This window comes from Pseudomonas gingeri, assembly GCF_013385425.1.
Lineage (GTDB): Bacteria > Pseudomonadota > Gammaproteobacteria > Pseudomonadales > Pseudomonadaceae > Aquipseudomonas > Aquipseudomonas gingeri_D.
Window position 1 is genome coordinate 56,287 of sequence record NZ_JACAQA010000041.1, and the last position, 55,922, is coordinate 112,208.

The 55,922-nt window shown below is 61.9% G+C and carries 56 protein-coding genes (1 of these 56 running past the window's edge); 28 read left to right on the plus strand and 28 right to left on the minus strand.

The genetic code is table 11. The features are described 5' to 3' along the window. From tcyJ to HX830_RS30210, 12 genes are all read left to right on the plus strand, one after another. A protein-coding gene (tcyJ, locus tag HX830_RS30155) for a cystine ABC transporter substrate-binding protein (RefSeq protein WP_177104337.1) crosses the window boundary here: on the plus strand, positions 1-418 show its 3' portion. 380 nt of this gene lie to the left of the window's left edge; 418 of the gene's 798 nt are visible here — the last part of the coding sequence; the start codon falls outside the window, past its left edge; it ends in the stop codon at positions 416-418. After that, positions 418-1,083 (plus strand): cystine ABC transporter permease, encoded by a 666-nt coding sequence (tcyL, locus tag HX830_RS30160; RefSeq protein WP_103498504.1) that lies wholly within the window; start codon positions 418-420, stop codon positions 1,081-1,083. Before tcyJ ends, tcyL begins: the two co-directional genes overlap by 1 nt. A 4-nt stretch (positions 1,084-1,087) precedes the next feature. Further along, positions 1,088-1,837, plus strand: a complete 750-nt coding sequence (gene tcyN / locus HX830_RS30165; RefSeq protein WP_152741694.1) for an L-cystine ABC transporter ATP-binding protein TcyN — start codon at positions 1,088-1,090, stop codon at positions 1,835-1,837. Between the two features lie 411 nt (positions 1,838-2,248). Continuing rightward, positions 2,249-3,004: a hypothetical protein gene (locus tag HX830_RS30170; RefSeq protein WP_103498506.1), complete on the plus strand. Its 756-nt coding sequence runs from the start codon at positions 2,249-2,251 to the stop codon at positions 3,002-3,004. Between the two features lie 211 nt (positions 3,005-3,215). Further along, a complete protein-coding gene (locus tag HX830_RS30175; protein ID WP_152741693.1) occupies positions 3,216-4,457 on the plus strand; it encodes an SfnB family sulfur acquisition oxidoreductase in 1,242 nt (413 codons plus the stop codon). Between the two features lie 23 nt (positions 4,458-4,480). Further along, positions 4,481-5,674: an SfnB family sulfur acquisition oxidoreductase gene (locus HX830_RS30180; RefSeq protein WP_103498508.1), complete on the plus strand. Its 1,194-nt coding sequence runs from the start codon at positions 4,481-4,483 to the stop codon at positions 5,672-5,674. After that, positions 5,674-7,029: an LLM class flavin-dependent oxidoreductase gene (locus HX830_RS30185; RefSeq protein WP_177104339.1), complete on the plus strand. Its 1,356-nt coding sequence runs from the start codon at positions 5,674-5,676 to the stop codon at positions 7,027-7,029. Before HX830_RS30180 ends, HX830_RS30185 begins: the two co-directional genes overlap by 1 nt. A 179-nt stretch (positions 7,030-7,208) precedes the next feature. Then, positions 7,209-8,018 (plus strand): MetQ/NlpA family ABC transporter substrate-binding protein, encoded by an 810-nt coding sequence (locus HX830_RS30190; RefSeq protein ID WP_177104341.1) that lies wholly within the window; start codon positions 7,209-7,211, stop codon positions 8,016-8,018. Between the two features lies 1 nt (position 8,019). Then, positions 8,020-9,141 carry a methionine ABC transporter ATP-binding protein gene (locus HX830_RS30195; RefSeq protein WP_177104351.1) on the plus strand — a complete coding sequence of 374 codons (1,122 nt, stop codon included), beginning with the start codon at positions 8,020-8,022 and terminating at the stop codon, positions 9,139-9,141. After that, the gene (locus HX830_RS30200) at positions 9,131-9,775 is read left to right on the plus strand and encodes a methionine ABC transporter permease (RefSeq protein WP_103498512.1); all 645 of its coding nucleotides are present in this window, start codon (positions 9,131-9,133) and stop codon (positions 9,773-9,775) included. Before HX830_RS30195 ends, HX830_RS30200 begins: the two co-directional genes overlap by 11 nt. 109 nt (positions 9,776-9,884) lie before the next feature. Beyond that, positions 9,885-11,084, plus strand: a complete 1,200-nt coding sequence (locus tag HX830_RS30205; RefSeq protein WP_177104353.1) for an ABC transporter permease — start codon at positions 9,885-9,887, stop codon at positions 11,082-11,084. Positions 11,085-11,223: 139 nt separating this feature from the next. Beyond that, positions 11,224-11,850: a class I SAM-dependent methyltransferase gene (locus HX830_RS30210; protein ID WP_177104355.1), complete on the plus strand. Its 627-nt coding sequence runs from the start codon at positions 11,224-11,226 to the stop codon at positions 11,848-11,850. Between the two features lie 212 nt (positions 11,851-12,062). Here HX830_RS30210 and HX830_RS30215 read toward each other — a convergent pair whose 3' ends face one another. The 10 genes from HX830_RS30215 to HX830_RS30260 form a co-directional block, all read right to left on the minus strand. Continuing rightward, entirely contained in the window at positions 12,063-12,359 is a 297-nt protein-coding gene (locus HX830_RS30215; protein ID WP_152741685.1) for a DUF6124 family protein, read from the minus strand. Between the two features lie 472 nt (positions 12,360-12,831). Beyond that, positions 12,832-13,137, minus strand: a complete 306-nt coding sequence (locus tag HX830_RS30220; RefSeq protein ID WP_152741684.1) for a DUF6124 family protein — start codon at positions 13,135-13,137, stop codon at positions 12,832-12,834. A gap of 578 nt (positions 13,138-13,715) precedes the next feature. Then, entirely contained in the window at positions 13,716-13,931 is a 216-nt protein-coding gene (locus HX830_RS30225) for a TOBE domain-containing protein (RefSeq protein ID WP_017125347.1), read from the minus strand. 41 nt (positions 13,932-13,972) lie between these two features. Continuing rightward, the gene (ssuB, locus tag HX830_RS30230) at positions 13,973-14,779 is read right to left on the minus strand and encodes an aliphatic sulfonates ABC transporter ATP-binding protein (protein WP_100942595.1); all 807 of its coding nucleotides are present in this window, start codon (positions 14,777-14,779) and stop codon (positions 13,973-13,975) included. Continuing rightward, positions 14,776-15,567: an aliphatic sulfonate ABC transporter permease SsuC gene (gene ssuC, locus HX830_RS30235; protein ID WP_177104357.1), complete on the minus strand. Its 792-nt coding sequence runs from the start codon at positions 15,565-15,567 to the stop codon at positions 14,776-14,778. The genes ssuB and ssuC overlap by 4 nt, the downstream gene beginning before the upstream one ends. Before the next feature lie 8 nt (positions 15,568-15,575). Then, on the minus strand, positions 15,576-16,724 hold the full coding sequence (gene ssuD / locus HX830_RS30240) for an FMNH2-dependent alkanesulfonate monooxygenase (RefSeq protein WP_100942593.1): 1,149 nt from the start codon (positions 16,722-16,724) through the stop codon (positions 15,576-15,578). Positions 16,725-16,749: 25 nt separating this feature from the next. After that, positions 16,750-17,715, minus strand: coding sequence for a sulfonate ABC transporter substrate-binding protein (locus tag HX830_RS30245; protein WP_177104359.1), 966 nt, complete (start codon positions 17,713-17,715; stop codon positions 16,750-16,752). A 93-nt stretch (positions 17,716-17,808) separates the two neighbouring features. Next, the gene (gene ssuE, locus HX830_RS30250) at positions 17,809-18,402 is read right to left on the minus strand and encodes an NADPH-dependent FMN reductase (protein WP_177104361.1); all 594 of its coding nucleotides are present in this window, start codon (positions 18,400-18,402) and stop codon (positions 17,809-17,811) included. A 211-nt stretch (positions 18,403-18,613) separates the two neighbouring features. Beyond that, on the minus strand, positions 18,614-19,252 hold the full coding sequence (locus HX830_RS30255; protein WP_103498913.1) for a peroxiredoxin: 639 nt from the start codon (positions 19,250-19,252) through the stop codon (positions 18,614-18,616). A gap of 316 nt (positions 19,253-19,568) precedes the next feature. Further along, positions 19,569-20,939 (minus strand): OprD family porin, encoded by a 1,371-nt coding sequence (locus HX830_RS30260; protein WP_177104363.1) that lies wholly within the window; start codon positions 20,937-20,939, stop codon positions 19,569-19,571. Between the two features lie 705 nt (positions 20,940-21,644). On the opposite strand from HX830_RS30260, the gene tauA reads away from it, so the two are divergent. From tauA to tauD, 4 genes are read left to right on the plus strand one after another with little or no spacing between them, the layout of a single operon-like run. After that, the gene (gene tauA / locus HX830_RS30265; protein WP_152741678.1) at positions 21,645-22,622 is read left to right on the plus strand and encodes a taurine ABC transporter substrate-binding protein; all 978 of its coding nucleotides are present in this window, start codon (positions 21,645-21,647) and stop codon (positions 22,620-22,622) included. Positions 22,623-22,643: 21 nt separating this feature from the next. Further along, a complete protein-coding gene (gene tauB, locus HX830_RS30270) occupies positions 22,644-23,438 on the plus strand; it encodes a taurine ABC transporter ATP-binding subunit (RefSeq protein WP_152741677.1) in 795 nt (264 codons plus the stop codon). Further along, positions 23,435-24,265 carry a taurine ABC transporter permease TauC gene (tauC, locus tag HX830_RS30275; RefSeq protein ID WP_152741676.1) on the plus strand — a complete coding sequence of 277 codons (831 nt, stop codon included), beginning with the start codon at positions 23,435-23,437 and terminating at the stop codon, positions 24,263-24,265. Before tauB ends, tauC begins: the two co-directional genes overlap by 4 nt. 57 nt (positions 24,266-24,322) lie before the next feature. Further along, on the plus strand, positions 24,323-25,156 hold the full coding sequence (gene tauD, locus HX830_RS30280) for a taurine dioxygenase (protein ID WP_177104373.1): 834 nt from the start codon (positions 24,323-24,325) through the stop codon (positions 25,154-25,156). Positions 25,157-25,165: 9 nt separating this feature from the next. Here the strand turns inward: tauD and HX830_RS30285 are convergent, their stop codons facing one another. Together HX830_RS30285 and HX830_RS30290 are read right to left on the minus strand one after the other, a co-directional pair. Then, entirely contained in the window at positions 25,166-25,804 is a 639-nt protein-coding gene (locus tag HX830_RS30285; RefSeq protein ID WP_152741674.1) for a TetR/AcrR family transcriptional regulator, read from the minus strand. 139 nt (positions 25,805-25,943) lie between these two features. Beyond that, positions 25,944-27,320, minus strand: a complete 1,377-nt coding sequence (locus HX830_RS30290) for a glutamine synthetase family protein (protein ID WP_103495447.1) — start codon at positions 27,318-27,320, stop codon at positions 25,944-25,946. Between the two features lie 278 nt (positions 27,321-27,598). Here HX830_RS30290 and HX830_RS30295 point away from each other — a divergent pair, with 278 nt between their 5' ends. From HX830_RS30295 to HX830_RS30330, 8 genes are all read left to right on the plus strand, one after another. Continuing rightward, positions 27,599-28,375, plus strand: coding sequence for a gamma-glutamyl-gamma-aminobutyrate hydrolase family protein (locus HX830_RS30295; protein WP_177104375.1), 777 nt, complete (start codon positions 27,599-27,601; stop codon positions 28,373-28,375). A 39-nt stretch (positions 28,376-28,414) separates the two neighbouring features. After that, entirely contained in the window at positions 28,415-29,773 is a 1,359-nt protein-coding gene (locus HX830_RS30300; protein WP_177104377.1) for a glutamine synthetase family protein, read from the plus strand. Between the two features lie 54 nt (positions 29,774-29,827). Then, positions 29,828-31,192 (plus strand): aspartate aminotransferase family protein, encoded by a 1,365-nt coding sequence (locus tag HX830_RS30305; protein ID WP_177104379.1) that lies wholly within the window; start codon positions 29,828-29,830, stop codon positions 31,190-31,192. Between the two features lie 176 nt (positions 31,193-31,368). Further along, entirely contained in the window at positions 31,369-32,478 is a 1,110-nt protein-coding gene (locus tag HX830_RS30310; RefSeq protein WP_152741671.1) for a polyamine ABC transporter substrate-binding protein, read from the plus strand. A 71-nt stretch (positions 32,479-32,549) separates the two neighbouring features. After that, a complete protein-coding gene (locus HX830_RS30315; RefSeq protein ID WP_103495442.1) occupies positions 32,550-33,644 on the plus strand; it encodes a polyamine ABC transporter substrate-binding protein in 1,095 nt (364 codons plus the stop codon). Positions 33,645-33,716: 72 nt separating this feature from the next. Continuing rightward, entirely contained in the window at positions 33,717-34,859 is a 1,143-nt protein-coding gene (locus tag HX830_RS30320) for an ABC transporter ATP-binding protein (RefSeq protein ID WP_103495441.1), read from the plus strand. Further along, positions 34,856-35,767 (plus strand): ABC transporter permease subunit, encoded by a 912-nt coding sequence (locus tag HX830_RS30325; RefSeq protein WP_103495440.1) that lies wholly within the window; start codon positions 34,856-34,858, stop codon positions 35,765-35,767. The genes HX830_RS30320 and HX830_RS30325 overlap by 4 nt, the downstream gene beginning before the upstream one ends. Continuing rightward, positions 35,764-36,654, plus strand: coding sequence for an ABC transporter permease subunit (locus HX830_RS30330; protein WP_103495439.1), 891 nt, complete (start codon positions 35,764-35,766; stop codon positions 36,652-36,654). The genes HX830_RS30325 and HX830_RS30330 overlap by 4 nt, the downstream gene beginning before the upstream one ends. A 157-nt stretch (positions 36,655-36,811) precedes the next feature. Here HX830_RS30330 and HX830_RS30335 read toward each other — a convergent pair whose 3' ends face one another. Continuing rightward, complete coding sequence (locus HX830_RS30335) at positions 36,812-37,453, minus strand: HD domain-containing protein (protein WP_152741669.1); 642 nt, start codon at positions 37,451-37,453, stop codon at positions 36,812-36,814. Positions 37,454-37,657: 204 nt separating this feature from the next. On the opposite strand from HX830_RS30335, the gene HX830_RS30340 reads away from it, so the two are divergent. Beyond that, on the plus strand, positions 37,658-38,623 hold the full coding sequence (locus tag HX830_RS30340; protein WP_177104381.1) for a GlxA family transcriptional regulator: 966 nt from the start codon (positions 37,658-37,660) through the stop codon (positions 38,621-38,623). Between the two features lie 161 nt (positions 38,624-38,784). Here the strand turns inward: HX830_RS30340 and HX830_RS30345 are convergent, their stop codons facing one another. Next, entirely contained in the window at positions 38,785-39,126 is a 342-nt protein-coding gene (locus tag HX830_RS30345) for a carboxymuconolactone decarboxylase family protein (RefSeq protein ID WP_100944057.1), read from the minus strand. Positions 39,127-39,240: 114 nt separating this feature from the next. Between HX830_RS30345 and HX830_RS30350 the strand changes: the two genes are divergently transcribed. Continuing rightward, positions 39,241-40,149, plus strand: a complete 909-nt coding sequence (locus HX830_RS30350) for an AraC family transcriptional regulator (RefSeq protein WP_177104384.1) — start codon at positions 39,241-39,243, stop codon at positions 40,147-40,149. A gap of 4 nt (positions 40,150-40,153) precedes the next feature. Here the strand turns inward: HX830_RS30350 and HX830_RS30355 are convergent, their stop codons facing one another. After that, on the minus strand, positions 40,154-42,520 hold the full coding sequence (locus tag HX830_RS30355) for a penicillin acylase family protein (protein WP_177104386.1): 2,367 nt from the start codon (positions 42,518-42,520) through the stop codon (positions 40,154-40,156). Positions 42,521-42,626: 106 nt separating this feature from the next. Continuing rightward, complete coding sequence (locus tag HX830_RS30360) at positions 42,627-43,202, minus strand: DUF6436 domain-containing protein (protein WP_256350840.1); 576 nt, start codon at positions 43,200-43,202, stop codon at positions 42,627-42,629. Positions 43,203-43,312: 110 nt separating this feature from the next. Between HX830_RS30360 and HX830_RS30365 the strand changes: the two genes are divergently transcribed. Then, positions 43,313-44,257, plus strand: a complete 945-nt coding sequence (locus tag HX830_RS30365) for an alpha/beta hydrolase (protein WP_177104390.1) — start codon at positions 43,313-43,315, stop codon at positions 44,255-44,257. A 14-nt stretch (positions 44,258-44,271) separates the two neighbouring features. Beyond that, entirely contained in the window at positions 44,272-44,700 is a 429-nt protein-coding gene (locus HX830_RS30370) for an acyl-CoA thioesterase (RefSeq protein ID WP_177104392.1), read from the plus strand. On the opposite strand, the gene HX830_RS30375 is transcribed toward HX830_RS30370, so the two are convergent. From HX830_RS30375 to HX830_RS30430, 12 genes are all read right to left on the minus strand, one after another. After that, positions 44,685-45,341 carry a response regulator transcription factor gene (locus HX830_RS30375; protein WP_152741662.1) on the minus strand — a complete coding sequence of 219 codons (657 nt, stop codon included), beginning with the start codon at positions 45,339-45,341 and terminating at the stop codon, positions 44,685-44,687. The two genes, HX830_RS30370 and HX830_RS30375, sit on opposite strands and share 16 nt — an antisense overlap. A gap of 94 nt (positions 45,342-45,435) precedes the next feature. Further along, the gene (locus HX830_RS30380) at positions 45,436-46,485 is read right to left on the minus strand and encodes a protein-glutamate methylesterase/protein-glutamine glutaminase (protein ID WP_152741661.1); all 1,050 of its coding nucleotides are present in this window, start codon (positions 46,483-46,485) and stop codon (positions 45,436-45,438) included. Beyond that, a complete protein-coding gene (locus HX830_RS30385) occupies positions 46,482-46,973 on the minus strand; it encodes a chemotaxis protein CheD (RefSeq protein ID WP_177104395.1) in 492 nt (163 codons plus the stop codon). The genes HX830_RS30380 and HX830_RS30385 overlap by 4 nt, the downstream gene beginning before the upstream one ends. Continuing rightward, positions 46,970-47,782: a CheR family methyltransferase gene (locus HX830_RS30390; protein WP_177104397.1), complete on the minus strand. Its 813-nt coding sequence runs from the start codon at positions 47,780-47,782 to the stop codon at positions 46,970-46,972. The genes HX830_RS30385 and HX830_RS30390 overlap by 4 nt, the downstream gene beginning before the upstream one ends. Beyond that, the gene (locus HX830_RS30395; protein ID WP_177104399.1) at positions 47,782-48,309 is read right to left on the minus strand and encodes a chemotaxis protein CheW; all 528 of its coding nucleotides are present in this window, start codon (positions 48,307-48,309) and stop codon (positions 47,782-47,784) included. Before HX830_RS30395 ends, HX830_RS30390 begins: the two co-directional genes overlap by 1 nt. 10 nt (positions 48,310-48,319) lie before the next feature. Beyond that, positions 48,320-49,954, minus strand: coding sequence for a methyl-accepting chemotaxis protein (locus tag HX830_RS30400; protein ID WP_177104401.1), 1,635 nt, complete (start codon positions 49,952-49,954; stop codon positions 48,320-48,322). Positions 49,955-49,956: 2 nt separating this feature from the next. After that, entirely contained in the window at positions 49,957-51,984 is a 2,028-nt protein-coding gene (locus tag HX830_RS30405; RefSeq protein ID WP_177104403.1) for a chemotaxis protein CheA, read from the minus strand. A gap of 3 nt (positions 51,985-51,987) precedes the next feature. After that, a complete protein-coding gene (locus tag HX830_RS30410) occupies positions 51,988-52,305 on the minus strand; it encodes an STAS domain-containing protein (protein WP_152741655.1) in 318 nt (105 codons plus the stop codon). 7 nt (positions 52,306-52,312) lie between these two features. Further along, on the minus strand, positions 52,313-52,678 hold the full coding sequence (locus tag HX830_RS30415) for a response regulator (RefSeq protein WP_100944043.1): 366 nt from the start codon (positions 52,676-52,678) through the stop codon (positions 52,313-52,315). A 34-nt stretch (positions 52,679-52,712) separates the two neighbouring features. Then, positions 52,713-53,819: a methyl-accepting chemotaxis protein gene (locus HX830_RS30420; protein WP_371317557.1), complete on the minus strand. Its 1,107-nt coding sequence runs from the start codon at positions 53,817-53,819 to the stop codon at positions 52,713-52,715. 500 nt (positions 53,820-54,319) lie between these two features. Further along, entirely contained in the window at positions 54,320-55,222 is a 903-nt protein-coding gene (locus HX830_RS30425) for a hypothetical protein (protein ID WP_177104407.1), read from the minus strand. Between the two features lie 184 nt (positions 55,223-55,406). Continuing rightward, a complete protein-coding gene (locus HX830_RS30430; RefSeq protein ID WP_177104409.1) occupies positions 55,407-55,871 on the minus strand; it encodes a glycine zipper domain-containing protein in 465 nt (154 codons plus the stop codon). Positions 55,872-55,922 lie beyond the last annotated feature (51 nt).

Sequence of the window (55,922 nt, forward strand, 5' to 3'; positions counted from 1 at the left end):
TATCCAGGCCCTGGTGCAGAAGAAGGATGCCGACAAGTTCAAGACCGCCCAGGATCTGGCGGGCCACAAGGTCGGTGTCGGCCTGGGCACCAACTATGAACAATGGCTCAAGGACAATGTGCCGAAAGCCGTTATCAAGACCTACGACGATGATCCGACCAAGTACCAGGATCTGCGCGTAGGCCGTATCGACGCAATTCTGGTGGACCGCCTGGCAGCCTTTGAACTGATCAAGAAAACCAACGACACCCTGGCCGTTTCCGGTGAGCCGTTCTCCCGCCAGGAAGCCGGTATCGCCCTGCGTAAAGGCGAACCCGAGTTGCTGGCCGCGGTAAACAAGGCCATCGACGAACTGCGCGCTGATGGCACCTTGAAAAAGCTGTCGGAAAAATACTTCAACGCTGACGTCACTCAATAATGGAAGCAGCTTTTCAGCTTGCGTTGGACTCCGCGCCCTTTCTGCTCCAGGGCGCGTACTACACGGTCATCCTCAGCCTGGGTGGAATGTTCTTCGGTTTGCTGCTGGGTTTCGGCCTGGCCTTGATGCGCCTGTCGCGCTTCAAGACGGTGAGCTGGATCGCCAGGGTCTATGTGTCGTTCTTTCGCGGCACACCCCTGCTGGTCCAGCTGTTCGTGATCTATTACGGACTGCCGCAGATGGGCATCGAGCTGGATCCGCTGCCCGCCGCGTTGATCGGCTTCTCGCTGAACATGGCGGCCTACGCCTGTGAAATCCTGCGGGCCGCCATCAGCTCCATCGAGCGCGGCCAGTGGGAAGCGGCGGCGAGCATCGGCATGTCGCGGGCGCAGACCCTGCGCCGGGCGATCCTGCCGCAAGCCGCGCGCACGGCTTTGCCGCCGTTGGGCAACAGTTTCATTTCCCTGGTCAAGGACACGGCATTGGCCGCGACCATCCAGGTGCCGGAACTGTTCCGCCAGGCCCAGCTGATTACCGCCCGGACCTTTGAAATTTTCACCATGTATCTTGCCGCCGCCCTGATCTACTGGGTCCTTGCCAGCCTGCTCGCGCACTTGCAGAACCGTCTGGAAGAGCGGGTCAATCGGCATGACCAGGAGTCTTGACAGCATGATTGTGGTTGAAAAACTGACCAAGCAATTCAAAGGGCAGACCGTGCTCAACGGTATCGACCTGACGGTCGAGGCCGGCGAGGTGATCGCGATAATCGGTCCCAGCGGTTCCGGCAAGACCACCTTCCTGCGTTGCCTGAACTTTCTCGAGGAACCCACCAGCGGCCGGATCAAGGTCGGCGACATCGAAATCGATGGCAGCCGCCCGCTGAACCAGCAGTTGGGCCTGGTGCGCAAGCTGCGCCAGCAGGTCGGCTTCGTGTTCCAGAACTTCAACCTGTTTCCCCACCGCACGGCGCTGGAGAACGTCATCGAAGGCCCGCTGGTGGTCAAGAAGACCCCGCGTGACCAGGCCTTGGCCCTGGGCCGCAAGCTATTGGCCAAGGTTGGCCTGGCAGGCAAGGAAGACGCCTATCCGCGCAGGCTTTCCGGTGGTCAGCAACAACGGGTGGCCATTGCCCGGGCGCTGGCGATGGAGCCGCAGGTGATCTTGTTCGACGAGCCGACTTCGGCCCTCGATCCGGAACTGGTGGGTGAAGTGCTGGCAACCATTCGTGGCCTGGCCGAAGAAAAACGCACCATGGTCATCGTCACCCACGAAATGAGCTTTGCCCGGGATGTGGCCAATCGGGTGATCTTTTTCGACAAGGGCGTGATCGTCGAACAGGGTGAAGCCAAGGCGCTGTTTGCCAATCCCAAGGAAGAACGCACCCGGCAGTTTCTCAGCAAGTTTCTCGGTAATACGTAGGACACTTCTTGACTCAATAAGGCGTACTCAGGGAATGAGTACGACGGTTTCGAAAAGTTGCTTTCCCGCCTATCCGGCAATAATTGTTTACTACCGCCTTTCCCCGGCTTCTTCTTTCACACGAACGACTGCGAAAGTAGGAAGTGTCCGAATTCCCGAGCGATCCCCGCCCTGACGGCTTAATGGCTTGACACCTTCCCGGCAAAACTCTTAGCTGCACTTCACAACCTGCACGACGTTATCAGGACTGTATGCACCTTTCGGCCAACTGTTCGCCGGACTGCGCGTGCGCCTTCCAGAATGTTCGACGGTAAGGACGCCTATTAAGGTTCAAGGACAACGGTTGTTTATGCGGCCCAGGCCTGCGCCTGCACGTTGGACTTTTCGTTACCCTACAAAAAGGATTTTTGCATGACTCATTTTCAGGAAACCCTGCGGCTGGCTCCGCCTGTCGTCCCCCAGGCCCATGGGCGTGGTATTGGCCTGTTGGCCGCCGCGCAGTTGTCGATTGTCATCCGGCCCTATGTCGGCATGGATGAGGGCGACCTGATCGAGTTGTTCTGGGACGATTGTTATGTGACGGCGCGGCAGGTGTCGGCCGATGATGTGGGCCAGTCGCTGAGTTTGCGGGTGCCGGAAAGCTTCGTCCTGGACGGGCTGGCGCGGGTTCACTATCGGGTGCTGCGGGTGGGCAGCGCCGGCGCCTGTTCGCGTCGGCTCGAGGTGCCGGTCAAGCTTGCCTGTCCGGGTGGCCAGCCCTTCGGTGAGGAAAACCAGGGCTTGGCGCCGCTGATCATTCCCGCGCCGATCCAGCGCTACGGGGTCAACCCCAGCCAGATGCGCCGAGGCGTGCCGCTGACCCTGGCGCCGTATCTGAACATGGCCGCCGAGGACGAAATCACCCTGCTCTGGGGCGATGTGCGCCTCGACCTGCCCAAGCTCGCCGGCGAGGACGTCGGCAAGCCGGTCAGGGTCTTCGTGCCGCCGGCGGTGATCCAGGAAGCCGGTGAAGACAGTGGCCTGGACCTCACCTACTGCGTGATCGACCGGGTCGGCAACAACTCCCGTTGGGCGCCGGCGCGGCGGCTCCGGGTGGGCAGCGCCCGGCATTACATCAGGGCCCCGCGCCCGGTTTTCCCCAAACTCGCCCAACCCTGCCGAGGCTGAGAAGCTGACCTTCTATGCATATTCCCAAAAGTTAGTTTATTTAATTTTTATACGCGCTTAGGGTATATGCACCGGACCACCGGACTTGTTTGATTTCGCTGGCGTCGCGCTTTCGCGACGCCTCCAAAGAGAGATGAGGACGGTATGGTCAGGAACACAATCACCCTTGTGCGGATCGCCAGGGCATTGCGCACGCCACGGAGTGGCGTTGATGTCTAACTTGCATGAAGCACAGGTCCGGAGCGACCTGGATATTGCCCCGTTGTTGCTCCCGGCCCGGGTGCTGCGCAACGACGCCGAAGCCCTGCAGGCCGCCCGTGAGCTGGCCGAGGCTGCCCGTTTGCAGGCCGCGCGCCGCGACCGTCAGCGCAAGCTGCCCTGGGCCGAGATCGAGCAGTTCACCCGCAGCGGCCTGGGCAGCATCACCATTCCCCGCGAGTACGGCGGCCCGCAGGTTTCATTCGTGACCGTGGCCGAGGTCTTCGCGATCATTTCCGCCGCCGACCCGGCGCTCGGGCAGATCCCGCAAAACCAGTTCGGCATTCTCCAGTTACTGCAGGGCACCGCCACCGAGCGCCAGAAAAAGCAGCTGTTCCTGAGCGTGCTGGAAGGCTGGCGCATCGGCAATGCCGGGCCTGAACGCGGCACGAAAAACACCCTGGAACTCAAGACCCGGATCACCGCCGACGGTGACGGTTTTGTCATCAGCGGCCAGAAGTTCTATTCCACCGGCGCCCTGTTTGCCCACTGGGTGGCGGTCAAGGCGATCAACGACGAAGGGCGGCAGGTCATGGCCTTCGTGCGGCGCGGCACGCCGGGCCTGCGCATCGTCGACGACTGGTCGGGCTTCGGCCAGCGCACCACCGCCAGCGGCACCGTGTTGCTGAATCAGGTGCGGGTGGAAGCGGAAGACGTCGTCGACAACTGGCGCCAGGGCGAGGTGCCGAATATCCAGGGCGCCTACTCGCAACTGATCCAGGCCGCCATCGACGCGGGCATCGCCCGTGGGGCCATCGATGACAGCATCGCCTTTGTCCGCGAGCGTTCGCGGCCGTGGGTCGATGCCAAGGTCGAGCGCGCCAGTGACGACCTCTACGTGATTGCCGATATCGGCAAATTGAAAATCGAACTGCACGCCGCCGAGGCGCTGTTGCGCAAGGCCGGGCAGGTGCTCGATCAGGTCGGCGCCAAGCCGGTGGATGCGGCCTCTGCCGCGCGTGCCTCGATTGCGGTGGCCGAGGCCAAGGTCCTCACCACCGAAATCGCCCTGCTGGCCAGCGAGAAACTGTTCGAGCTGGCCGGCAGCCGCGCCACCCTGGCCGAATTCAACCTCGACCGACACTGGCGCAACGCCCGGGTGCACACCCTGCACGACCCGGTGCGCTGGAAATACCACGCCGTGGGCGCCTATCACCTGAACGGCAGTTTGCCGGCCCGGCATTCCTGGATTTGACGACCAGACCTCTGGAGAAGCACATGACTTTTTCCCAACACGTCGCGGTCATCAGCAGCGACGAGCAAGCCCTGATCGTGGCCAGCGACCTGGCCGAAGACTTCAAGCGCGACAGCATCCTGCGCGACCGTGAACGGCGCCTGCCGCTGGCCGAGCTGGAGGTGTTTTCCCGCTCCGGCCTCTGGGGCATCAGCGTGCCGAAAGCCTACGGCGGTGCCGGCGTGTCCAACGTGACCCTGGCCAAGGTCACGCAACTGATCGCCGAGGCCGATGCCTCTCTGGGACAGATTCCGCAGAACCATTTCTATGCCCTGGAAGTGCTGCGGGTCAACGGCAGCGAGGCACAGAAACAGCGCCTCTATGCCGAGGTGCTCGCGGGGAGGCGCTTTGGCAATGCCCTGGCCGAACTGGGCACCAAGACCGCCCACGACCGCGTCACCAGCCTGCGCCGGGACGGCGACGGTTACCGCATCAACGGTCGCAAGTTCTACGCCACGGGGGCCTTGTATGCCCAGCGCATTCCGACTTCGGTGGTGGATGAACAGGGTGTCCAGCAACTGGCCTTTGTGCCCCGTGACAGCGCCGGCCTGAACGTGATCGATGACTGGAGCGGCTTTGGCCAGCGCACCACGGGCAGCGGTTCAGTGGTGTTCGAGGACGTGTATGTCGCCGCCGAAGACGTGATCCCTTTTCAAACCGCTTTCGAACGTCCGACCCCGGTCGGCCCGCTGGCGCAGATTCTCCATGCGGCCATCGACACCGGTATTGCCCGCGCGGCCTATGAAGACACCTTGCACTTTGTCCGCACCCGCACGCGGCCCTGGATCGATGCCGGCAGCGACAAGGCCACTGAAGATCCCTTGACCCTCAAGAGCATCGGCCACCTGAGCATTCGCCTGCACGCCGCCGAGGCCTTGCTGGAGCGGGCCGGTGAATACCTCGACCGGGCCCAGGCCGAGACCAACGCCGAAACCGTGGCGGCGGCTTCGATTGCCGTTGCCGAAGCGCGGGCCATCAGCACCGAAATCTCCCTGGCGGCCGGCAGCAGCCTGTTCGAGCTGGCCGGCAGCCAGGCGACCCTGGCCGAACACGGGCTGGATCGCCACTGGCGCAATGCGCGGGTGCACACCCTGCACGACCCGGTGCGCTGGAAGTACCACGCGGTGGGCAACTACTACCTCAATGCGCAAAACCCACCGCTGCGGGGGACGATCTGATGGCGAAGAAAAAGATCCTGCTCAACGCCTTCAACATGAATTGCATCGGGCATATCAACCACGGTTTGTGGACCCATCCGCGGGACAACTCGACCCAGTACAAGACGCTGGAGTACTGGACCGAGCTGGCGCAGCTGCTGGAGCGCGGTTTGTTCGACGGTCTGTTTATCGCCGATATCGTCGGGGTCTACGACGTATATCAGGGATCGGTGGAGGTGCCGCTGCGGGAGTCGATCCAGTTGCCGGTCAACGATCCGCTGTTGCTGGTTTCGGCGATGGCGGCGGTGACGAAGAACCTGGGTTTCGGCCTGACCGCGAACCTCACCTACGAGGCGCCGTACCTGTTCGCCCGACGTATGTCGACGCTCGATCATCTGAGCCGTGGGCGGGTCGGCTGGAATATCGTCACCGGTTATCTCGATAGCGCCGCCCGGGCCATGGGCCTCAAGGAGCAGGTCGAGCATGACCGACGCTACGACCAGGCCGACGAGTACCTGGAGGTGCTCTACAAACTCTGGGAAGGCAGCTGGGAAAACGACGCGGTGCTCAATGATCCGACCCGGCGGATCTACGCCCAGCCGGAGAAAGTGCACAAGGTGCAACACGCCGGCGAGTTCTATCAGGTGGAGGGCTATCACCTTTGTGAGCCGTCACCGCAGCGTACGCCGGTGCTGTTCCAGGCCGGCAGTTCGGAGCGTGGCCTGGAGTTCGCCGGGCGACATGCCGAGTGCGTGTTTATCAGCGGGCAGAACAAGGCCGCGACCAAGGTCCAGGTGGACAAGGTGCGGGCCAGTGCGGTGGCGGCGGGGCGTGATCCCGATGGCATCAAGGTATTCATGGGCTTGAACGTGATCGTCGGCGAGACCGAGGAAGCGGCCTGGGCCAAGCATGCCGAGTATCTGGGGTATGCCAGCGCGGAGGCTGGGGTGGCGCATTTTTCCGCGTCCACCGCGATCGATTTTTCCGAGTACGAGCTGGATGAGCCGATCCAGTATGTGAAGAGCAACGCGATCCAGTCGGCGACCAGGAACCTGCAGAACAACGACTGGACCCGGCGCAAGTTGCTTGAGCAGCACGCTTTGGGTGGGCGCTATTTCACTGTGGTCGGCTCGCCCGGGCAGGTGGCTGATGAGCTGGAATCGTGGATCGCCGAAACCGGGCTGGATGGTTTCAACCTGACCCGCATTGTCACTCCGGAAAGCTATGTGGATTTTATCGAGCTGGTGATTCCTGAGTTGCAGCGGCGCGGCTCGTACAAGACCGCTTATGACAGCGGGACATTGCGCGAAAAGCTGTTTCACGGTGAGGCGCATTTGCCGCAGCAACATGCTGGGGCGGGTTATCGCCGGTCCTGAGAGCCTGAGTCACCCTTTGATACTGCAGCGTCTGTTCTGTCGTCTTCGCGGGCAAGCTCCGCTCCCACAAGGGGGGCGGTCGTACACAAGAATCAGGTACCGCTCAAAACTGTGGGAGCGGTGCTTGCCCGCGAAGAGGCCCGCCCAGACACCCCAAACCCTATGACTGGAAACCCATCATGAAAACAACACGCCTCACCCAACCAGTCAAAGCACTGGTCCTGGCCCTCGGCCTCTTCAGCGCCATGGCTCATGCCGCCGACGCCCCACTCAAGGTCGGCACCACCGCCGCCTTCGCCATCCCCCTGGAGGCCGCCGTCGAAGAAGCGGGCAAACAGGGCCTGAAAGTCGAGCTGGTGGAATTCACCGACTGGATCGCGCCCAATGTCAGCCTCGCCGCCGGCGATATCGACGTGAACTACTTCCAGCACATTCCCTTCCTGGAAAACGCCAAGGCCGCCGCCGGTTTCGACCTGGTGCCCTTTGCCCCGGGGATTATCAACAACGTCGGCCTCTACTCGAAGAAATACAAAAGCTTCGACGAGCTGCCACAAGGCGCCACCGTGGCCATCGCCAACGATCCGATCAACAGCGGTCGTGGCCTGCAACTGCTGGCCAAGGCCGGCTTGATCACCCTGAAACCCGGCGTCGGCTACAAGGCCACCGAAGACGACATCGTCAACAACCCGAAAAAGATCAAGATCCTCCAGGTTGAAGCCGTGCAACTGGTGCGCGCCTACGATGACGCCGATCTGGTCCAGGGCTACCCGGCCTATATCCGCCTGGCGAAGACCTTCGATGCCGGCTCCGCGCTGCTGTTCGACGGTCTCGATCACAAGGAATACGTGATCCAGTTCGTGATCCAGCCGAAAGAAAAAACCGACCCGCGGCTGATCAAGTTCGTCGATATCTACCAACACTCACCGGTGGTCCGCGCCGCCCTGGATAAAGCCCACGGCAAGCTGTACCAGGCCGGTTGGGAAGGCTGACATGAGTGTCGTCAACCTCCAGCGCCCGCGTGAGGAAACGCCGCGCAGTGCCGAGCAAACCGAACTGCACCCCGAACTCAATCGTGCCCATGTGCGTTTTATTGGCCTGGGCAAGACCTACGAAGGCCGCCAGGGCCCGGTGCATGCCTTGCAAGGCATCGACCTGGCGATCCAGCGTGGCGAGGTGTACGGCATCATCGGCCGCAGCGGCGCCGGCAAGTCGTCTTTGATCCGCACCATCAATCGCCTGGAACAACCCAGCGCGGGGCGGGTGCTGATCGACCAGGTCGATATCGGTGAGTTCGACGAAAACCGCCTGGTGGAACTGCGTCGGCGCATCGGCATGATTTTCCAGCACTTCAACCTGATGTCGGCCAAGACGGTCTGGCAGAACGTCGAACTGCCGCTGAAGGTGGCCGGGGTGCCGAAGCTGCAACGGGAGCAGAAGGTTCGCGAGCTGCTGGATCTGGTCGGCCTGCGGGACAAATACAAGGCCTACCCGGCGCAGTTGTCCGGCGGGCAGAAACAGCGGGTGGGGATTGCCCGTGCGCTGGTCCATGACCCGGCGATCCTGCTGTGTGACGAGGCCACCTCGGCGCTGGACCCGGAAACCACCCAGTCGATCCTTGGCTTGCTGCGCGAGATCAATCAGCGCCTGGGCCTGACCATTGTCCTGATCACCCACGAGATGGCGGTGATCCGCGAGATCTGTGATCGGGTGGTGGTGCTGGAGCATGGCCGGGTGGTGGAACAGGGGCCGGTCTGGCAGGTGTTCGGTGATCCGCAACATGAGGTCAGCCGGACCTTGTTGGCGCCGTTGCAACACGCCTTGCCGGCGGAGCTGCAAGAGCGTTTGCAGGCGCGGCCCGAGTCAGCGGCATCGGCGGTGGTGTTGCGTCTGCAATTGACCGGCAGCGCTGCCGACGAACCGGACCTGGCGGCGTTGTTCAGCGCCCTCGGTGGGCGGGTGCGCTTGCTACAGGGCGGTGTCGAACGAATCCAGGGGCATGCGCTGGGGCAGTTGCTGTTGTCGGTGAGCGGTTCGTCCCTGGGAGCCGAGGAACTGCGCCAGCGCGCCGGGCGTTGGGCGCAACAGGTGGAGGTGCTGGGTTATGTGGCTTGATCGGTTATGGCAGGGAGTGATCGACACCTTCCTGATGGTTGGCGTGTCGTCGCTGATCGCCTTGCTGCTGGGCATTCCGTTGGCGGTGATCCTGGTCACCAGCGACAAGGGCGGGATCTATGAAGCGCCGGTGGTGAACCGGGTGCTGGGGGCGTTTGTGAACCTGTTCCGTTCGATCCCGTTCCTGATTTTGATGGTGGCGTTGATTCCCTTTACCCGGCTGATCGTCGGCACCACCTATGGGGTGTGGGCCGCCGTGGTGCCGCTGACCATCGCGGCCACGCCATTCTTTGCGCGGATTGCCGAGGTGAGCCTGCGGGAGGTCGATCATGGTTTGATCGAAGCGGCCCAGGCCATGGGCTGCCGGCGCTGGCATATCGTCTGGCATGTGCTGTTGCCCGAGGCGTTGCCGGGGATTGTCGGCGGTTTCACCATCACCTTGGTGACCATGATCAACTCCTCGGCCATGGCCGGCGCCATTGGCGCGGGTGGGTTGGGGGATATCGCCTATCGGTATGGCTACCAGCGTTTCGACAGCCAGGTGATGCTGACGGTGATCGTGTTGTTGGTGATCCTGGTGGCGGTGATCCAGTTGGGTGGGGATCGGTTGGCGAAGGTGCTCAACAAACGCTGAGCATTAAGTTATTCTCCGCGCCGATTGATCTGCGGCAGTCGGTACGGATTCACAGGGAATCAAGGAATTAGCCAGTTGGCATGGAGCTTTATTATTCAGATTCTCTGTAATGGATGAAGAGAGAGGCCCATCGCTGGCACACGCCTTTGCCGAAGCCGTTCGTGGGCTGAGAGTACTCGGTCGCAAATCCTTGCTGGCGCTGTTTGGGATTGCCGTAGGCTGTGCCGCGATCATCGCCCTGGTCAACATCGGGCATAACGCGGAAATTGAAGCGATCAGTGCATTCCAGAACATGGGCATTGATACCTTGGTTGCTTCATTTCCGGGTTCCACTTCGCAACAAAGTATCGCTCCCGAAGCGCTTGATTTCGCCAGGCTTCGCCAGAAGCTACCGAATATATCCTACGCCGCGCCCATGGCGATTTATGCGACAGACATCCGCTACAACGGTCGCTCCACCGGTGCCACTGTCGTCGGCAGCACAAGTGATTTGTCGGTGGCGCTGAAGTTCAATGTCCTCAGTGGGAGGCTCTTGTCGGATTTCGACCGACATGCCACCTATGCCGTCGTCGGCAGCCAAGTGGCGCGCGCGCTCAGCCAGCCTTCCGACGAACTGTTGATCGGGCGTCAGTTGCAAATTGAAGGTTATATCTTTCAGGTGGTCGGTGTGCTTGAGGATCAGTTCGATAATCCGCTGATTCCGATACAAATAAATAATTCGATATTTGTTCCGATCGAAGGAATGAAAAGGCTGACCTCCAGCCCGCAGGTCAGTGCGATTGTTATCAAGGAACGGGATACCGCGGATATGGAACGCCATGCCAAGTCGCTGCGGGAGTACCTGGTCGGTGTCCTGGGTGAACGTAATATCCTGATTCAAATACCTCAGCAACTGCTGGACAGCATCAAACAGCAGACGAGGACTTTTTCCAATCTGCTGGCAGGGCTGGGTGCGATTTCGCTGCTGGTGGGCGGTGCGGGCGTGATGAACGTGATGCTTTCGAATGTTACGGAGCGCCGTAGAGAGATTGGCATTCGGATGGCCTTGGGCGCGCGCCGTCGAGACATTCTTAATTTATTCTTGATGGAAGCCGTTTGTCTTTCTATCAGCGGTGCGTTGATAGGCGCCGTGCTCGGTCTGGTCGGCACGCTGATTTTTGTATCTTTGTCTGGCTGGACCTTTGCCCTGTCTATTGTTTCTGTGCCGATGGGCATTGGCAGTTCAGTGTTGATCGGCCTTTTCTTTGGCATTTACCCAGCTGTTTCGGCGGCTAGATTGGAGCCGATAACAGCCTTGCGCGATGATTGAGCGCAGAGGCGAGTGGGCAACATAAGCGTGACCGGCTTGCTTTGGCAGCGTCGGCCTCTTGCTTCCCCTTGATTTTGGCTCGCTGCTTTTCGGGTGCCAAGCGTATAGTCGCTGCATCTCAGTCTTGCATGCCGCTGCCATGAAACTTGCTCCCGACGCTCTCGACACTATCACCGCTACCACGCTCGGCCATTACAACCGCACGGCCGAAGGCTTTCGTGAAGGCACCCGCGATCACGATGTGAGCCAGAACATCGATGCGTTGTTGCGGCATATCCAGGGTGAGGCACCGTTTACCGTGCTGGATTTCGGTTGCGGACCGGGTCGTGATCTCAAGACCTTCACCCGCATGGGCCATATCGCGGTCGGCCTCGACGGCTCCGAGCGCTTTGCACAGATGGCTCGCGAGGACAGTGGTTGCGAGGTGCTGCAGCAGAACTTCCTTGAACTTGAGTTGCCGTCTGGGCGCTTCGACGGAATCTTCGCCAATGCCGTGTTGTTCCATATTCCGCGCCAGGAATTGCCGCGAGTGCTGGGGCAATTGCACGGTGCCTTGAAACCCGATGGCGTGTTGTTCAGTTCCAATCCGCGTGGGGAAAACCAGGAGGGTTGGAATGGCGAGCGTTATGGCTCGTACCACGACCTGGAGGCCTGGCGGGAGTTGCTGACGGCGGCGGGTTTTGTCGAGCTGGAACACTATTACCGCCCCACCGGACTGCCGCGAGAGCAACAGCCATGGTTGGCGAGCGTCTGGCGCAAGGTCTGACGCCAGATACCGCCCCCTGTAGGCGCCGGCTTGCTGGCGATGGCGTCTGCATAGGCGGCGCAAGGCTCCGGGGCCTCTTCGCGGGCAAGCCCTGCTCCTACAGTTTTGTGCCCTACACAAAATCGGTGAACGACGGAAGACTGTAGGAGCAGGGCTTGCCCGCGAAGCTTTTGGCGGCCCTCAGGCCTCCAGAAAGGGACCTGTACAGCGCCTCAGTGTTGTTGTGCGAGCAAGTCATCCACCTGGCTCTGCGCCAGCTCGATCAGATGCACCGAGGCCATCGCCAGTTGGCGAGGCGTGCCGCTCAGATGATCGGCGGACTCATACGCCGTCGCGGCGGCCGAACGCAGGATCGAATCGAGATTGTTCAGGGTGTCTTCGGTGTTCGGGAGGGGCGATTTGCGCACAGGCTGATCTGGCAATCCATAGTGAGCGAAGGCACGTTCGGCGGCCTCGGCATCTACAAAAGATGCATTCTGTACGGGCGGATCAGGAACGATTGTTTTCATGGCAACTCCTTGATTGATGGAGCCGACACTGATCGCTACCAAACGATATGGGTGGCGGCTATACGCAGGTTGGTAGACCGGGAATCAAGGAACCCAGCGCACTCGAAAGTGCCCTGCGCAGAGCCGCCATAGACGAAAACCGCGGGCAATAAAAAACGCCAACAGAGAATCGACCTGGTGGCGCTATGCGCCTTGATTGACCTCGGGCTACCAAACCCGATCACTGTGTTTTTGCAGTGACAGGTCCAAGCCTAGGTCCCGAGAATCGCAGGCGCAAGCCGAAAGGATTTTCTAGGAAAGTTCACGCAAGGGAAAGGGAATAGTCCTCGGTCTGTGCCCAGAACACCTCCCTGTAGGAGCATGGCTTGCCAGCGAAGGGGCCGGTGAGACCGCCAAAAGCTTTGCGGGCAAGCCCTGCTCCTACAAGGTTACGCAGTGTTTTCAATACCCCACAAAGAGCATGACTGGCGCTTCAGTGCTGTTGCGCGAGCAAGTCATCCACCTGGCTCTGCGCCAGCTCGATCAGATGCACCGAGGCCATCGCCAGTTGGCGAGGTGTGCCGCTCAGATGATCGGCGGATTCATACGCCGTCGCGGCCGCTGAACGCAGGATCGAGTCGAGGTTGTTCAGGGTGTCTTCGGGGTTCGGAAGGGGCGATTTGCGCACTGGATGACGTGGCAATTCATAGTGAGCGAAAGCGCGTTCGGCCGCCGCCGTGAAAGCCGGATCGTTCTTTTCCAGCGATTGAACAGGCGGGTTGGGCGTGACTTTGAACATGGTGATTCTCCTGACATATTGAGAACCCATCACTTTCGTGGCCAAACGAAAGGTGGCGGGCGGTACGCAGGTTGGCCAACCGGGATGTCAGGCACCCGGCGCACCCGAAGGTGCCCCGCGCACAGCCCACCATAAAGCGACAGACACAAAAAAGCGCCTGAGACCGTAGTGGCGCTGGTGCGCCTGACATTGGGCGGGTGACCAAACCCGATCACTGTGTTTTTGCAGTGACAGGTCCAAGCCTAGGTCCCGAGAATCGCAGGCGCAAGCCGAAAGGATTTTCTAGGAAAGTTCATGCAAGGGAAAGGGAATAGTCCTCGGACGGTGCGTGGAACACCCTCTTTGTGGCGAGCGGGCAAGTGTGTATTCAGCCGTCGCGGTATGTTGACATCAATCTCGTCTGTGGCACCCTTGGCGGACCACTCAACCCCGTACGCAGCGATTCAGTTCACTGGCCGTTGGGGTAAAAAAAACCGGCCCTGCGCCGGTTTTTTCGATCAAGGGACGGCATCTGTCCCTCTCGCCAAAAAAGAAAATCCCGAAGGGCCAAGCCCTTCGGGGCCACAGGTGTCCATCGTTTACAGCTTGGCGATGGACACCTCGGTGGATTTCACAAAGGCAATCACTTCACTGCCGATCTGCAGTTCCAGCTCTTTCACCGAACGGGTGGTGATCACCGAGGTGACGATCCCCGAAGCGGTCTGTACGTCGATTTCCGAGAGCACGTCGCCGGTGACGATTTCCTTGATGGTGCCCTTGAACTGGTTGCGAACGTTGATGGCTTTGATGGTCATGGCATTGATTCCTGTCGTGGATTGAGTAGGCAAGGCATGGGTTACAGCGCCCAACGCAACTGCGTGGGCAAGGGCGATACAGGTTCCGGCTCGGGCGGTACGCCCGGCAGCGACAACACCCGGTTCAACACTTCGGTCTCCAGCGCCGCCAGGCGATGGGAGCCACGCGCCCGTGGACGCGGCAGTTCGACGTGCAAGTCCAGGCCGACCTGGCCGTCTTCGATCAGGATCACCCGATCGGCGATGGCCACGGCTTCACTGACGTCGTGGGTCACCAGCAACACGGTAAAACCATGCTGCTGCCAGAGACGTTCGATCAACTGCTGCATTTCGATCCGGGTCAGGGCATCCAGGGCCCCCAGCGGCTCGTCCAGCAACAGCAGACGCGGTTTGTGGATCAGGGCGCGGGCCAGGGCCACACGCTGCTTCTGGCCGCCGGACAGGGCCGCCGGCCATTCATGGGCGCGGTCCGCCAGGCCGACGGCTTCCAGCGCTTCCAGCGCCTGCGGTCGCCAGTTGCCCTTGAGACCCAGGCCGACGTTGTCGATCACTTTTTTCCAGGGCAGCAAACGCGCTTCCTGGAACATCAGCCGGGTGTCTTCGCGGGCCTCGCTCAGCGCGGCGGAACCGGCCAGCAATTCACCACCGCTAGGTTGGTCGAGACCGGCCAGCAGGCGCAGCAGGGTGCTTTTACCGCACCCGCTACGGCCGACCACCGCGACGAATTGCCCGGCCGGGATATGCAGGTCGATCTCCCGCAGCACCTGGCGTTGGCCGAAAGTCTTTTGCAGGTTGCGCACCGCCAGCGGAATACCCCGCAGCAGGCGTGGAGGTTGTTGAGCCGTCATTGCACACCGCCCTTGCTCACTTGATAGGCCGGATGCCAGCGCAGCCAGACCCGCTCCAGGCCGCGGGCCGCGAGGTCCGCCAGTTTGCCGAGGACGGCGTAGAGAACGATGGCCAGCACCACCACGTCGGTCTGCAGGAACTCCCGGGCATTCATCGCCAGGTAGCCGATGCCGGAACTGGCCGAGATGGTTTCCGCGACGATCAGCGTCAACCACATGAAGCCGAGGGCAAAGCGCACACCCACCAGGATCGAGGGCAGGGCGCCTGGCAGGATCACCTGGCGAAACAGGCTGAAACCGGACAGGCCGTAGCTGCGGGCCATTTCCACCAGCGCCGGGTCGACGTTGCGGATGCCGTGATAAGTGTTGAGGTAGATCGGGAACAGGGTGCCCAGGGCCACCAGGAAAATCTTCGCCGACTCGTCGATGCCGAACCACAGGATCACCAGCGGGATCAGCGCCAGGTGTGGCACGTTGCGGATCATCTGCACCGAGCTGTCGAGCAGGCGTTCACCCCATTTCGACAGGCCGGTGATAAAGCCCAGGGCCAGGCCGATGCTGCCGCCGATGGCAAAGCCGATACCGGCGCGCCAGCCGCTGATGGCCAGGTGTTTCCAGAGATCGCCGCTCTTCACCAGGGCGATGCCGGCTTCGACCACGGCGCTGGGGGCGGGCAGGATCCGGGTCGACAGCCAGCCGGCCGATACCGACAGTTGCCACACCGCCAGCAACAGCACCGGCAGGGCCCAGGGCGCGAGTTTGTGGGTAAGTCTGGTCAAGGTCGTCATGGCCGGCCTCAGCTCTGGGACACGGCTTTGGGCAGGATGTCGTTGGCGACCATCTCACCGAAGGGGCTGACGTAACCGGCGCTTTTCGGCAGTTCCGGACGTTCGATATCCAGGTGCGGGAACAGCAGTTCGGCGACTCGGTATGACTCTTCCAAGTGGGGGTAACCGGAGAAGATAAAGGTGTCGATACCCAGATCGGCGTATTCCTTGACCCGCGCGGCCACGGTCGGGCCGTCGCCCACCAGCGCCGTGCCGGCACCGCCACGGACCAGACCGACACCGGCCCAGAGGTTGGGGCTGACTTCCAGGTTGTCGCGGCTGCCGCCGTGCAGGGCGGCCATGCGTTGCTGGCCGACGGAGTCGAAGCGTGCCAGGGATTTCTGCGCGCGGGCGATGGTCTCGTCGTCCAGATGGGAGATCAGTTTGTCCGCCGCTTGCCAGGCCTCGGCATTGGTTTCACGAACGATCACATGCAGGCGAATACCGAAGCGCACGGTGCGCCCCAGCTTGGCGGCCTTGGCCCGGACCTGCTCGATTTTCTCGGCAACGGCGGCAGGCGGTTCGCCCCAGGTCAGGACCATTTCCACCTGTTCGGCGGCGAGGTCCTGGGCGGCCTCCGACGAGCCGCCGAAGTACAGCGGCGGACGCGGTTGCTGGATCGGCGGATAGAGCAGCTTGGCGCCTTTGACGCTGATGTGCTGGCCGTCATAGTCGACGGTTTCGCCTTCCAGCACACGACGCCAGATGCGGGTGAATTCCACCGAGGCCTGGTAGCGCTCTTCGTGGCTGAGGAACAGGCCATCGCCGGCCAGTTCGTCCGGGTCGCCGCCGGTCACCAGGTTGAACAGCGCGCGCCCGCCGGACAGCCGGTCGAGGGTCGCGGCCTGGCGCGCCGCCACTGTCGGGGAGATGATTCCGGGGCGCAGGGCGACCAGGAATTTCAGGCGCTGGGTCACCGGGATCAGCGAAGCGGCCACCAGCCAGGAGTCCTCGCAGGAACGTCCGGTGGGGATCAGCACTCCACCGAAACCGAGACGGTCGGCAGCCTGGGCCACCTGCTGCAGGTAACCGTGGTCAACGGCGCGAGCGCCTTCGGCGGTGCCAAGGTAATGGCCGTCGCCGTGGGTAGGCAGGAACCAGAAAATATTGAGGCTCATGGAGTGGTCTCCTAAGGAATACGGTTCAAAGTGCTTTGGCAACGGCCGCCGGCGGGGTCCAGATCACGTCCTTGATGCTCAGCGGTTTGGGAATCAATTTGAGCTGGTAGAAGCTGTCGGCGATTTTCTGTTGCGCCGCGATCACTTCCGGGGTGAGGAACTGCGCGCCATAGCCCTGGCGGTTCACCGAGATCCGGGTGATGTCGGCGGGCAGGCCGAGCAGCGGTGCCACCTGGGTGGTGACTTCCTCGGGATTGGCCTTGGACCAGTCGCCTACTGCGCGGACTTCTTCCACCAGGGCCTTGATCACTTCCGGATGTTTTTGCGCATAAGGTTTGGTCGCCAGGTAGAACTGGTTGTTGTCCACCAGGCCAGTACCGTCACGCAGGGTGCGGGCCTTGAGCTGTTGCTCGGCGGCGGCCTGGTAGGGGTCCCAGATGACCCAGGCGTCGACGCTGCCACGCTCGAAGGCGGCGCGGGCATCGGCCGGCGCGAGGAACACGGTCTGGATATCGCTGTATTTCAGGCCGGCGTCTTCGAGGGCGCGGACCAGCAGGTAATGGACGTTGGAGCCTTTGTTGAGGACCACCTTCTTGCCCTTGAGCTCTTGCACCGATTTGATCGGCGAGTCCTTGGGCACCAGGATCGCTTCGCTGGTGGGCGCCGGCGGTTCCGAGGCGACATAGAGCAGGTCGGCACCGGCGGCCTGGGCGAAGACCGGCGGTGTTTCGCCGGTCACGCCGAAGTCGATGGAACCGACGTTCAGCCCTTCGAGCAGTTGCGGGCCGCCGGGGAACTCGGTCCATTGCACTTGCACGCCCTGGGCCGCGAGGCGTTTTTCCAGGGTGCCCTTGGCCTTGAGCAGCACCAGGGTGCCGTATTTCTGATAACCGATCCGAAGTGTCTCGGCTTGAGCTTGAGTAATGGCGCCGAAGGTGACAGCCGCAGCAAACAGAGCGACCAGACCGCGACGCAAAATGACAGTGCGCATGGCGCTCTCCTTTTTGCGGTGAGGGTTTTGGCTGCACCTGCTGGCCCGTTGGCGGGCGAGTAAGGCCAGTACATCGATGTCGGGTAAAGCGGCTCAGATGCTCCAGCGAGCCGTGAGCAGGCGGTCGTTGAGCAGTGTCGGGTCCAGGGGCTTGGGACGTCGTGCCAGGGCGCAGTGGAACTGTTCCAGGGCCTCATTCAGGCGTTGTTCCAGGGCCGGGGCCAGCTGCGCCTGGGCGCTGCCTTCGCCATAGGCGATCTGGTTGTCTTCGGCGAAGATGCCGTGGAGCATTTCCTGGGCCTTGAGCGCCGACAGCACCGGCTTGAGGGCGTAATCCACCGCGAGCATATGGGCGATGCTGCCGCCGGTGGCCATGGGCAGCACCACCTTGTGGCTCAGGGCGCGTTCGGGCAGCAGGTCGAGCACGGTTTTCAGGGCGCCGGAGAATGAAGCCTTGTACACCGGCGTGGCGATGACCAGGCCGTCGGCCTGTTCGATCTGTTGCAGCAGGTCGATGATCTGCGGGCTGCCGAAGCGTGCGTGCAGCAGGTCTTCGGCCGGGAAGTCGCGGACCTGGTAACTCACCACTTCCACGCCTTGTTCGATCAACCAGCGCCTGGCCTGGTCCAGCAGTACCCCGGAGCGTGATCGCTGGCTGGGGCTTCCTCCAAGTGTGACGACCAGCATGTGGCTAATTCCTTAAGCGTTTGTCGGCGATTCGCGGGCTGCGATCTCACCGGGATGGACAGACCATATCAGCTGATTTATATATCTATAAATCTTATTTTTTCATTTGTTTATTCTTTAAATGAATATGCGGATGGCTTTCTTCCAGGCAAAAAAACAGGCCGTCGAAACGGCCTGAAACCCCTGCATCGTGAGTCGGTAAAAATCGGTTTCAGCGGTTGGGCTGTGGTGTCAGGCGCAGGTACGGCTTCACCGCGCGGTAGCCTTTGGGGAAGCGTTTCTTGATTTCGTCTTCGTCCTTGAGCGATGGCACGATCACCACCTCGTCACCGTCCTGCCAGTTGGCCGGGGTGGCCACCTTGTAGTTATCGGTGAGCTGCAAGGAGTCGATCACCCGCAGGATCTCGTGGAAATTGCGCCCGGTGCTGGCCGGGTAGGTGATGGTCAGCCGCACCTTCTTGTTCGGATCGATCACGAACAGCGAGCGTACGGTGAGGGTGTCGTTGGCATTCGGGTGGATCAGGTCGTAGAGATCGGACACCTTGCGGTCGGCATCGGCCAGGATCGGGAAGTTGACCACGGTGTGCTGGGTCTCGTTGATGTCCTCGATCCACTTGTGGTGCGAATCCACCGGGTCCACCGACAGGGCGATGGCCTTGACGCCGCGCCGGGCGAATTCGTCCTTGAGCTTGGCGGTAAAGCCAAGTTCCGTGGTGCACACCGGGGTGAAGTCCGCCGGGTGGGAGAACAGCACGCCCCAGCTGTCGCCGAGCCACTCGTGGAAACGAATCGTGCCGGCGCTGGAATCCTGTTCGAAGTCGGGGGCGATGTCGCCGAGTCTTAGGCTCATGGTGCTGCTCCTGGTGAGTGCGTGATGAGCCTACTGTGCCTGCTGCAGGGTTTATTTAAAAAGAATAAATATCGATTTATCTAGATCGAAATTGAATATTAAAAACTTCTTCATTGGACGCCGGACGGGCGCAGGAGCAACCTTGTCCACAGCTTGTGAGAGGGCTAAGGGGATGTAACTCAGTGGGGTGCCGGGCGCCGTGATGTCGAAGGTTGGCGTTCGAGTCGAAGCTGAGAGGTAGTGTTAAGCGGTACGTGAAGCACTCAGCCCGGCATTGCGCCGGGCTGAGTGTGGATCTCAATTTATACCGTCACGCTTACAACAGCGGGATGGTGTAGCTTACGATCAGACGGTTTTCGTCCTGGTCGCTAGTTGCAACGATCGAGTTGGTGCGCCACATGGCGTTTTTCCAGGCGAAACCGAGGTTCTTGAAGGTGCCTTCAGGAATCACGTAGGCCAGGGTGATATCGCGTTCCCACTCGCTCTGGTTGCCAGCGGTGGTCTGGATATTGTCGCCGTGCAGGTAAATCACACCAGCGGTCAGGCCGGGTACGCCAACCTTGGCGAAATCGTAGGCGTAGCGAGCTTGCCAGGTACGCTCGCCAGCACGGGCGAACTTCTGGATCTGCATGTCGGTGATGGTGCTGTTGGACGAGCCGTCACCCTGGTTCAACCATGGGAAGTCGCTGTCGCCCTTGGTGTACTGATAACCAGCGCCGAAGGTGTGACCGGCAACCGAGTACAGGGCCAGGTAGCTGTACAGGTCGTTGTCGACCTTGCCCTTGGTGACATTGTTGTCGTAGAGACCGGTGGTGAAGTAGCCAGAGGTGTTGGCGTTGGCACCGTTGTCGCGGCTACGGTAGTAGCGCAGGTCGCTTTTCAGCACGCCAGGACCGATGGCCCAATTGTGTGCCAGACCCAGGAAGTTCTGCGAGTAGAAGTCTTTCAGCTCGCCGTAGTAGTACGAAGCGACCAGATCCTTGGTGATCTTGTAGTCAGCACCGCCGTACAGGAACTTGTTGCTGAACCGACCCGCAGTACCCTCGGAGTAGTTCGAGCTGGCGTTTGCACCGGCAATCGACAGGTCTTCGTCGTTGGTCGAGTTACGGCCCTTGGCTTTCTCGATCTGGCCAAGGGTCAGGCTCAGGTCCTTGATCTCGTTCGAAGTGATCTGGCCACCGGTGAAGGTTTGTGGCAGCAGACGACCGTCGTTGGCTTTGATCACCGGGTTATTTGGCAGCAGGGTACCGATCTTCAGTTCGGTCTGCGAAACGCGCATTTTTCCGGTCAGACCCAGGCTGCTGGCGTCATTGACCGAGCGGGCGTTTTTACCGTCAGTGGCTTCAGTCGGGAACAGCGTACTACCAGCGCTGGTTTTGGTCGCACCGTTGGAGCCACCACCGGTGTCCAGCTTGATAGCGGTCAGGGCGATCACATCAAGGCCGAAACCCACGGTGCCTTGGGTGTAACCGGAGTTGAAGCGCAGATCAAAGCCTTGACCCCATTCCGAGGACAGGCTCTGAGCGGGTTTGCCGCTACGGTTATCGGTGTTGATGTAGAAGTTACGCAGACCCAGGGTCGACGTAGCGCCTTCGATAAAACCTTTGGCATCCGCTTGCCCATCGGCATATGCGTGTTGCGCCAAAACGCCTACGGCCACTGCTAGGGCCAAGGTGGACTTCTTCATGGTACAGCTCCTCTCATTTCTAATTTTTGTGTGTCCTGGCCTGGGATCTAGCGTCCCTTTGTAGCCACAGATGCGCGATTAGCACCAGATCGTGACTGGCAAGTCAATCGTAACAAACCACGTCTAGACTTTGGTCTAACTCGCCGTAAATTTGGTCCCTGCAGGGTAATGAAATTCTTCATAAACCCAAAAAGAACTGTTTCGTTCTTTTTAAGACGATTCAGGAATAAGCTGCCTGAGAATTTACCCGGCCCTGAGGTCTTTGTCGGCCTCCAGACTTATTTCTGAAAAGTATTTGTAGCAGCCTTTTTCGAACAATCCGTATTTGAGAGCTGTTCTCAGGGACAGGAAAGTTCATAAAAGCGACGCAATCATGGCTAAACGCTGCCACTCCCGTCAATTTATTACAGCATTTGGCTGATTAAGCCGGACCGCTGACATGTTGCTGTGCCAAGAACCATAGAAGAAAAAACGCGGAACGTGCCTTCATTCGTCGGGTTTAGTTATTTTGCGGATTTTCCGCTGAGCGTCTGATGGTACGGCGTCCCGCAGACACGAGCTGGCGCTGCAAGCGCTGGCCGCCGGCTGTCGCATGTCATATTTTGACTCATAAGCTAATGCAAATAAGTTATTTATTTTAAGATTCTTAGATCATTTAGTCTCTCTACATGCCGATTCCCGGTCGCCTGTCGAGGAACTTGTCCCATGAAACTCCCTGCTCCGCTCCGCCTTCTGGCGGCCTTGTCCCTGGCCGGGGCCAGTTGGTTTGCCCAGGCTGCCGATGTGACCGTGGCCTACCAGACCACCGTCGATCCGGCGAAAGTCGCCCAGGCCGACGGCGCTTATGAAAAAGCCACACAGGCGAAGATCGACTGGCGCAAGTTCGATAACGGCGCCGATATCATTGCCGCCATCGCTTCGGGTGATGTGCAGATCGGTTACCTCGGTTCCAGCCCGCTGACGGCGGCCATCACCCGCAAGGTGCCGGTGGAAACCTTCCTGATCGCCACCCAGATCGGCGGTGCCGAAGCCCTGGTGGCCCGTGACGGCTCCGGGATCAAATCGCCCCAGGACCTGATCGGCAAGAAAGTCGCCGTGCCTTTTGTCTCCACCGGGCACTACAGCCTGCTGGCCGCCCTGAAGCACTGGAATATCGATCCTTCGAAAGTACAGATTCTCAACCTCGCGCCGCCGGCCATTATTGCCGCCTGGAAACGCGGTGATATCGACGCCACCTACGTCTGGGACCCGGCCCTGGGCGTGGCCAAGGAAAACGGCAAGGTGCTGATCACGTCCGGCGAGCTGGCCAAGTTCGGTGCGCCGACCTTCGATGCCTGGATCGTGCGCAAGGACTTCGCCGAGAAGCACCCGGAAATCGTCAAGGCCTTTGCCAAGGTCACCCTGGATGCCTACGCCCAGTACCGCAAGGACCCGCAAGCCTGGCTGGCGACCCAGGGCAATGTCGACAAGCTGGTGAAGCTCTCTGGCGCCAAGGCGTCTGATATTCCCCTGCTGCTGCAAGGCAACGTCTATCCGCTGGCGGCTGACCAGGTCACCGTTCTCGGCAAGCCGACCGCCCAGGCCATCACCGACACCGCCGCGTTCCTGAAAGAGCAGGGCAAGGTCGATGCCGTGCTGCCGGACTACGCCCCTTATGTCAGCGCCAAGTTCATCACCAACTGATTCAGCCGAGGAGCCGCCGTCATGGCCTTGTTACAGCTGGAGCGCATCAGCGCACAGTACCCCGGCGCGGCCGAGCCGGTGCTGGCGGACATCTCCCTCAGCCTCGGCCCCCGGCAACTGCTGGTGGCCCTCGGGCCTTCGGGGAGTGGCAAGACCTCGCTGTTGAACCTGATCGCCGGCTTCGTCGAGCCGAGCGCCGGGCGCATCACCCTCGACGGCGTGCCCGTCAAAGGCCCGAGTGCCGAGCGTGGCGTGGTGTTCCAGGATGACGCGCTATTGCCCTGGCAGGATGTACTGGCCAATGTCGGCTTCGGTCTGGAGCTGGCGGGTGTGCCCCGGCCGCAACGTGAAAGCCGCGCCCGGGAGATGCTCGCCCTGGTGGACCTGGCCGGTTTCGACAAGCGTCGGATCTGGCAATTGTCCGGTGGTCAGAAACAGCGTGTCGGCCTGGCCCGTGCCCTGGCGGCGGACCCTCGGGTGTTGCTGATGGACGAGCCCTTCGGCGCCCTCGATGCCTTTACCCGCGAACAGATGCAGGAGCTGTTGCTGCAAGTCTGGCGCCGCACCGCCAAGCCGGTGTTCCTGATTACCCACGATATAGAAGAGGCGGTTTTTCTCGCCACTGACCTGATTCTGCTGGCGCCGAATCCGGGGCAGATCGTCGAACGCCTGAGCCTGGATTTCGGCCAGCGCTACAGCGCCGGTGAATCGGCCCGGGCGATCAAGTCCGACCCGCGTTTTATCGAAACCCGCGAGCACGTGCTGGCTCGTGTGTTCTCCCAACGCAGCGCCGCCCAGCGGCAGGAGTTCGTATGAGCAGCTATGAATTGCCGGTGACGCTGGCGGGCAAACCGAAAGTCATACCGGTTCGCCGCAGCCTGAGTACGCGCTGGATCAGTGTGCTGACCCTGTTGACCTTGGTCCTGCTCTGGTGGGCGGTGACCGCTGCGGGCCTTATCGAACCATTGTTTCTACCGCCACCTGGAGCTGTGCTGGAAAAAGGCTGGTTGCTGGCAACCAAGGGCTACATGGACTCGACCCTCTGGCAGCACCTGGGCGCGAGTCTTGGGCGTATCGGCCTGGGCCTCGGCTTTGCGGTGCTGACCGCGATTCCCGTGGGTATCGCCATCGGCCACAACCGCATCGCCCGGGGTATTTTCGACCCGCTGATCGAGTTCTACCGGCCCATTCCACCGCTGGCCTATCTGCCCCTGATCGTGATCTGGTGCGGGATCGGTGAGCTGTCGAAAGTGCTGCTGATCTACCTGGCGATTTTCGCCCCGATCGCCATCTCCACGGCCACCGGCGTGCGCACTGTCGATCCGGCCAAGCTGCGGGCCGCGCAATCCCTGGGGGCCACCCGTGCCCAGCTGATTCGCCATGTGATCCTGCCCAGCGCCTTGCCGGACATTCTCACCGGTGTGCGTATCGGCCTCGGTGTCGGTTGGTCGACCCTGGTGGCCGCCGAACTGATCGCCGCCACCAGTGGCCTGGGCTTTATGGTGCAGTCGGCGGCACAGTTCCTGGTGACCGATGTGGTGGTGCTGGGGATCCTGGTGATCGCCTTTATCGCCTTTGCCATGGAGATGGGCCTGCGCGCCCTGCAGCGCAAGCTGGTGCCGTGGCACGGCCAGGCTCACTGACAGACCGCAAGGTATTGACCACGCCGACAGCCCGGCGCGTATTTGAAGAGATCGATCATGAGCCTGACCATTACTCCCCTGAGCGCCGCCCTGGGCGCGCAGATCGACGGCGTTACCTTGAACCGGCCGTTGACCGTCGAACATCGCGACGCCATCCAGCAGGCACTGCTCAAGTATCAGGTGCTGTTCTTCCGTAACCAGCCGTTGAACCCGGTGCAGCAGGCGACCTTTGCGGCGTATTTCGGCGACCTGCATATTCATCCGATCTACCCGAACGTGCCGGAGCAGCCCGAAGTGCTGATCCTCGACACGGCGGTGACTGACGTGCGCGACAACGCGGTCTGGCACACCGACGTGACCTTCCTGCCGACCCCGGCGTTGGGCGCGGTGCTCAGCGCCAAGCAGCTGCCAGCGTTTGGTGGCGACACCCTGTGGGCCAGTGGCATCGCGGCGTTTGAAGCCTTGTCGGCGCCGTTGCGGCAGTTGCTGGACGGGCTGACGGCGACGCACAACTTCATCAAGTCGTTTCCTGTCGAGCGTTTCGGCAATACGCCCGAGGACCTGGCGCGCTGGGAGGAGACCCGCAGGAAGAACCCGCCGCTGTCGCATCCGGTGATCCGCACGCATCCCGTGAGTGGGCGCAAGGCGCTGTTCGTCAATGAGGGTTTCACCACACGGATCAATGAGCTGGAAGAGGCGGAGAGCGAGGCGATTCTCAAGTTGCTGTTCGCCCATGGGACGCGCCCGGAGTTCACCATTCGCTGGCGCTGGCAGGAGCATGACGTGGCATTCTGGGACAACCGCGTGACCCAGCATTACGCGGTGGACGATTACCGGCCGAATCGGCGGGTGATGCACCGGGCGACCATTCTCGGTGATGCACCGTTCTGACCCTGAGGGTCAGAGCGGGTGTTCGCGTCGGGGCAGATAGGGTGGCAGGTACAACCCCAGGTAGGCATCGAACACCCGCATGCCTTCCTCCGCCATGCGCGGCGTGATCTGGTCGTGCAACTGCACCGAGCGCGCATAGACCCGATCCCCCAGCTCCATCGCCAGGGCGAACACATCGACTTCCTTGGGCAGTGTCGGCAATTCGAAATGCCGGATAAACAGCTTGTGCATCAGGTCGCCGAGTTCGATGTCGTGCTGACGGTCGGCCTGGGTCACTTCGGTCAGGCCGTGCTGCGCAAGGATCAACTGACGCGCCGCGGCATCCTCCTCGTAGATATTCAGCATCCGCTGCTCCACCAGCCGTGACAGGTCGCGCCAGCTGGTGAGGGCCTGGTGGTCGATGGGCGCCTGCAGGGTGGCGCGGAACGCCGCGTGGACATCGTTGGTCAGGGCTTCGAGCAGGGCCGGGACGCTGGCGAAGAAGTGATAGACCGAGGACGGCGGGATCTCGGCCCGTTCCGCCACGCTGTAGATCGACAGACTGGCCACGCCTTCGGCGGCAAGCAAGGTGCGCGCGGCGTCGAGGATCGAGTCGATCCGGGCCTGGCTGCGTGCGCGGGGTTTGCGAGCGGTGGCGGGGCGGGTCATGGGGTTCTCCGGCAAGGGCAGCGGGCATTGTACGCGAGGACGCTGGTGTGGTGTCTGTGAGTCCGCATCGCTGGCAGGCGGGCATAAAAAAACGCCGCAGGCCCAAGGCCGGCGGCGTTCTTTTTATTGCTTCAAGCGCTTACACGGTATGCAGGTACCAGTTGTACTCGAGGTCGGAGATGGAGTGTTCGAACTCCTCCAGCTCGCTCTCTTTACAGGCGACGAAGATATCGATGTATTTCGGATCGATATATTTGGCCATGATCTCGCTGTCATCCAACTCACGCAGGGCATCACGCAGGTTGTTCGGCAGGCTCTGCTCGTTCTGCTCGTAGCTGTTGCCTTCCACCGGAGCGCCCGGCTCGATCTTGTTGGTCAGGCCGTGGTGCACGCCTGCCAGGACCGAAGCCATCAACAGATACGGGTTGGCATCGGCACCGGCAACCCGGTGTTCGATACGCACGGCGTCGGACGAGCCGGTCGGTACGCGAATCGCCACCGTCCGGTTGTCCAGGCCCCAGCACGGCGAGTTCGGCACGTAGAACTGTGCGCCGAAACGACGGTAGGAGTTGACGTTCGGGCAGAGGAAGGCCATCTGTGCCGGTAGGGTCTCGAGCACACCGCCGATCGCGTGACGCAGCGCGGCGTTCTGCTCGGGATCCTCACTGGCAAAGATGTTCTTGCCTTCCTTGTCGAGAATCGAGATATGGACGTGCAGTCCGTTGCCCGCCTGGCCCGGGTAAGGCTTGGCCATGAAGGTGGTGTCCATCTCATGGTCGTAGGCGATGTTCTTGATCAGGCGCTTGAGCAATACCGCGTAGTCGCAGGCCTTGATCGGGTCGGCCACGTGGTGCAGGTTCACTTCGAACTGCGCCGGGGCACTTTCCTTGACGATGGCGTCGGCCGGGATGCCTTGCTCTTTCGCACCTTCCAGGATGTCCTGGAGGCAGTCGACGTATTCGTCGAGGTCGTCGATCAGGTAGACCTGTGTCGAGTGCGGGCGTTTGCCGGAGATCGGCGAGCGGGGCGGTTGTGGGCGACCGTTCACGTTCTCCTGGTCGATCAGGTAGAACTCCAGCTCGAACGCGGCGCAGATGGTCAGGCCGAGTTCGTCGAACTTGCTCACGACTTGCCGCAGGACTTCGCGAGGGTCGGCGAAGAAAGGTTCACCTTCGAGTTCGTGCATGGTCATCAGCAGCTGCGCGGTCGGGCGCTTTTGCCAAGGTTCATTGCACAGGGTGTCGGGGATCGGATAACAGATTCGGTCAGCATCACCGATATCCAGACCCAGGCCGGTGCTTTCCACCGTCGAGCCGTTGATATCCAGGGCAAATAGAGAGGCAGGCAGGTTGATGCCTTTCTCGTAAACCTTGTGGAGGCTGGTGCGTTCGATGCGCTTGCCGCGCACCACACCATTCATATCCGCAATTAGAAGGTCTACGTACAGAACCTCAGGATGATCCTTAAGGAACGCGTTCGCTTCGTTAAGCTGAACGGCACGCGGGGGTACCGACATGATGCAACACCTTTGTTGTTAAAAATATCAATCATTGATCTTTTCTGGTTTCAGTCAACCCGAACGGCATGCCGAAGTCAAGCGAGGCCTTTTTTGCCCTGAAAAAGCGCTCAAGGGGCTTTTTTGCGGCCTTTTGGGGCAATTTTTTGCACCGGACGCTCTCCGGCACCGCGGGCTTGAGCGGGCCGTGTTGTATTTTTTACGGGGGTGTTGTGTAAAAAAATGAACAAGGCTAAGCTCGATTGAAACCCATAACAGCAATAATACCGGGGTGCTACATGTCTCGCCTGCCGTTGATCGGCGTTACCGCATGCTCCAAACAGATCGGTTTGCATGCTTATCACATCAGTGGCGACAAGTATGTCCGTGCTGTCGCCGTCGCAGCCAAAGGGCTGCCGCTGATCCTTCCGGCCCTGGCCGAGCTGTTCGAGCCGTCCGATATTCTCGACGGCCTGGATGGAATCCTGTTTACCGGCTCTCCGTCCAACGTCGAACCGCATTTGTACGGCGGTCCGGCCAGCGCGCCGGGCACTGCTCATGATTCTGCACGCGACCGCACCACCCTCCCGCTGATCCGTGCCGCCGTCGCCGCGGGCATTCCCGTGCTCGGTATTTGCCGGGGCTTCCAGGAAATGAACGTGGCCTTCGGCGGCAGCCTGCATCAAAAGGTTCATGAGGTTGGAACCTTCATGGATCATCGTGAAGACGAGTCCCAGCCACTGGACGTACAGTACGGTCCGGCCCATGCCATGCAGGTTCAACCCGGCGGCGTACTGGCGGGTCTCGGGCTGCCGACGCAATTCCAGGTCAACTCGATTCACAGCCAGGGCGTGGACCGCCTGGCACCGGGGTTGCGCGTCGAAGCCACGGCACCGGACGGCCTGATCGAGGCGGTCTCGGTGGTCGAAGGCAAGGCTTTTGCTTTAGGGGTGCAATGGCACCCGGAATGGCAGGTCACGAGCAACCCGGTCTACCTGGCGATCTTCCAGGCTTTCGGCGATGCCTGTCGAAAGCGGGTTTTACAGCGCGAAGTCGATACGTCCAGGAACGCCTGACCGATAATAGACGTCAGGAACCCCAACCCAGAGGCACTTATGAGTAACAACCTCGACCAGCTCACCGATTGGTTGAAAGACCACAAGATCACAGAAGTCGAATGCATGATTGCCGACCTCACCGGCATCACCCGGGGCAAGATCTCGCCGACCAACAAGTTCATCGCCGAAAAAGGCATGCGTCTGCCTGAGAGTGTGCTGTTGCAGACGGTGACCGGCGACTACGTCGAAGACGACATCTATTACGAACTGCTCGACCCGGCCGACATCGACATGGTCTGCCGCCCCGACAGCAATGCGGTGTATGTGGTGCCCTGGGCCATCGAGCCCACCGCCCAGGTGATCCACGACACCTATGACAAGCAGGGCAACCCCATCGAGCTGTCGCCGCGCAACGTGCTCAAGAAGGTCCTGGCACTCTATGCCGAAAAAGGCTGGCAGCCGATCGTGGCGCCGGAAATGGAGTTCTACCTGACCAAGCGCAGCGACGACCCGGACTATCCGTTGCAGCCGCCGGTCGGCCGTTCCGGCCGCCCGGAAACCGGTCGCCAGTCCTTCTCCATTGAAGCGGCCAACGAATTCGACCCGTTGTTCGAAGACGTCTACGACTGGTGCGAATTGCAGGAGCTGGACCTCGACACGCTGATCCACGAGGACGGCACGGCGCAGATGGAGATCAACTTCCGGCATGGCGACGCCTTGTCCCTGGCGGACCAGATCCTGGTGTTCAAGCGCACCATGCGCGAAGCGGCGCTCAAGCACGACGTGGCGGCCACCTTCATGGCCAAACCCATGACCGGCGAGCCGGGCAGTGCCATGCACCTGCACCAGAGCATCATCGACATCGCCACCGGCAAGAACGTCTTCTCCAATGAAGACGGGACCATGAGCGAGCTGTTCCTGCATCACATCGGCGGCCTGCAGAAGCTGATTCCCGAGCTGTTGCCGCTGTTCGCGCCGAACGTCAACTCGTTCCGCCGCTTCCTGCCGGACACCTCGGCCCCGGTGAACGTTGAATGGGGCGAAGAGAACCGCACCGTCGGCTTGCGGGTCCCGGATGCCGGCCCGCAGAACCGCCGTGTGGAAAACCGCCTGCCGGGCGCCGACGCCAACCCTTACCTGGCGATTGCGGCAAGCCTGCTGTGTGGCTACATCGGTATGGTCGAAGGCCTCAACCCGAGCGCGCCGGTGGTCGGTCGTGGTTATGAACGCCGCAACCTGCGCCTGCCGCTGACCATCGAAGACGCCCTGGAGCGGATGGAAAACAGCAAGACCATCGAGAAATACCTGGGCAAGAAATTCATCACAGGCTACGTCGCGGTCAAGCGGGCCGAGCATGAAAACTTCAAGCGCGTCATCAGTTCGTGGGAGCGGGAATTCCTGCTCTTCGCCGTCTGATGCGCCGGGCGCGGTAGATAAAGACCGCGCCCTTACTGGAACTAGGAGATCCGTATGACCAGCAACAACCCGCAAACCCGTGAGTGGCAAGCCCTCAGCAGTGATCACCACCTGGCCCCTTTCAGCGACTTCAAGCAGCTGAAAGAGAAAGGCCCGCGCATCATCACCCACGCCAAGGGCGTCTACCTCTGGGACAGCGAGGGCCACCAGATCCTCGACGGCATGGCCGGCCTCTGGTGCGTGGCCATCGGCTACGGTCGCGATGAGCTGGCCGACGCCGCCAGCAAACAGATGCGCGAGCTGCCTTATTACAACCTGTTCTTCCAGACTGCCCACCCACCGGTGCTGGAACTGGCCAAGGCCATTTCCGAGACCGCGCCGGAAGGCATGAACCACGTGTTCTTCACCGGTTCCGGCTCCGAAGGCAACGACACCATGCTGCGCATGGTCCGCCACTACTGGGCGATCAAGGGCCAGCCGAACAAGAAGGTCATCATCAGCCGCAAGAACGGTTATCACGGTTCCACCGTGGCCGGTGCGAGTCTGGGCGGCATGACCTATATGCACGAGCAGGGCGACTTGCCGATCCCGGGCATCGTCCATATCCCGCAGCCTTACTGGTTCGCCGAAGGCGGCGACATGAGCCCTGAAGAGTTCGGGGTCTGGGCCGCGAATCAACTGGAAGAGAAGATCCTCGAGCTGGGCGTGGATAATGTCGGCGCCTTTATCGCCGAGCCGATCCAGGGCGCGGGCGGTGTGATCGTGCCGCCGGACAGCTACTGGCCGCGCATCAAGGAAATCCTCGCCAAGTACGACATCCTCTTCGTCGCCGACGAAGTGATCTGTGGTTTCGGTCGCACCGGTGAGTGGTTCGGCAGCGATTTCTACGGCCTCAAGCCCGACATGATGACCATCGCCAAGGGCCTGACCTCCGGCTATATCCCCATGGGTGGCCTGATCGTGCGGGACGAAGTGGTCGCGGTGCTCAACGAAGGCGGCGATTTCAACCACGGTTTCACCTATTCCGGCCATCCGGTGGCCGCGGCCGTTGCCCTGGAAAACATCCGTATCCTGCGCGAAGAAAAAATTATCGAGCGCGTCCAGAGTGAAACGGCACCCTATTTGCAGAAACGTCTGCGGGAACTGAACGATCATCCGTTGGTGGGTGAAGTTCGCGGTGTGGGCCTGTTGGGCGCCATCGAACTGGTCAAGGACAAGGCCACCCGTGCGCGGTATGAAGGTAAGGGCGTCGGCATGATCTGCCGGCAGTTCTGCTTCGATAATGGACTGATCATGCGTGCCGTTGGCGACACCATGATCATTGCGCCGCCACTGGTGATCAGCAAAACCGAGATCGACGAGTTGGTGGCCAAGGCACGCAAGTGCCTGGATCTGACCCTGAGTGCGTTGCAGGGCTAAGTGCTAGGCTCTGAGCCGGAAGTACGGTGTAGGTGCTTTCGCTCAGAGCAATCAGAAAGGGTGGTCTTTCCTTGAAAGGCTACCTTGGATCTTGCCAGACTACCCCCACTGTTTCGAGTTGCCCGGGAATCGGCCGCCGAACAGCGGGTTAAAAAGAATAAATTGGAGCATGACGCATGAAGGCATTAGGTAAGAACGTAGCCGGCAAGACTCTCCTCGCCCTGTCCCTGGCAGGTGCATTGGCCGGTGCCGCTCACGCGGACGACAAGGTGCTGCACGTTTACAACTGGTCCGACTACATCGCGCCGGACACCGTTGCCAACTTTGAAAAAGAGTCTGGCATCAAGGTGGTTTACGACGTCTTCGACAGTAACGAAACCCTGGAAGCCAAGTTGCTGGCCGGTAAGTCCGGTTACGATATTGTTGTGCCATCCAACAACTTCCTGGCCAAGCAGATCAAGGCCGGTGTCTACCAGGAACTGGACAAGTCGAAACTGTCCAACTACGGCAACCTGAACCAGTCGCTGCTCAAGGCCGTCTCGGTCAGCGACCCGGGCAACAAGCACGCCTTCCCGTACATGTGGGGTTCGATCGGCATCGGCTACAACCCGGAGAAGGTCAAGGCCGCGCTGGGCGTGGACAAGATCGATTCCTGGGACGCGGTGCTCAAGCCCGAGAACCTCGCCAAGCTGAAGAGCTGCGGCGTGAGCTTCCTCGATTCGCCGACCGAAATGCTGCCGGTGGCCCTGCACTACCTGGGTCTGCCGACCGACACCCAGAAGAAGGAAGATCTGAAGAAAGCCGAAGACCTGTTCCTCAAACTGCGTCCTTCGATTTCCTACTTCCACTCGTCCAAGTACATCTCTGACCTGGCCAACGGCAACATCTGTGTCGCCATCGGTTACTCGGGTGATGTCCAGCAGGCCAAGTCCCGTGCCGCCGAAGCCGGTGACAAGGTCAAAGTCGCCTACAGCATTCCGAAAGAAGGGGCTGGCAGCTTCTACGACATGGTGTCTATCCCTAAAGATGCGGAAAACACCGAAGCGGCCTACAAGTTCATGAACTACCTGCTCAAGCCGGAAGTCATGGCGGCGATCACCGACAGCGTGCGTTTCCCTAACGGTAACGACAAGGCGACCGCACTGGTTGACAAGAGCATCACCAGCGACCCGGGCATCTACCCGCCAGCGGATGTGCAGGCCAAGCTGTATGCCATCGCCGACTTGCCGGCGGCGACCCAGCGCGAAATGACCCGCAGCTGGACCAAGATCAAATCGGGTAAATAAGCCGATTTGAGACAACCTGCGGGAGTTGCGCAGCCTTTGGCAGCTCCCGCGGATTTCCAGAGGACCTCCACTTGTCTATTTCTTTCTTTCGCAAAGCCATGCTGGCGGGCGCGTGCCTGACCTTGGCGGTCAGTGTGCAAGCAGCACCGACCGTGCATGTTTATAACTGGTCGGATTATATCGGGCAGACCACCCTGGCGGACTTCCAGAAAGCCACCGGTATTGTGCCGGTCTATGACGTCTTCGATTCCAATGAAACCCTGGAAGGCAAGTTGCTGGCCGGCCACACCGGTTATGACGTGGTGGTGCCGTCCAACCATTTCCTCGGCAAGCAGATCAAGGCGGGCGCGTTCCAGAAACTCGACAAGGCGCAATTGCCCAACTACGCGAACCTCGACCCGGCGTTGATGAAGCGCCTGGAAAAGAACGACCCGGGCAACCAGTACGCCGTGCCTTATCTGTGGGGCACCAACGGCATCGGCTACAACGTCGAGAAGGTCAAGGCGGCGCTGGGCGTCGACAAGATCGACTCCTGGGCGGTGCTGTTCGAGCCGGAGAACCTGAAGAAACTCTCCAGCTGCGGCGTGGCGTTCCTCGACTCCGCCGATGAAATGCTTCCGGCGGTGCTCAACTACATGGGCCTGAGCCCCAACAGCACCAATGAAAAAGACTACAAGTTGGCCGAAGAGAAGCTGCTGAAGGTCCGTCCTTACGTCACCTACTTCAACTCGTCCAAGTACATTTCCGATCTGGCCAACGGCGAGATCTGCGTGGCGGCCGGGTTCTCCGGCGATATCTTCCAAGCGAAGAAACGCGCCGAAGAAGCCAAGAAAGGCGTGAACATCGCCTATGTGATTCCCAAGGAAGGCGGCAACCTCTGGTTCGACATGCTGGCGATCCCCAGGGACGCCGGCAACGTCAAGGAAGCGCACGCCTTTATCAATTATCTGCTGCAGCCTGAAGCGATTGCCCAGGTCAGCGATTATGTCGGTTATGCCAACCCGAACCCAAAGGCTGGCGCTCTGATGGATCAGTCCGTGCGTACCGATGAAGCGGTTTACCCACCGCAGGCAGTCTTGGACAAGTTGTATGTCAATTCTGAACTACCCCCGAAAATCCAACGTTTGATGACCCGCAGCTGGACCAAGGTCAAGTCGGGCAAATAGTGCCCGAGGGTCGAACCATCCAAAGCCGGGTCACCCAGGCCCGGCGGCTAAATCTTGTTGGGAGTTTTACAAATGGCAGTTGCCTCCGGCGCCTATAAGAAAGCCCTCGAGGGCGACCAGACACCTAAACAGGTGCTGGTCAAAATCGACAGGGTCACGAAGAAGTTCGATGAGACGATTGCCGTGGACGATGTGTCCCTGGAAATCAAGAAGGGCGAGATCTTCGCCCTGCTCGGCGGATCGGGTTCGGGTAAATCCACCTTGCTGCGCATGCTTGCCGGCTTCGAGCGCCCGACCGAAGGTCGGATTTACCTCGACGGTGTCGATATCACCGACCTGCCGCCCTATGAGCGGCCGATCAACATGATGTTCCAGTCCTACGCCTTGTTCCCGCACATGACCGTGGCGCAGAACATTGCTTTCGGCCTGCAACAGGACAAGATCCCCAAGGCCGAGATCGACGCCCGGGTGGCCGAGATGCTCAAGCTGGTGCAGATGAGCCAGTACGCCAAGCGCAAGCCGCACCAGCTCTCCGGCGGTCAGCGCCAGCGCGTGGCCCTGGCCCGTTCCCTGGCCAAGCGGCCGAAGCTGTTGTTGCTCGACGAGCCCATGGGTGCTCTGGACAAGAAGCTGCGCTCGCAAATGCAGCTTGAGCTTGTCGAGATCATCGAGCGCGTCGGCGTGACCTGCGTCATGGTGACCCACGACCAGGAAGAGGCCATGACCATGGCCGAACGGATCGCCATCATGCACCTGGGCTGGATCGCCCAGATCGGCAGCCCGATCGACATCTACGAAACCCCGACCAGCCGCCTGGTCTGCGAGTTCATCGGCAACGTCAATATCTTCGAAGGTGAAGTGGTGGACGACGCCGAAGGTTACGCGCGGATCGCCAGCCCGGAACTGGAGCGCGATATCTACGTGGGCCACGGCGTCACCACCTCGGTCCAGGACAAGCGTGTCACCTACGCGATTCGCCCGGAAAAACTGTTGGTGACCCCGGTGCCGCCGACCTGCGAATACAACTGGTCGCGGGGCAAGGTCCACGACATCGCCTACCTGGGCGGCCACTCGGTGTTCTACGTCGAGCTGCCGTGCGGCAAGCTGGTGCAGTCGTTTGTCGCCAACGCCGAGCGCCAGGGCCAGCGTCCGACCTGGGGCGATGAAGTCTACGTCTGGTGGGAAGACGACAGCGGCGTGGTACTGCGCTCATGAACCTCAAATCCCTGGTGCGGCGAATAACCCCCAGTGGCCGCCATGCGGTCATCGGGATTCCTTTCCTCTGGCTGTTCCTGTTCTTCATGCTGCCGTTCTTCATCGTCCTGAAGATCAGCTTTGCCGAAGCGGACGTGGCGATTCCGCCTTACACCCAGATCTACACCTTCGTCGAACAGAAGCTGCAGATCATCCTCAACCTCGGCAACTACACGATGCTGGGGGACGACGACCTGTACCTGGCGGCCTACCTCGGCTCGTTGAAGATGGCGTTCTTCAGCACGCTGCTGTGCCTGTTGATCGGCTACCCGATGGCCTACGCCATTGCCAGCGCGCGCAAGGAATTGCAGACCGTGCTGGTGCTGTTGATCATGATGCCGACCTGGACCGCGATCCTGATCCGCGTCTACGCCTGGATGGGGATCCTCAGCAACAACGGGTTGTTGAATGGGTTCCTGCTGTGGACCGGACTGATCAGCGAGCCGTTGCAGATCCTCAATACCAACCTCGCGGTGTATATCGGGGTGGTCTATTCGTATCTGCCGTTCATGATCCTGCCGCTCTACGCCAACCTGGTGAAGCACGACCAGAGCCTGCTGGAAGCCGCCTCGGACCTGGGTTCGAGCACCTTCAACAGCTTCTGGAAGATCACCGTGCCGCTGTCGAAGAACGGCATCATTGCCGGCTGCATGCTGGTGTTTATCCCGGTGGTGGGCGAGTTCGTGATCCCCGAGCTGCTCGGCGGCCCGGAAACCCTGATGATCGGTAAAGTGCTGTGGCAAGAGTTCTTCAACAACCGTGACTGGCCGGTGGCGTCCGCGCTGGCGGTGGTGATGCTGGCGATCCTGATTGTGCCGATCATTCTGTTCAACCGTAGTCAGGCCAAAGAAATGGAGGGCAAGGAATGAAGCGCTTCAGTTTTTCCAACCTGATGCTGGTGCTGGGTCTGCTGTTCATCTACCTGCCGATGCTGATCCTGGTGATCTACTCGTTCAACGCCTCCAAGCTGGTGACGGTGTGGGGCGGCTGGTCGGTGAAGTGGTACGTGGGCCTGCTGGACAATACCCAACTGATGGGCTCGGTGGCCCGCTCGCTGGAAATCGCCTGCTACACCGCGGTGGCCGCGGTGGCGCTGGGGACCCTGGCGGCGTTCGTCCTGACCCGCGTCACCCGTTTCAAGGGCCGCACCTTGTTCGGCGGCCTGGTGACGGCGCCGTTGGTGATGCCGGAAGTGATCACTGGCCTGTCGCTGTTGCTGCTGTTCGTGGCCATGGCGCAGTTGATCGGCTGGCCCCAGGAACGGGGTATCGTCACCATCTGGATTGCCCACACGACCTTCTGTGCGGCCTATGTGGCGGTGGTGGTGTCGGCGCGTCTGCGTGAGCTGGACCTGTCCATCGAAGAGGCGGCCATGGACCTGGGCGCCAAGCCGTGGAAGGTGTTCTTCCTGATCACCATCCCGATGATCGCGCCGTCGCTGGCGGCGGGGGGCATGATGTCCTTCGCGTTGTCCCTGGATGACCTGGTATTGGCCAGCTTCGTGTCGGGGCCGGGTTCGACCACCTTGCCGATGGAAGTGTTCTCGGCGGTGCGCCTGGGCGTGAAGCCGGAGATCAACGCGGTGGCGAGCCTGATTCTGCTGGCGGTGTCATTGGTGACCTTCCTCGTCTGGTACTTCAGCCGCCAGGCCGAAGAGCGCCGCAAGAAAGCCATCCAGTTGGCCATCGATGAAAGCGCGGCGGACTCCTGGAAACAGCCGGATGTGCGTCGGGCGAAGGTGGCGGAGACCGCGTAGGTCTCAAAAAGCTTCGCGGGCAAGCCCTGCTCCTACAGGTACGGCGTCGTTCACAAATTTTGTGTACGACGCCGTACCTGTAGGAGCAGGGCTTGCCCGCGAAGAGTCCCTCAAGACCGCCGACAACTCCGTGCGCTAGCCACGATGTTCCCGGGGGTTATTCAGCCCAAGGCGAACGCCGAATCACCTCGACAAAATTCATCGGCTTGAACGTCGCATCCTTGTCCTTCAGCACATCGGTCTTCACGTTGCCGAAAGTGGTCAACGGACGATGGCGCAGCCCCTCGGCGAACGCGCAGATGATGCACTCCTTGAACCCTTCCCCCCGTGGATGCGCATGCACCACCGCTTCGCGCTGGGCGCTCGGAAACGCCGCGTAGTCCATCCCCAGCACATCCATTTCCACCCCGGCCGTGACCAATGCCACCGTCGGCCGCAGATGTTGCGGCACCCCCGGTGTGGTATGCAGGGCAATCGACAGCCAGACCTGCTCGATATCGTCATCCGACAGCCCGTAAGGCTTCATGAATACCTTGGCCGCATTGGCGCCGTCGACTTCGAAACGTTCGTCATCGCTGCGGTGGCCTTCCACCAGGCCGAGGTCGTGGAACATCGCGCCGACGTACAGCAACTCCGGATCATAGGCCAGTTGCTTGCGTTCGCCGCTCAGGGCGCCGAACAGGAAGACCCGGCGCGAGTGGTGGTAGAGCAGATCGCTTTCCACGTCGCGAATGTATTCGGTGGTGGCCTTGGCCAGGGCGCTGTCGGGGATCTTGATGCCGGCAATGGTGTTACTCATGTCGAGACTTCCTCTGGGGGAGCGCCCGGTTGGCGCCGATGGGTTCAGTCTGGCGCCGGGGCGAGATGGCAACAATCGACACAAGGTGGTGAATCCAGCCATTCGGGGCGGGTTCCGTGCCAGCGTGTGCGCGTGATAGAAGCGGCTGTCGCATCGGCTGGAGGCATGCGTTACCGTAACGCTGACTTGCATCGAGACCCGCCCATGACTCGAACCCTTGCCATTGTGGTGTTCCCCGGCGTCCAGTCCCTGGACGTTACCGGGCCCATGGATGTCTTTGCCGAAGCCAACAGCTTTCTGCCCCCCGAGACCCAGTACCGGCTGGAAGTGATCGGTGTCGAGCGCGGTTGGCTGGCCTGTTCCAACGGCCTGGCGATCCAGGCGCATCGGCATTTCAGCGAGGCGCTGGAGCGTTATGACCTGTTGCTGTGCGCTGGCGGGCCGAGCCTGCCGGGGCTGGATTTCGGTGACGATTTTTATGCCTGGTTGCGCGCAGCCAGTGCCCGCGCCGAGCGCTTCGGTTCGATCTGCAACGGCGCCTTCATGCTGGCCCGGGCCGGATTGCTCGACGGGCGCACGGTGACCACCCACTGGAGTGATGCGTCGGCATTGGCGGCGTTGTGCCCGGCCGCGCGGGTCGAGGCCGATCGTTTGTATGTGCAGGACGATCGGCTGTTCACCTCGGCGGGGGTGACGGCGGGGATCGATTTGTCGTTGTACCTGCTGTCACAGGATCACGGTGCGCAGGTGGCGCTGAAGGTCGCCAAGCGGCTGGTGGTGTTCACCCAGCGTTCGGGCGGGCAGTCACAGTTCAGCCCGTACCTGGCGCCCCACGCCGAGGCCTCGTCGCCAGTGGCCCAGGTGCAGCAATATGTGCTGGCGCACCTGACCGGGGACTTGAGTATTGCCGAGTTGGCGCGGGCGGCGAACATGAGTGCGCGGAATTTTTCCCGGGTTTTTGCCCGCGAGACCCAGGTGACCCCGGCGGAGTTTGTCGAACGGGCCAGGGTGGATGCGGCGCGGGTGATGCTGGAAAGCGCCGGGGCGCCATTGAAGACCGTGGCGTATGAGTGCGGTTTTCGTGATGCGCACCATATGCGCAGTGTGTTTCAGCGACGTTTGGGGGTGACGCCGCAGCAGTTTCGACGGCATTTTGCGGGGTTGCTTTGAAGCCGGTGTCGTCTGGGAGTACGCATTCGCGGCGGTGCGGCTATCCGGCAAGTCCTGCTCCTACAGTGCGGTGTCGTATACAGATTTTGCGTACGACCTGAACTTGTAGGAGCAGGGCTTGCCCGCGAAGAGGCCAGTCGCCTTTGCGCAAATCGAAAGCCTCAGGACTTCAGGCTGTCGTAAGCCTCCAGCGCATGCAACGAGTAAATGTACGCCGCACCGGCATTCAACGAAATCGCGGTAGCCAGGGCCGCGGCCACTTCTTCGCGAGTCGCCCCGGCCTTGATCGCCGCATCGGTATGGGCGCCGATGCAACCGTCACAACGGGTGGAAATCGCCACGGCGATGGAAATCAGCTCGCGGGTCTTGGCATCCAGCACATTGTTTTCCGCGGCGGCCTCGCCCAATTTCATATAGGCCTGGACCATCTTCGGATTGGATTTGCCCAGTGCACCAAAGGCATTCTTGATGGTTGGCAGCAGTTCGGACCAATTGAGAAACATAGTAGTAACTCCTGAAAGGGTAAGCGTAGAGTGGCTTGGCAACGAGCTCAGTCTCCTTTGTCCGGTGTCATCACTCTTGTTCGATTCACTCAAGGTTTTGTCCGAAACGCGCAAATGAATTCGATCGATAAACTCATCACCCTCGCCGGCGTCCGCGGCTGCCTCGACCTACGTTGCCAGTTACAGGGCGACTGGGCCATGGATCACGCACAGGAAAGCGTCGGCGTCGCGCCTTATCACCTGGTGCTGTCCGGCGATTGCCTGGCCGAGTTGCCGGACGGTCGCTCCTTGCGCCTGCACGCCGGCGATATCCTGGTGCTGCCCGGTGGTGGCGGTCATCTGTTGCGCAGCCCGGGGCAACGGGTGGCGCCGATGGAGGCGCGGATCAGCCGTGGCGGTCTGTTGCCGGTGCATCGGCTCGGCGCTGACAAGGCGGACCTGGACCTTCTCTGTGGCCGTTTCCACTATCAGCGTGAGTCGATGTTGTTCAGCGCGCTGCCGGAATATGTGCTGATTTCCAGCCGGGAGCTGCAAGCCAACGGCCAGTTGGCGGCGCTGGTGAGCTTGCTACGGCTGGAGGCTGATGGTGACCAGGCCGGGGCGCGGTTTCTGGTGGATGCGCTGTCGTCGGCGTTGTTCACCTTGATCCTGCGGGCCTATCTGCAACAGCAGACGCCCGCCAGCGGGACCCTGGCGTTACTGGCCGACAAGCGCCTGAGCCGGGCCTGGCAGGCGATGCTCGAGGAACCGGCCCATGAGTGGACCATCGAGGCCCTGGCGGCGTTGGCGAATATGTCGCGGGCGACCTTTATGCGGGTGTTCGCCGCGGTGGCGGGGGCATCACCCTGGGTACTGCTGACGCAAGTACGGATGGAGCTGGCGTACGGTTTGCTGAGCCATTCGCATCTGGGCCTGAGCGATATCGCCGTCCAGGCGGGCTACCAATCCCAGGCGGCGTTCAGCAAGAAGTTCAAGGAGATCTATGGCGAGGCGCCCGGGCGCCTTCGCCGGGCTGCACGTTGATCGATCACTTCCCGGGCAGCAGCTTCAGCACACTGCGGGTATTGGCCGAAACCTCCACCTCATCCAACCGTACCTGCTCATACCCGCCTTCGATATAGGTCTCGGCCTGGTCGTCGTAATACTTGTCGAACAACACGCCGCTTTGTCCCACCGGGTTGATGGTCAGGCTGTGCTCCGGATCGGCGAAGTCGATAAGACGGCGGGTCGAAGGCCCGTTGCTCACCGCCCAGGGCGCCGGGCCGATCTTCGCCGACAGGTTGTTCGGCACTTCGTGGCTGCCCGGCGCATCGAAGGGGCCGACATTGAACAAGCGGTCCAACGGCTTCTGCCGGCCCAGCGGATGCTCGTGGGTCAGGGTATGGGCCTTGCCCCAGACCCAACTGGCCGGGTCGTCGCCATAGAGCCCCTTGAGGTGGGCGATGCTCGCCTGCCAAGCGGTCTTGACCGTCTCGGCGCGGCCCTTGCCCCACCACGGCGAGTGCTCGTCGGCGGCCAGGCGTGGCAGGGCGGCGTCGACCACGCGAGTGCTCAGCAGCGCCTTGAAATAGTCGTCGCCCAGCTTGTCGTGCATCGCGGTATAGGTCAGGTCATAGAGGAACTGGTTGAACAGCGTGGCGCTGGTGGAACTCATCGGGTAGTCACCCTTCCACTGTGCCAACTGCTCCACCAGCTTCAGCTCCAGCGGGTCTTGCACCACTTCGCGCAACACCGGCAGCAGCGGCTTGAGCAGGCGCGGGCCGTAATCGGTGGTGGTGCCCAGTTGCAGCTTCTGGCTGTTTTCCAAACTCCAGCGCACGCTGCTGTCGCTCAGTTGCCGATTCAACTGTTGGCCGCGATCGGGCAGGTTGTAGTAACCGGGAATCTCCATGCCGGTGGGGGATACCGGCTGGGCGTTGGCCGAGACGATATAGCCGCGTGCCGGGTTCTCTTCCTGGGGGTTGGCGCTGAACGGGTAGAAGCCGTCCTTGTCGGCATCGCTGGTGCTGCCGTCGAGGATAAAGCCCGGGTTGACCCCGGCCTGGCGCTTGGGCAGCAGCGCCGCCGCCCACCAGCCGATATCGCCCTTGGCATTGGCCCAGACCACGTTGAGGCCCGGGGCCTGGATTTTCGACGAGGCCGTGCGAGCCTTCTCCAGGGTGTCGGCGCGGTTGAGTTCGTAGAAGGCGTCGAGGATCGGGTCCGGGGTCTCGAGAAAGGCCCACCACATGGCGATCGGCTTGGTCCCACCGTTGGCGCCCACGGCGTCATTGACGATCGGACCGTGGGGCGAGCGACGCAGGGTAACGGTGACCGGCGCCTCGCCCTTGACGGCGATCTGCTGCTGGGTGCTGGTCATCTCGACCCATTGGCCGTGGTACCAGACCTGGTTGGGGTTGTCCGGATTGACCTTCTCGGCGACCAGATCGAGGTCGTCGTTCTGGAACATGGTCAGGCTCCAGCCGAACGCCTGGTTATTGCCCAGGAAGGCGAAGGGCACCAGCGCCTGGTGATAGCCGTACAGTTCGAAGTTCGGCGCCGAGAGGTGCGCCTCGTACCAGACCGAGGGCGTCGAAAAGTGGATATGCGGGTCGCCCGCCAGCAGCGGTTTGCCGCTCTTGGTCCGGCTGCCGGACACCACCCAGGCATTACTGCCTTCGAACTGCGGCAGGCCGGCGTGTTCCAGGGCCTGGTCGCTCAGTTGGGCGAGGGCGCCGAGGCTCTTCCAGTCGGCATCCGCCAAGGGCGCCGGGGTGCCGAATGCGCCCTGGGGGCGCCATTGCAGGTCGAAGACCTTCAGGTAATCGGCGCCGAGTTTGTCGCGCACGTAGGTCAGCAGCGGCTCGGTACGAAAGGCGGCGGCGAAGCTGTAGGCCAGGTAGCCGGCGATGCTGATGGTGTCTTCGGCGGTGAACGGCCGCTTGTCGATGCCCAGCAGGTCGAACTCCACGGGTCTGGCGTGGCTCGCCTGATACTGGTTGATGCCGTCCAGATAGGCTTGCAGGGCCTTCCAGCTGGGGGACTGTTTGTCGAGCTGGGCGACGTACTGGTCGGCTCGTTCGCGGATGCGCAGGCCACGGAACAGCTTGTCGGTGTCCACCAGTTTGGGCCCGAGCACCTCTGCCAGTTCGCCGCGGGCCAGGCGGCGCATGATTTCCATCTGGAACAGCCGGTCCTGGGCTTGCACGTAACCCAGGGCGCGATAGAGATCGGCGTCGTTTTCGGCACGGATATGCGGCACGCCACGGTCGTCGTAGCGCACCGTGACCGGCCCTTGCAGGTTCTGCAGCGTGACCTGGCCCTGACGCATCGGCTGCTTGCTCTGGACGTACCACAGGCCACCCCCGGCAATGGCGGCGATCAGGACGGCGAGAACGGTCAGGCTGCGTTTCATGCATGAATCCTTGTGGCTACCGGGACTGGGCCGGGAAGGTTTAGCACAGGAGAGTATGGGGATGCATCGGCCGAATGGGCGATTACTGTAAAAAGTCCGGTTCGCCCTACGGGGACGACAGCCACGGGCAATAGCAGCCCACCGCCATGTTGTGGGTGGCATTCACCGCGCGTCCTTCGCTCAGCGCCTGGAGGATCGGCTCGATAAAGCTGTTGCTGGAATTACAAGTGGCGCCCTGGCTGTAGGGGCCAAAGTAAGCCAGCTTGCCGTCGCGGTCCCAGATCGCCACCGCCGGGCTGACCGTCAGGTGCTCGGCCTCCGGCAAGCCGGGCAGCGCCTTGATCGCACTCAAGGTGGCCGGCAACTGACCGTGGGTCCCGGGTTTCTGCACCGAGTAGAACTGCACCCCCAGCGGTCCGAACCGTTCGATCAACTCCCCCAGGTGCTGCTGGTTGCCGACATTGCACGGGCAGGCCGGGTCCCAGAAGTGTACCAGGCGGATCGGCCCCGGCCCGGCCAACTCAGCCGGCAGGCTCAGGCTGTCGCCGGCGAACAGCGCGGTCTGCTCGCTGAAGGCGCGGATATAACGATCCTGGAACCAGTCATAGGCGAACCACAGCCCCATCGCGCAGATCAAGGCGAGCAACCCGGCGAGTAATGTATCGTGACGTATCTGGGGCATGACGATTGTGTCCTCGAAGGTCGCGTAGCTTGCCATGCCTGTCCTGACAGATGAATATCGCAGGTCTGTAAAACGCCCTTGGCGTTGCCGTGCCTTTATCTGGAAAGCCTATGTCCGCCACCTTTGCCGCCGATTCCCTGCGTTCCAGCCTGCGACCCCTGGCCGCGGAGCAGCCGTTGTCGGAGGAGGCACGAGCCTACCAGCGTTTCTATGGCCTCGACTTGCCCCAGCGCAAGTCGCCTGTCGTGCGTCGCCTGGGCCGCTTCAGCAGCGGCACTTTCGAGCTGGCGAGCCAGCTCTGGCTGCCACCCGATCCGCTGGCCACGCTATTCCTGTTCCACGGCTTCTACGATCATATGGGCCTGTTCCGCCATGTCGTGGACTGGGCGCTGGACCAGGGCTTCGCGGTGATTGCCTGCGACCTGCCGGGGCACGGCCTGTCCAGCGGCGAGCGGGCCAGCATCGATGACTTCGGCCAGTACCAGCAGGCGTTGCAAGGCCTGTTCAACGAGGCCCGCACCCTCGGCTTGCCGCAACCCTGGCACCTGTTCGGCCAGAGCACCGGCGGCGCGATTATCATTGACCACCTGCTCAAACACGGCAGCGACAGCCCGGCCCAGGGCCAGACGGTCCTGCTTTCGCCGCTGGTGCGGCCACGGGCCTGGGGCTGGTCGAAGTTCAGTTATTACCTGCTCAAGCCTTTCGTCAAAGGCATCGCCCGGCGTTTCAGCGAGAACACCAATGACCCGGCGTTCATGCCGTTCCTCCAGGCCGACCCCTTGCAGCCGCAGCGCCTGCCGACCGCCTGGGTCGGTGCCCTGGCCCGCTGGATCCCCGGTATCGAGTCCGCGGTGAAAAGCCCGCGCCGACCCCTGATCGTACAAGGCGAGGCCGACATGACCGTCGACTGGACGCATAACCTCGACGTGCTGCGCAGTAAGTTCGACCATCCCGAAGTGCTGATGCTGCCCGGCGCCCGGCACCACCTGGCCAATGAAATCCCGGCCTATCGCGAACGCTATTTCCGCTTTATCAGCGAGCACCTGCAGCCATGACCCAAGAGTCCGCCATGACCGACCGCCTGCCGCAACGCGCCGACTATCGCCACTTCCAGCCGATCATCACGCGCTGGCACGACAACGATGTCTACGGTCACGTGAACAACGTCACCTACTACAGCTTTTTCGACACGGCGGTGAACACCTACCTGATCGAAGAGGGTGGCCTGGATATCCATGATGGCGAAGTCGTTGGTTTCGTGGTCAGTTCGGCCTGCGATTATTTCGCCTCGATCGCCTTCCCCGAGCGCATCGAGATCGGCCTGCGGGTCGGCAAGCTGGGCAACAGCTCGGTGCAATACGAACTGGCGGTGTTCAAGGCCGGTGAAGACGACGCCTGCGCGGCCGGACGCTTTGTCCATGTGTTCGTCGATCGCGTCTCGAACCAGCCGGTGAGCATCCCTGCTGTCTTGCGCGAGGCCCTTCAGTCGTTGAGCTGAATGATCCCTTCACGCACCGCGAACAGCACCAGTCCGGCAATATCGTGAATCCGCAGCCGGTGCATGATCTGCGAGCGGTGCGCCTCCACGGTCTTGACGCTCAGGCCAAGCCCCACCGCGATGGAGCGGGTGGTCTCGCCCCGGGCGATCAGCCTGAGGATTTCCAGTTGCCGCGCCGTCAGCGCGACCTGGCTGGCCTTGATCGGCTGGCTGTGGGTCTGGCGCACCGCCTGGTCGACCACCAGCGGCACCACCGCCGAGGACAGGTACTGGCCTCCGTGGCGCAAGGCCTTTAGCGCCAGCTCCAGTTCCAGCACCGTGGCGTTTTTCAGCAGGTAGCCGTGGGCGCCGAGTTGCAGGCACTTCATCACGAAGTGGCTGTCGGTGTGCATCGACAGCATCAGCACCTTGCTGCGCGGCGCGCGCAACGACAGCTCCTTGAGCGCCGCCACGCTGTTCATCCGCTCCATGGACATGTCCAACAACACGATATCCGGCTTGAGCCGTGAGGCCAGCTCGATCGCCGCCTGGCCATCGCCTGCTTCGCCGACGATTTCGTACTCTTGTTGTTTTTCCAGCAGTGCCTTCATACCCGCGCGAAACAGCGGGTAGTCGTCGGCAAGCAGTATTCGACAAAGCATAAGCTCAAGCCCAATGACGCAAAAGGAAGGGCGCAGTCGCCGCGGCGGGCTGCGGTGTTTATGTCGGGTTCAAGGGCCGGATACCTTGTTCTGTTCAGTCGTGGCGGGCGCTGTCACCGAACTGCTGGATCATTTTCGGCAGCTTCGCCAGGGGCTCGACCCACTGTGCCGCACCCAGGCGGATGGCCTCTTTCGGCATCCCGAAAACCACGCAACTGGCTTCGTCCTGGGCCACCGTACAGGCGCCGTTTTCACGCATGGCCAACAGCCCGCGCGCGCCGTCGTCGCCCATGCCGGTCATGATAATGCCCAAGGTGTTGGCGCCCGCCTGTCTGGCCACTGAACGAAACAATACATCCACCGACGGCTTGTGCCGGTTGACCGGCGGCCCGTCGAGTACCTCGACCTGATAGTGCGCGCCGCTGCGTTTGAGCTGCATGTGCAGGCCGCCCGGTGCCAGCAACGCCAGCCCGCTGTGGACGCGGTCCAGGTGCCTGGCCTCGCGTACTTCTATCTGGCAGAGCTTGTCCAGGCGCCTGGCAAAATCGGCGGTGAACTTCTCCGGCATGTGTTGAACGATGACAATCCCCGGGCAGTCACGTGGCAATTGCCGCAGGATGAATTCCAGGGCCTGGGTGCCGCCGGTGGAACAGCCCAGGGCGACCACCCGGTCGGTGGTCCTGAGCGAGCTGATCGTGGCTGTGACGACGGATTCTGCGGCAGGCACGCTGTGGCGAAGGGCCACTGGTCGCGTCCGGGCGCTTTCCTCGACCTTGCGGATCAGCTCTCCGGACAGTTGCTCCAGGCTTTGCTTGAGCCCCAGCCGGGCCTTGGTGAACACCCCGACCGCGCCGGCGGCCAGGGCTTCGACACCGACCGCCGAACCTTGCTCGGTGAGGGTCGAGCAGATCAGGGTCGGCGTCGGTCGTTCGGCCATGATCTGGCGCAGGAAGGTCAGGCCGTCCATGCGCGGCATTTCGATGTCGAGGATCAGCACGTCCGGCCAGTCGCGGCGCATCTTGTCGATGGCATACAGTGGGTCGGCGGCCTGGCCGATCACCTGGATATTCGGGTGGCTGTCCAGGCACTGGGTCAGGACCTGGCGTACCAGGGCCGAGTCGTCGACGATAAAGACCCGGATCATCGTGGACGCATCCCCAGGCGCATGGGTTGCACGCTGTTGCGCTGGCACTCGATTCGACCGCTGGCGCCGTCGATGCGCAGGCGCCGGTAGTGCTGGCCGTTGAGGTCGCAGTGGTCCACGGGCCAGTTGCGCAGGCTGAACTGTTCCCGGGCGAAGGCGCTGTTATTGTGTCCGACCCGCTGCGCCGATGGGCCGTCGGCGCGGACCAGGCTGCCGCCGCCGAAAATGCTTTTGCGGTATTCGTGGGGATGGGTGCCGTGGCGGCGCATGTCGGCCAGCATGCGCTGGAACACCCCTTCGCCATAGCGGGTGTCGAGGGCGTTGCGTGCGCTCGGATCGTTGGGCAGCAGATAGTGCGACACCGCCAGCAGTCGCCAGCGGGGATGCCAGAGCACGATCGACACGCAACTGCCGAGCAGGGTGGTGACACTGCCTTGATGGCGACCGAAGAAATAGTCGCCAGGGCGCAGGAACAGCGGCGGATTCATAAGCGTTCGTAGACCGAGGGATTGAGCAGTCGCACCGGCACGTCGAAGCCGTGGATGCTTTCCGCATGACCGATGAACAGCAGCCCGCCCGAACGCAACTGGCTGACCAGGCGTTGCACGATGCGCTGTTTCTCGTCGTTGTTGAAATAGATCAGGACATTGCGCAGGAAAATCACATCGAATCGCCCCAGGCCATCGGGCAGCGGCTGGACGATATTGATCTCGCGCAGGCTGACCCGCTCGCGCAGCGCGGCCTGGACCCGGAAGCGTCCGCTCATCTCGCCGATGCCGCTGAGGCAGTGGCGATGCAGCCAGCCCTGGGGGAAGTTCTTCGCCTGGGCCATGTCGTAGATGCCGTCTCCGGCCTTCTCGAGCATGCTCTGGCTCAGGTCGCTGGCGAGGATCGACCAGTCACCGCCGCGCAGATGCTCCTGGACGACCATGGCCAGGCTATAGGGTTCTTCGCCGGACGAGCAGGCCGCGCTCCAGAGCTTCAGCGGGCCGCGCTGACGACCGAGCCACTGGCCGAGGTAGTCGAAGTGCGCCGGCTCACGGAAGAAGTAGGTTTCGTTGGTGGTCAGCAGATCCACCACCAGCCGCCGTTCCTTGAGATGTGTCTGCTGTTCGAGCAGGCGCAGGTAGTCGCTGTAGCTGTCGAGCCGGTAGTGGCGCAGGCGCTTCATCAGGCGCCCGGCCACCAGCGGCCGTTTGTTCGGTGCAAGGATGATCCCCGAGGCCTCGGCCATGAGCTTTTGCAGGCTACGGAATTCGCTGTCGCCGAGGCTGGGCAGCGTGGGCTGGGTCGACATCAGTTGCCCTGGGCCACGGCCAGGCTGAGCTGGCGGATATCGTCCAGGGACAGGACCTGGGGAATATTCAGGATGATGGTGAAGCCCTGTTCGTGGCGAGCCATGCCGGCGATAAAGTCGGTGCGGATCCCGGAACCGAATGGCGGCGCCTGGACCACCTGGTGTGGGTCGATATCCAGCACCGCGTCCACCGCATCCACCACCAGGCCGATGCGCTGGGCGCTGCCGTCGAGCTGCGGCTCGATGATCACGATGCAGGTGCGTTTGCCGGCGGCGGTCAGCTCGAAGCCGAAGCGCGCCGCCAGGTCGAGCACCGGCACCACGTTGCCGCGCAGGTTGATCACTCCGTGGATAAACGTCGGCATCATCGGCACGGCAGTGACGTCGCCGTACTCGATGATCTCGCGCACGCCGTCGATCGGCACCGCATAGGCGGCCTGGCGTACCCGGAACGACAGGTGCTGGATGCTCGGTGCCGGCGGCACTTCGTGCAGGGCCTGGAGCCCGTGGCGCAGATTGGCAGTCATGATCCGGCCCTCAAGTGAAACTGACGAACTGGCCTTCGTCCACCGGCGCGCGGCCTTTGAAGCCGTCCCGGGGCCCGCTGGTGTAGCTGTCGAAGCTGCGGGGTTGCGGTTTGTACGCGGGCGCCGCTTCACCGTCGAAACGGAAGAAGCCGATCAGCTCCTGCAACTGCCCGGCCTGGGCATTCATTTCCTCGGCAGTGGCCGCCAGTTCCTCGGAGGCCGAGGCGTTCTGCTGGGTGATCTGGTTCATCTGGCCCATGGCGATATTGATCTGCCCGGCGGCGCCACTCTGTTCCAGGGAGGCGGCGGTGATTTCCTGGACCAGATCCGAGGTCTTCTGGATATTCGGCACGATTTCATTGAGCAACTGACCGGCCTGTTCGGCCAGGCGCACGCTGCTGGAGGCCACTTGGCCGATTTCCTGGGCCGCGACCTGGCTGCGTTCGGCCAGCTTGCGCACTTCGGCGGCGACCACCGCGAAGCCCTTGCCATGGTCGCCGGCGCGGGCGGCCTCGATGGCGGCGTTAAGGGCCAGCAGGTTGGTCTGATAGGCGATGTCGTCGATGATGCTGATCTTGTCGGCGATCTGTTTCATCGCCAGCACCGTGTCGCTCACCGCGCCGCCACCCTGCACGGCGTCATTGGCGGCCTTGCCGGCAATGCCGTCGGTGATCTTCGCGCTTTCGGTGTTCTGGGCGATGGAGGCGGACATCTGCTCCACCGAGGCGCTGGTCTGTTCGACGCTGGCGGCCTGTTCGTTGGCTGCCTGGCTCAACGACTGCGAGGTCGAGCTGACCTGCTCGGAGGCCGACGACAGCGAGTCGGCGGCGCTGCGCACGTCACCGAGGATGCTGCGCAGGCGCAAGGTCATGTTCTGCATGGCGGTCAGCAGCTGGCCGGTCTCATCCTTGCCGGAGGTCGGCAAGTCCTGACCCAGGTCGCCGGCGGCCATGCGGTTGGCGGCTTCCACGGCACCGTTGAGCGGACGGGTGATGCTGCGGGTCACCAGCACGCCGACCAGAATGCCGAGCAGGGTGGCGGCGATGATCAGGGCGATCATCTGGGTCTGGGAGCGGGTGGCGATATCGTTGATCTGCTGGTTGGCCTCGGCGGCGCGGTCCTGTTTGCCGCGGGTGACCTGGCCCATCAGTTTGTCCACCACGTCGCCGCTGACCACGGCCTTGGGCAGCAATTCGGTGACGTCGCTGGTTTCCTGCAACAGCCCGGATTGCTGGTGGGTGGCGAGCACCTGCTGGACCAGGTTCTCGTAGTCCTTGAGCGGTGCGTCCAGTTGATCGAGCTGGGCCAGGCCGTCCTTGGTGATAAAGGATTTACGCGCCTCGGCGATCAGCTTGCGGGTCTGCTCCATGGCGGCGCGCGCCTGGCCAGCGGATTGTTCGCGCCCGGCCTGGCTGGTGGCGAGCAGGGTGTGGCGCATGGCGCGGCCGACGACGATCAGCTGGATATTGGCCTCCTGCATCAGGCTCATGCCGGTGACATCGAGGTCGTACATGCGGTCCGAAAGGCTGTTGACCTGGGACAGGTTGCGAATGCCGATCACCCCGATGCTCGCGGTCAGCACCACCACCAGCAGGAACCCCGCGGTCAGGCGGATGCCTATCTTCATGTTCCTGATGAATTGCATGATCAATCTCCTGAAAGGCTGGACAAGGGGGTGTGGAGCGAAGCCGGCGACGCGGGCTCGGCGGCGCTCTGCAAATGGCGGAACAGGCTGGCGATATCGAGGATCAGCGCGACCTGGCCGGAGCCGAGGATGGTCGAGCCGCTGATGCCGCGCAGGTGCTGGAACATCTGGCCGAGGGGCTTGATCACGGTCTGCAGTTCGCCGAGCAAATGATCGACGATCAGGCCGGCCTGCTGGCGGCCCTGGCTGACCACGACTATGTTGCGCCGGCGCGCGCGGCTCGGGCTCAGGCCGAAATGGCTGTCCAGTGCGATGCACGGCAGTGGCTTGCCGCGCAGGTTGAGGTAGCCCTGGCCGAGTTGGCCAGGGCTGGCCTCCATGCATTCGGTGACCATGTCCAGGGGGATGACAAAACTGTCCTGGCCGACACTGACCTGGAAACCGTCGATGATCGCCAGGGTCAGTGGCAGGCGGATACGGAAGGTGCAGCCCTGGCCGGCCAGGGAGTCGATCTCGATGACCCCGCGTAACTGGTCGATGGCGCTGCGCACCACGTCCATGCCGACGCCGCGTCCGGAGAGGTTGGAAACCTGCTCGGCGGTGGAAAACCCGGCCTCGAAGATCAGCCCGTGGATGTCCGCATCGGCCAGTTGCGCATCCGGATCCACCAGGCCCTTGTCGATGGCTTTTTCGAGAATGCGCGCGGTGTTCAGGCCACGGCCGTCGTCCTGTACTTCCAGCACGATCATGCCGGAGTCGTGGTAGGCGTTGAGGCTCAGGTTACCCTCGGCGGGCTTGCCCACGGCCAGGCGCTCGGCGGCGGACTCAATGCCGTGGTCGATGGCATTGCGCACCAGGTGGGTCAGCGGGTCGGCGATCTTGTCGATCACCGATTTATCCAGTTCGGTTTCGCCACCGCGCAGGCTCAGCTGAATCTGCTTGCCCAGCTCCTGGCTGACATCGCGGACCACCCGGTGGAAACGGTTGAAGGTTTCGCCGACTTCCACCATGCGCAGTTTCAAGGCGGTTTCGCGGATCTGTTCGACGTGCTGGTGCACCGCCTGGATGCTTTCCAGGCAGCCGCTGTCGCCGTTGCGCCGGGCGTGCATCTGGGCCCCGGCGGTGCTGATCACCAACTCGCCGACCAGGTTGATCAACTCGTCGAGCTTGTGCGCGGCAACCTTGACCAGGCTGGTGTCCTGCGGCCGGCGGTCGCGGCTGACCGGGGTTCTTTCCGGCGCCGGCTCGAGCATTGCCTGGGCCCCCAGCAGCGCTTCCGCCGCCGGTACCGGCAGACGATCTTCCGGGACCAGGCGCAGGGTGCAGAAGTCCTGGATAAACTCGAACACGTCTTCGATTTCGCCCTGGCTGGCGGCGCTGCGCAGGCTGAACTCAAAGCCCAGGTGGCAGGTTTCCGGGTTGAGCTGTTCCAGTGCCGGGAGGGCTTTGCTGACGGTCTCCAGCCGGCTGATTTCACCCAGGCGCTTGAGGTAGCGCAGGAACGCCGCCGGGTCGAAGCCGTTGCGAAACAGCTCCTCGGAAAAACGGATCGAGACCTGCCAATTGACGAGCGCTGCCTCGGCGGCCGGCGCGGTAGCGGTCTCAGGTTCCGAGGCCTGTTCAGCGACATGGCCCTGGGCTTCGAACAGCGCGGCGAGCAAGGGCGCCTGGCGGGCTTCGTCGGCGTCCAGCAGGCCGCTGTCGGGGTCGACCCGCTGGATCATCGCGCTCAGTTCGTCCATGCAGTTGAGCATCAACGAGGTCAGCGCCGGAGTGAGCACGCGCTGGCCGTCGCGCACCGACATCAGCAGACTTTCCAGATGGTGGGTGAGGTTGACCAGCGGCGTCAGCGAGAAGATCCCGGCGGAGCCCTTGAGGGTATGCACGGCGCGGAACAACTGGTTGACCGCGTCCTGGTCGGCGGGGCTGGCCTCCAGGCGCAGCAGGCTGTCCTCGGCCTCCTTGAGCAGGTCGCGGCCTTCACTGAGAAAGCCCAGCAGGAGCTGGTTCCATTGTTCGCCACTGAGCATCGGTCAATCCTCGTTCGGGGCGGCGGGGTACAGCGATTCCAGGTTCAGCAGGGTCAGCAGTTCATGCACCGGGGGCGAGACCCGCGACACGGTGGTCGGCTGGTCGATGGACGACAAGGCCCGCTGGATCGCCAGGAGCAATTGCGCGCCGGCGCTGTCGAGTTCGTTCAGGCCACCCAGGTCCAGTTGCCAGGGCCCCGCCGGCAGCGGCAGCAGGCCGAGCAACTGGTCGCGGGCCATGCTGACCTCGTACAGGGTCAGGTCGCCCTTCAGGTGCAGTTGTGCGGGGGTGTCATCCCTGGCGGGGGTCAGTGAAAACATGGCGTGGTCATCCCAGCAATTTTTCCACGGCCGCCAGCAATTGCTGGGGCTGGAACGGTTTGACGATCCAGGCCCTGGCACCGGCGGCCTGGCCTTCGGCTTTCTTCGATTGCTCGCTTTCGGTGGTGAGCATGATGATCGGCGTGAAGCGGTATTCGTTGCGTGCCTTGACCTCTTTCACCAGGCCGATGCCATCGAGGTTGGGCATGTTCACGTCGCTGATGATCAGGTTGATTTTCTGGCCGTTGAGCTTGGTCAAGGCATCGCGGCCGTCGCAGGCCTCGATGACCTGGTGACCGGCAGCGGTCAGGCTCATCTTCACCAGTTGGCGCATGGACAGGGAGTCGTCGACGATCAGGATGGTCTTGGCCATGTTCATCACTCTTGCAAAGGAGAAAGCGGGAAAACTAGAAAAAGGTCACTTCGCTGGCGACGCTCATGTGCGTCTGGCCTTGGCGTTCTTCATCGGTGGTGAAGCGTTGGCGCTGGCGTTCGAGCCAGGCCGCCGGATCCTTGAGGCTGTTGTCCTGGCGGGCAATGGCGTCGATCAGGTTCGCGAGATCGATCTGCACGTGATCGAGCATCTGGTCGGTGCGATCCTGGAACTGCAGGTTGACCATGATTGCCTGGATGTCGGCCTGGGTCGCGCGGGCATCCTGTTGCAGGGCGCGGGAGGCGCCGGTCAGTTCGTCTAGGTTGTCCCCCAGGCGGGTCATGACCTGGGTCACCGAGCGGTTGAGGAAGTCCAGGTTGGCCTGTTCGCTGGTGCCCAGCTCCGCGGCCTCGGCGATGGTGGTCTCGATCGCCAGGTTGATTTCGCCGACCTTGGCGTCCATGCCCTGGCCGGTTTCGGCGGACAGGGTGGAGAGTTTGCGCACTTCGTCGGCGACCACCGAAAAGCCCCGGCCGTATTCGCCGGCGCGGGCCGCTTCGATGGCGGCGTTGAGGGCGAGCAGGTTGGTCTGGCTGGCGATTTCCTGGACCCGTTTGGCCATGTGCTGCAACTGGCTGGCGTAGCCGCCCAGGTGGCTGATGGTGTCCAGCAGATCGTGCTGGCGCTGGCTGCTGGCTTCGAAGGATTGCGTCACTTCATGCAGGCGCTGGTTGGCGTCGCGCAGGCTTTCGCCGACGCCACCGCTGCCGAGGATGCTTTCGGAGTTATGCAGGCCGCCTTCGAGGCGGGTGGCGATGCTGGCAAAGCGCTGGAACAGCTCGCTGATATTGGCTTGCAACAGGTCGCGGCTCTGGCCTATGCCGGCGCTCCAGCTCGGGGCGACTACCGGCAGAAGTTTATGCAGGTCGAGATCGGTTTCGTCGGTATCGGGTACTGGCGTAAGGGCGGGGAGGGCTGCGGTTGTCGAAAGCTGTGTGGCACGCAGGGTGATGGACGCCACCGCGACGATGACCAGGCCAGCGCCGATGAGCAGGGACTGATTGAAGAACAACCCGATAGTACTTAGCCCGATGCCTAGCCAGACTCCAAAATAGATCCGCATCTCCTGCTTCCATTGCATAGCTCAAGGACGGCGGATCATATCGGTAGCATATTGATATCAATATCGGGATAACCCTTAATCCGAAGGGGCGAAAGGCCCTGTTTTCGGGGACGTGGCTGGGGTTTGAAACGGTCTGTCGGGTTAGGTATTTGAACCATCATTCAACAACGACGCCGGCTGCTGAGGAAATGGTGCAAAGGCTCTAATCGGCGGCTTCTAGGAATTAGGCTTAAGGTTTGGTAACAGAAAAGATGTAATGGAATGTAACTCCTTCAAGCACACCACCGACCCTGTAGGAGCCTGGCTTGCCAGCGATGAGGCCCGTAAGACTTGCAGCGAATTTGCGAACGCCTTCGCTGGCAAGCCAGGCTCCTACAGGATTGCGTGTTGTCAGGCGGCTTAGGTGGCCGCCTTATAACGCGTGTTGTCAGTGCACAAACAACGCAATCAGGATGATGACCGGGATCGGCACGCCTAGAAAAAACAGCAGTAATGAGCGCATTTTTGTTCTCCTTGGGTTAACTCAGCGTCGTTGTGTGGGCTGGGTAGTCGGTGCTTTCGACAAAGTGCACACCATCGCGCCGGCGTCCGCCGAAGGTGGCGGCCAGGCTGGCGAAGAAGGCGCCGATCAGCAGGGCGATAAAGAGCCACAGGGTCGACCAGGCGGCCACTTTCGCGGCGCTGTCGGCCGCCTGCTTGGCCTTGTTGGTGGCGGCGTCGACGTCCTGGCGGGCTTCGCCGTAGACCTGGTCGACCCGCTGTTCCGCCTGGGTGCGCGAGAGGTCGGTGCGCTGGGTCACCAGTTGCGCCAGGTAGGCATGGTCTTCGACGCTCAATGGGCCAACACTCAGGTTGCGGGCAAGGATGCGTGTGGCCACGCCATGGGCGGCGTCTTCACTGACGGCCACGGGGCGATCATCACGAAACAGCTTGTCGATGTAGTAGTCGCTGCTGTCCGTCACCGTGTTCAGCAGGGCGCTGCTGCTGGCCGTTGCCGCCCCGGCCTTGATCCCGCCGCCCATCAGGCCGCTGACGGAGCCGGCGACCAGGGTGACTGTCACCAGGGTCGCGACGGCCCAGGCGAGCAGGCCGTGGGCGGTATCGCGGAAATAGACTTCGTCGTCATGCAGGTTGGCCCATTTCACCCGCAGTCGACCGGCGAGGTAACCGCCCATGCCGGAGGCGAGGATCTGGGTCACGGCCAGCCAGATAATCGCCGACACGCCGAGGCCCTTGGCACCGAGGCCTTCGCCGGCCCAGGGCGACATCGTCGAGAAGCCCAGCCCGGCACCGAGCATGAGCAGCAGCAGGGAGAGTGCCGCCGCTGCGGCGGCGCCCGCGAAGATCGCCGCCCAGGACACCCCTGAGTAAGTCGACGCATCGTGGCGTATGGCAGATGGGTATTGAGTGTGCTCGATCATTGTTGTTCTGCTCCATGAATGAAAGACGTACAGCCTTCATGCAGAACAGAGCAGAGCGCATGCCAACCCGTTTTATTGCTGAATTATCAGCGTTATCAACGGGTTGGTTTTTTGAGAGGGTCTGAAGCCCATGCAAACTGCATGATCGGACCCTGGGTGACGGGCTTTATGCATTGGCGGGCGATCAGTCATCCCAATGTCGGCGATGCTTGCGATGGCCATAACCGTGGCCGCGATGTTCGCCATGGTAGTCACGGCGGTCGCCACGGTAATGGCGCCCTTCACGGTCGCTGGAGTTGCCCATGTAGTTGCCCAGGGCGCCACCCGCGCCACCACCGGCCGCCGCGCCGAGCAGGGCGCCGTTGGTGCCCCCCATGCTGCGGCCGACCACGTTGCCGCCGGCCGCGCCCAAGGCGCCACCAATGGCGGCTTCGCCACGGCTGTGCCTGTTCGCGCCAACCGCGCTGCCGCCTGCGCCACCCAGGGCGGCACCGATGGTCGAGCCGGTGTTGCCGCCCAGCGACTGACCGACGGCCGAACCGAGTACCCCGCCCAATGCGCCACCGATACCGGCTTCGGCGGTACCACCGGCTGAGGCGAAGCCACTGGCCAGGCTCAGGGACAACAAGAGAATCGACGAGAACTTCATGTGAGAGGAGCCTCCAAGGGATGACGGCGCGATCCTGAGGCTTGTGTAGGA

Excerpts from the sequence above, each read along its gene's own strand:
- HX830_RS30325 (WP_103495440.1), top strand. The coding sequence starts at position 34,856 with ATGAACCTCAAATCCCTGGTGCGGCGAATAACCCCCAGTGGCCGCCAT.
- HX830_RS30330 (WP_103495439.1), top strand. The coding sequence starts at position 35,764 with ATGAAGCGCTTCAGTTTTTCCAACCTGATGCTGGTGCTGGGTCTGCTG.
- HX830_RS30365 (WP_177104390.1), top strand. The coding sequence starts at position 43,313 with ATGTCCGCCACCTTTGCCGCCGATTCCCTGCGTTCCAGCCTGCGACCC.
- HX830_RS30335 (WP_152741669.1), bottom strand. The coding sequence starts at position 37,453 with ATGAGTAACACCATTGCCGGCATCAAGATCCCCGACAGCGCCCTGGCC.
- tcyL (WP_103498504.1), top strand. The coding sequence starts at position 418 with ATGGAAGCAGCTTTTCAGCTTGCGTTGGACTCCGCGCCCTTTCTGCTC.
- ssuD (WP_100942593.1), bottom strand. The coding sequence starts at position 16,724 with ATGAGCCTCAATATTTTCTGGTTCCTGCCTACCCACGGCGACGGCCAT.
- HX830_RS30420 (WP_371317557.1), bottom strand. The coding sequence starts at position 53,819 with ATGCAATGGAAGCAGGAGATGCGGATCTATTTTGGAGTCTGGCTAGGC.
- HX830_RS30405 (WP_177104403.1), bottom strand. The coding sequence starts at position 51,984 with ATGCTCAGTGGCGAACAATGGAACCAGCTCCTGCTGGGCTTTCTCAGT.
- HX830_RS30300 (WP_177104377.1), top strand. The coding sequence starts at position 28,415 with ATGAGTAACAACCTCGACCAGCTCACCGATTGGTTGAAAGACCACAAG.
- tcyN (WP_152741694.1), top strand. The coding sequence starts at position 1,088 with ATGATTGTGGTTGAAAAACTGACCAAGCAATTCAAAGGGCAGACCGTG.
- ssuB (WP_100942595.1), bottom strand. The coding sequence starts at position 14,779 with ATGACGGCTCAACAACCTCCACGCCTGCTGCGGGGTATTCCGCTGGCG.
- HX830_RS30210 (WP_177104355.1), top strand. The coding sequence starts at position 11,224 with ATGAAACTTGCTCCCGACGCTCTCGACACTATCACCGCTACCACGCTC.
- HX830_RS30170 (WP_103498506.1), top strand. The coding sequence starts at position 2,249 with ATGACTCATTTTCAGGAAACCCTGCGGCTGGCTCCGCCTGTCGTCCCC.
- HX830_RS30215 (WP_152741685.1), bottom strand. The coding sequence starts at position 12,359 with ATGAAAACAATCGTTCCTGATCCGCCCGTACAGAATGCATCTTTTGTA.
- HX830_RS30305 (WP_177104379.1), top strand. The coding sequence starts at position 29,828 with ATGACCAGCAACAACCCGCAAACCCGTGAGTGGCAAGCCCTCAGCAGT.
- HX830_RS30425 (WP_177104407.1), bottom strand. The coding sequence starts at position 55,222 with ATGATCGAGCACACTCAATACCCATCTGCCATACGCCACGATGCGTCG.
- HX830_RS30190 (WP_177104341.1), top strand. The coding sequence starts at position 7,209 with ATGAAAACAACACGCCTCACCCAACCAGTCAAAGCACTGGTCCTGGCC.
- HX830_RS30385 (WP_177104395.1), bottom strand. The coding sequence starts at position 46,973 with ATGAATCCGCCGCTGTTCCTGCGCCCTGGCGACTATTTCTTCGGTCGC.
- HX830_RS30415 (WP_100944043.1), bottom strand. The coding sequence starts at position 52,678 with ATGGCCAAGACCATCCTGATCGTCGACGACTCCCTGTCCATGCGCCAA.
- HX830_RS30410 (WP_152741655.1), bottom strand. The coding sequence starts at position 52,305 with ATGTTTTCACTGACCCCCGCCAGGGATGACACCCCCGCACAACTGCAC.
- HX830_RS30430 (WP_177104409.1), bottom strand. The coding sequence starts at position 55,871 with ATGAAGTTCTCGTCGATTCTCTTGTTGTCCCTGAGCCTGGCCAGTGGC.
- tauA (WP_152741678.1), top strand. The coding sequence starts at position 21,645 with ATGAAACTCCCTGCTCCGCTCCGCCTTCTGGCGGCCTTGTCCCTGGCC.
- HX830_RS30340 (WP_177104381.1), top strand. The coding sequence starts at position 37,658 with ATGACTCGAACCCTTGCCATTGTGGTGTTCCCCGGCGTCCAGTCCCTG.
- HX830_RS30195 (WP_177104351.1), top strand. The coding sequence starts at position 8,020 with ATGAGTGTCGTCAACCTCCAGCGCCCGCGTGAGGAAACGCCGCGCAGT.
- ssuE (WP_177104361.1), bottom strand. The coding sequence starts at position 18,402 with ATGCTGGTCGTCACACTTGGAGGAAGCCCCAGCCAGCGATCACGCTCC.
- tauD (WP_177104373.1), top strand. The coding sequence starts at position 24,323 with ATGAGCCTGACCATTACTCCCCTGAGCGCCGCCCTGGGCGCGCAGATC.
- tauC (WP_152741676.1), top strand. The coding sequence starts at position 23,435 with ATGAGCAGCTATGAATTGCCGGTGACGCTGGCGGGCAAACCGAAAGTC.
- ssuC (WP_177104357.1), bottom strand. The coding sequence starts at position 15,567 with ATGACGACCTTGACCAGACTTACCCACAAACTCGCGCCCTGGGCCCTG.
- HX830_RS30310 (WP_152741671.1), top strand. The coding sequence starts at position 31,369 with ATGAAGGCATTAGGTAAGAACGTAGCCGGCAAGACTCTCCTCGCCCTG.
- HX830_RS30295 (WP_177104375.1), top strand. The coding sequence starts at position 27,599 with ATGTCTCGCCTGCCGTTGATCGGCGTTACCGCATGCTCCAAACAGATC.
- HX830_RS30320 (WP_103495441.1), top strand. The coding sequence starts at position 33,717 with ATGGCAGTTGCCTCCGGCGCCTATAAGAAAGCCCTCGAGGGCGACCAG.
- HX830_RS30260 (WP_177104363.1), bottom strand. The coding sequence starts at position 20,939 with ATGAAGAAGTCCACCTTGGCCCTAGCAGTGGCCGTAGGCGTTTTGGCG.
- HX830_RS30375 (WP_152741662.1), bottom strand. The coding sequence starts at position 45,341 with ATGCTTTGTCGAATACTGCTTGCCGACGACTACCCGCTGTTTCGCGCG.
- HX830_RS30200 (WP_103498512.1), top strand. The coding sequence starts at position 9,131 with ATGTGGCTTGATCGGTTATGGCAGGGAGTGATCGACACCTTCCTGATG.
- HX830_RS30390 (WP_177104397.1), bottom strand. The coding sequence starts at position 47,782 with ATGTCGACCCAGCCCACGCTGCCCAGCCTCGGCGACAGCGAATTCCGT.
- tauB (WP_152741677.1), top strand. The coding sequence starts at position 22,644 with ATGGCCTTGTTACAGCTGGAGCGCATCAGCGCACAGTACCCCGGCGCG.
- HX830_RS30350 (WP_177104384.1), top strand. The coding sequence starts at position 39,241 with ATGAATTCGATCGATAAACTCATCACCCTCGCCGGCGTCCGCGGCTGC.
- HX830_RS30370 (WP_177104392.1), top strand. The coding sequence starts at position 44,272 with ATGACCGACCGCCTGCCGCAACGCGCCGACTATCGCCACTTCCAGCCG.
- HX830_RS30180 (WP_103498508.1), top strand. The coding sequence starts at position 4,481 with ATGACTTTTTCCCAACACGTCGCGGTCATCAGCAGCGACGAGCAAGCC.
- HX830_RS30255 (WP_103498913.1), bottom strand. The coding sequence starts at position 19,252 with ATGAGCCTAAGACTCGGCGACATCGCCCCCGACTTCGAACAGGATTCC.
- HX830_RS30205 (WP_177104353.1), top strand. The coding sequence starts at position 9,885 with ATGGATGAAGAGAGAGGCCCATCGCTGGCACACGCCTTTGCCGAAGCC.
- HX830_RS30355 (WP_177104386.1), bottom strand. The coding sequence starts at position 42,520 with ATGAAACGCAGCCTGACCGTTCTCGCCGTCCTGATCGCCGCCATTGCC.
- HX830_RS30245 (WP_177104359.1), bottom strand. The coding sequence starts at position 17,715 with ATGCGCACTGTCATTTTGCGTCGCGGTCTGGTCGCTCTGTTTGCTGCG.
- HX830_RS30400 (WP_177104401.1), bottom strand. The coding sequence starts at position 49,954 with ATGCAATTCATCAGGAACATGAAGATAGGCATCCGCCTGACCGCGGGG.
- HX830_RS30290 (WP_103495447.1), bottom strand. The coding sequence starts at position 27,320 with ATGTCGGTACCCCCGCGTGCCGTTCAGCTTAACGAAGCGAACGCGTTC.
- HX830_RS30185 (WP_177104339.1), top strand. The coding sequence starts at position 5,674 with ATGGCGAAGAAAAAGATCCTGCTCAACGCCTTCAACATGAATTGCATC.
- HX830_RS30175 (WP_152741693.1), top strand. The coding sequence starts at position 3,216 with ATGTCTAACTTGCATGAAGCACAGGTCCGGAGCGACCTGGATATTGCC.
- HX830_RS30395 (WP_177104399.1), bottom strand. The coding sequence starts at position 48,309 with ATGACTGCCAATCTGCGCCACGGGCTCCAGGCCCTGCACGAAGTGCCG.
- HX830_RS30345 (WP_100944057.1), bottom strand. The coding sequence starts at position 39,126 with ATGTTTCTCAATTGGTCCGAACTGCTGCCAACCATCAAGAATGCCTTT.
- HX830_RS30360 (WP_256350840.1), bottom strand. The coding sequence starts at position 43,202 with ATGCCCCAGATACGTCACGATACATTACTCGCCGGGTTGCTCGCCTTG.
- HX830_RS30380 (WP_152741661.1), bottom strand. The coding sequence starts at position 46,485 with ATGATCCGGGTCTTTATCGTCGACGACTCGGCCCTGGTACGCCAGGTC.
- HX830_RS30220 (WP_152741684.1), bottom strand. The coding sequence starts at position 13,137 with ATGTTCAAAGTCACGCCCAACCCGCCTGTTCAATCGCTGGAAAAGAAC.
- HX830_RS30285 (WP_152741674.1), bottom strand. The coding sequence starts at position 25,804 with ATGACCCGCCCCGCCACCGCTCGCAAACCCCGCGCACGCAGCCAGGCC.
- HX830_RS30225 (WP_017125347.1), bottom strand. The coding sequence starts at position 13,931 with ATGACCATCAAAGCCATCAACGTTCGCAACCAGTTCAAGGGCACCATC.